Annotated in this window: 40 protein-coding genes, 1 tRNA gene and 1 pseudogene; 17 read left to right on the top strand and 25 right to left on the bottom strand. The window is 64.7% G+C overall.

Features of this window, described 5'->3' with window-relative positions:
• Positions 1–77: 77 nt before the first annotated feature.
• Positions 78–323: pseudogene (locus AB0E69_RS17140) on the bottom strand (SOS response-associated peptidase family protein); the annotation flags it as partial.
• An 87-nt stretch (positions 324–410) separates the two neighbouring features.
• A complete protein-coding gene (locus AB0E69_RS17135; RefSeq protein WP_360145889.1) occupies positions 411–884 on the bottom strand; it encodes a hypothetical protein in 474 nt (157 codons plus the stop codon).
• A 527-nt stretch (positions 885–1,411) separates the two neighbouring features.
• On the opposite strand from AB0E69_RS17135, the gene AB0E69_RS17130 reads away from it, so the two are divergent.
• The 3 genes from AB0E69_RS17130 to AB0E69_RS17120 all read left to right on the top strand — a co-directional run bounded on the left by AB0E69_RS17130 (position 1,412) and on the right by AB0E69_RS17120 (position 2,476).
• Positions 1,412–1,597: a hypothetical protein gene (locus AB0E69_RS17130; RefSeq protein WP_360145886.1), complete on the top strand. Its 186-nt coding sequence runs from the start codon at positions 1,412–1,414 to the stop codon at positions 1,595–1,597.
• Between the two features lie 257 nt (positions 1,598–1,854).
• On the top strand, positions 1,855–2,028 hold the full coding sequence (locus tag AB0E69_RS17125; protein WP_360145883.1) for a hypothetical protein: 174 nt from the start codon (positions 1,855–1,857) through the stop codon (positions 2,026–2,028).
• A gap of 250 nt (positions 2,029–2,278) precedes the next feature.
• Positions 2,279–2,476 (top strand): hypothetical protein, encoded by a 198-nt coding sequence (locus AB0E69_RS17120; protein WP_360145880.1) that lies wholly within the window; start codon positions 2,279–2,281, stop codon positions 2,474–2,476.
• A gap of 534 nt (positions 2,477–3,010) precedes the next feature.
• On the opposite strand, the gene AB0E69_RS17115 is transcribed toward AB0E69_RS17120, so the two are convergent.
• Positions 3,011–3,991 carry a hypothetical protein gene (locus AB0E69_RS17115; RefSeq protein ID WP_360145877.1) on the bottom strand — a complete coding sequence of 327 codons (981 nt, stop codon included), beginning with the start codon at positions 3,989–3,991 and terminating at the stop codon, positions 3,011–3,013.
• Between the two features lie 108 nt (positions 3,992–4,099).
• Between AB0E69_RS17115 and AB0E69_RS17110 the strand changes: the two genes are divergently transcribed.
• The 3 genes from AB0E69_RS17110 to AB0E69_RS17100 all read left to right on the top strand — a co-directional run bounded on the left by AB0E69_RS17110 (position 4,100) and on the right by AB0E69_RS17100 (position 6,414).
• The gene (locus AB0E69_RS17110) at positions 4,100–4,270 is read left to right on the top strand and encodes a hypothetical protein (protein ID WP_360145874.1); all 171 of its coding nucleotides are present in this window, start codon (positions 4,100–4,102) and stop codon (positions 4,268–4,270) included.
• 203 nt (positions 4,271–4,473) lie between these two features.
• Positions 4,474–5,880, top strand: coding sequence for a hypothetical protein (locus AB0E69_RS17105; RefSeq protein ID WP_360145872.1), 1,407 nt, complete (start codon positions 4,474–4,476; stop codon positions 5,878–5,880).
• A 51-nt stretch (positions 5,881–5,931) separates the two neighbouring features.
• On the top strand, positions 5,932–6,414 hold the full coding sequence (locus tag AB0E69_RS17100) for an SAM-dependent methyltransferase (RefSeq protein ID WP_360145869.1): 483 nt from the start codon (positions 5,932–5,934) through the stop codon (positions 6,412–6,414).
• A gap of 14 nt (positions 6,415–6,428) precedes the next feature.
• Here the strand turns inward: AB0E69_RS17100 and AB0E69_RS17095 are convergent, their stop codons facing one another.
• Positions 6,429–7,778 carry a hypothetical protein gene (locus AB0E69_RS17095; protein WP_360145866.1) on the bottom strand — a complete coding sequence of 450 codons (1,350 nt, stop codon included), beginning with the start codon at positions 7,776–7,778 and terminating at the stop codon, positions 6,429–6,431.
• A 176-nt stretch (positions 7,779–7,954) separates the two neighbouring features.
• Between AB0E69_RS17095 and AB0E69_RS17090 the strand changes: the two genes are divergently transcribed.
• Complete coding sequence (locus tag AB0E69_RS17090) at positions 7,955–8,701, top strand: helix-turn-helix transcriptional regulator (protein WP_360145863.1); 747 nt, start codon at positions 7,955–7,957, stop codon at positions 8,699–8,701.
• A gap of 54 nt (positions 8,702–8,755) precedes the next feature.
• Here AB0E69_RS17090 and AB0E69_RS17085 read toward each other — a convergent pair whose 3' ends face one another.
• Complete coding sequence (locus AB0E69_RS17085) at positions 8,756–9,481, bottom strand: XRE family transcriptional regulator (RefSeq protein WP_360145860.1); 726 nt, start codon at positions 9,479–9,481, stop codon at positions 8,756–8,758.
• 161 nt (positions 9,482–9,642) lie between these two features.
• Here AB0E69_RS17085 and AB0E69_RS17080 point away from each other — a divergent pair, with 161 nt between their 5' ends.
• The 4 genes from AB0E69_RS17080 to AB0E69_RS17065 all read left to right on the top strand — a co-directional run bounded on the left by AB0E69_RS17080 (position 9,643) and on the right by AB0E69_RS17065 (position 12,125).
• Positions 9,643–10,593, top strand: a complete 951-nt coding sequence (locus tag AB0E69_RS17080) for a phosphotransferase (RefSeq protein ID WP_360145857.1) — start codon at positions 9,643–9,645, stop codon at positions 10,591–10,593.
• Positions 10,594–10,771: 178 nt separating this feature from the next.
• Complete coding sequence (locus AB0E69_RS17075) at positions 10,772–10,939, top strand: hypothetical protein (RefSeq protein WP_360145854.1); 168 nt, start codon at positions 10,772–10,774, stop codon at positions 10,937–10,939.
• Positions 10,936–11,202: a hypothetical protein gene (locus AB0E69_RS17070; RefSeq protein ID WP_360145852.1), complete on the top strand. Its 267-nt coding sequence runs from the start codon at positions 10,936–10,938 to the stop codon at positions 11,200–11,202. Before AB0E69_RS17075 ends, AB0E69_RS17070 begins: the two co-directional genes overlap by 4 nt.
• A 614-nt stretch (positions 11,203–11,816) precedes the next feature.
• Entirely contained in the window at positions 11,817–12,125 is a 309-nt protein-coding gene (locus tag AB0E69_RS17065; protein WP_360145849.1) for a hypothetical protein, read from the top strand.
• Here AB0E69_RS17065 and AB0E69_RS17060 read toward each other — a convergent pair.
• From AB0E69_RS17060 to AB0E69_RS17045, 4 genes are all read right to left on the bottom strand, one after another.
• Positions 12,122–12,343 (bottom strand): helix-turn-helix domain-containing protein, encoded by a 222-nt coding sequence (locus AB0E69_RS17060; RefSeq protein WP_360145846.1) that lies wholly within the window; start codon positions 12,341–12,343, stop codon positions 12,122–12,124. The two genes, AB0E69_RS17065 and AB0E69_RS17060, sit on opposite strands and share 4 nt — an antisense overlap.
• A gap of 386 nt (positions 12,344–12,729) precedes the next feature.
• The gene (locus AB0E69_RS17055) at positions 12,730–13,725 is read right to left on the bottom strand and encodes a hypothetical protein (RefSeq protein WP_360145843.1); all 996 of its coding nucleotides are present in this window, start codon (positions 13,723–13,725) and stop codon (positions 12,730–12,732) included.
• A 28-nt stretch (positions 13,726–13,753) separates the two neighbouring features.
• Positions 13,754–15,103, bottom strand: a complete 1,350-nt coding sequence (locus AB0E69_RS17050; RefSeq protein ID WP_360145840.1) for a hypothetical protein — start codon at positions 15,101–15,103, stop codon at positions 13,754–13,756.
• Positions 15,087–15,416: a hypothetical protein gene (locus AB0E69_RS17045; protein WP_360145837.1), complete on the bottom strand. Its 330-nt coding sequence runs from the start codon at positions 15,414–15,416 to the stop codon at positions 15,087–15,089. The genes AB0E69_RS17050 and AB0E69_RS17045 overlap by 17 nt, the downstream gene beginning before the upstream one ends.
• 674 nt (positions 15,417–16,090) lie before the next feature.
• Between AB0E69_RS17045 and mobF the strand changes: the two genes are divergently transcribed.
• Together mobF and AB0E69_RS17035 are read left to right on the top strand one after the other, a co-directional pair.
• Complete coding sequence (mobF, locus tag AB0E69_RS17040) at positions 16,091–19,705, top strand: MobF family relaxase (RefSeq protein WP_360145834.1); 3,615 nt, start codon at positions 16,091–16,093, stop codon at positions 19,703–19,705.
• A gap of 410 nt (positions 19,706–20,115) precedes the next feature.
• Entirely contained in the window at positions 20,116–20,955 is an 840-nt protein-coding gene (locus tag AB0E69_RS17035; RefSeq protein ID WP_360145831.1) for a hypothetical protein, read from the top strand.
• Between the two features lie 161 nt (positions 20,956–21,116).
• On the opposite strand, the gene AB0E69_RS17030 is transcribed toward AB0E69_RS17035, so the two are convergent.
• From AB0E69_RS17030 to AB0E69_RS16980, 11 genes are all read right to left on the bottom strand, one after another.
• On the bottom strand, positions 21,117–21,485 hold the full coding sequence (locus AB0E69_RS17030) for a hypothetical protein (RefSeq protein WP_360145829.1): 369 nt from the start codon (positions 21,483–21,485) through the stop codon (positions 21,117–21,119).
• Positions 21,482–23,254: a TraM recognition domain-containing protein gene (locus AB0E69_RS17025; RefSeq protein ID WP_360145826.1), complete on the bottom strand. Its 1,773-nt coding sequence runs from the start codon at positions 23,252–23,254 to the stop codon at positions 21,482–21,484. The genes AB0E69_RS17030 and AB0E69_RS17025 overlap by 4 nt, the downstream gene beginning before the upstream one ends.
• Position 23,255: 1 nt before the next feature.
• The gene (locus tag AB0E69_RS17020; protein WP_360145823.1) at positions 23,256–24,347 is read right to left on the bottom strand and encodes an ATP-binding protein; all 1,092 of its coding nucleotides are present in this window, start codon (positions 24,345–24,347) and stop codon (positions 23,256–23,258) included.
• A 308-nt stretch (positions 24,348–24,655) separates the two neighbouring features.
• Entirely contained in the window at positions 24,656–26,083 is a 1,428-nt protein-coding gene (locus AB0E69_RS17015) for an SCO6880 family protein (RefSeq protein WP_360145820.1), read from the bottom strand.
• Between the two features lie 2 nt (positions 26,084–26,085).
• Entirely contained in the window at positions 26,086–27,324 is a 1,239-nt protein-coding gene (locus AB0E69_RS17010; RefSeq protein ID WP_360145817.1) for a hypothetical protein, read from the bottom strand.
• A gap of 10 nt (positions 27,325–27,334) precedes the next feature.
• The gene (locus AB0E69_RS17005; RefSeq protein ID WP_360145814.1) at positions 27,335–27,625 is read right to left on the bottom strand and encodes a DUF6112 family protein; all 291 of its coding nucleotides are present in this window, start codon (positions 27,623–27,625) and stop codon (positions 27,335–27,337) included.
• 39 nt (positions 27,626–27,664) lie between these two features.
• A complete protein-coding gene (locus AB0E69_RS17000; protein ID WP_360145811.1) occupies positions 27,665–28,606 on the bottom strand; it encodes a CHAP domain-containing protein in 942 nt (313 codons plus the stop codon).
• Positions 28,603–29,223 carry a hypothetical protein gene (locus AB0E69_RS16995; RefSeq protein WP_360145808.1) on the bottom strand — a complete coding sequence of 207 codons (621 nt, stop codon included), beginning with the start codon at positions 29,221–29,223 and terminating at the stop codon, positions 28,603–28,605. Before AB0E69_RS16995 ends, AB0E69_RS17000 begins: the two co-directional genes overlap by 4 nt.
• Positions 29,224–30,316: 1,093 nt before the next feature.
• The gene (locus tag AB0E69_RS16990; protein WP_360145805.1) at positions 30,317–31,228 is read right to left on the bottom strand and encodes a hypothetical protein; all 912 of its coding nucleotides are present in this window, start codon (positions 31,226–31,228) and stop codon (positions 30,317–30,319) included.
• Between the two features lie 108 nt (positions 31,229–31,336).
• Complete coding sequence (locus AB0E69_RS16985) at positions 31,337–32,428, bottom strand: toprim domain-containing protein (protein WP_360145802.1); 1,092 nt, start codon at positions 32,426–32,428, stop codon at positions 31,337–31,339.
• 691 nt (positions 32,429–33,119) lie between these two features.
• Positions 33,120–34,010, bottom strand: coding sequence for an ImmA/IrrE family metallo-endopeptidase (locus tag AB0E69_RS16980; protein ID WP_360145799.1), 891 nt, complete (start codon positions 34,008–34,010; stop codon positions 33,120–33,122).
• A gap of 232 nt (positions 34,011–34,242) precedes the next feature.
• Here AB0E69_RS16980 and AB0E69_RS16975 point away from each other — a divergent pair, with 232 nt between their 5' ends.
• Complete coding sequence (locus tag AB0E69_RS16975) at positions 34,243–35,703, top strand: helix-turn-helix domain-containing protein (RefSeq protein WP_360145796.1); 1,461 nt, start codon at positions 34,243–34,245, stop codon at positions 35,701–35,703.
• 293 nt (positions 35,704–35,996) lie between these two features.
• Positions 35,997–36,503, top strand: coding sequence for an SLATT domain-containing protein (locus tag AB0E69_RS16970; protein ID WP_360145793.1), 507 nt, complete (start codon positions 35,997–35,999; stop codon positions 36,501–36,503).
• On the opposite strand, the gene AB0E69_RS16965 is transcribed toward AB0E69_RS16970, so the two are convergent.
• The 4 genes from AB0E69_RS16965 to AB0E69_RS16950 form a co-directional block, all read right to left on the bottom strand.
• Positions 36,475–37,023 carry an ImmA/IrrE family metallo-endopeptidase gene (locus tag AB0E69_RS16965; RefSeq protein WP_360145790.1) on the bottom strand — a complete coding sequence of 183 codons (549 nt, stop codon included), beginning with the start codon at positions 37,021–37,023 and terminating at the stop codon, positions 36,475–36,477. The two genes, AB0E69_RS16970 and AB0E69_RS16965, sit on opposite strands and share 29 nt — an antisense overlap.
• Before the next feature lies 1 nt (position 37,024).
• Positions 37,025–37,480 carry a helix-turn-helix transcriptional regulator gene (locus AB0E69_RS16960; RefSeq protein WP_360145787.1) on the bottom strand — a complete coding sequence of 152 codons (456 nt, stop codon included), beginning with the start codon at positions 37,478–37,480 and terminating at the stop codon, positions 37,025–37,027.
• Positions 37,481–37,975: 495 nt separating this feature from the next.
• Entirely contained in the window at positions 37,976–39,127 is a 1,152-nt protein-coding gene (locus tag AB0E69_RS16955; protein WP_360145784.1) for a nucleotidyltransferase, read from the bottom strand.
• 549 nt (positions 39,128–39,676) lie between these two features.
• Positions 39,677–39,749: transfer RNA gene (locus AB0E69_RS16950), tRNA-Thr, on the bottom strand.
• 5 nt (positions 39,750–39,754) lie between these two features.
• On the opposite strand from AB0E69_RS16950, the gene AB0E69_RS16945 reads away from it, so the two are divergent.
• Entirely contained in the window at positions 39,755–40,972 is a 1,218-nt protein-coding gene (locus AB0E69_RS16945) for an MFS transporter (RefSeq protein WP_360145781.1), read from the top strand.
• Here the strand turns inward: AB0E69_RS16945 and AB0E69_RS16940 are convergent.
• Positions 40,896–42,149, bottom strand: coding sequence for an MFS transporter (locus AB0E69_RS16940; protein ID WP_360145778.1), 1,254 nt, complete (start codon positions 42,147–42,149; stop codon positions 40,896–40,898). The genes AB0E69_RS16945 and AB0E69_RS16940 overlap by 77 nt on opposite strands.
• A gap of 47 nt (positions 42,150–42,196) precedes the next feature.
• On the opposite strand from AB0E69_RS16940, the gene AB0E69_RS16935 reads away from it, so the two are divergent.
• Positions 42,197–43,001: pyridoxal-dependent decarboxylase (locus AB0E69_RS16935; protein ID WP_360145775.1), on the top strand; the 805-nt coding region annotated here is incomplete at its 3' end.

Genomic DNA, 43,001 nt, shown 5'->3' with positions numbered 1-43,001 from the left:
GGAACGACCGCTCACACCCGTTCGCCTGGACCAAAACCGCCGACCAGATCCTCAAGAAAGCCAACCGTCAGAAGACCTCAGACGCGCGGCACTAGTAGTACGAACGGCTGCTTCAGCTTTCTCCCGGACTTGCCGACCTCGTCGGTCTCGAGCCATTCGTAGAACGCGTCGACCGGGATCAGCGCCCGCTGGGACTTGAACGCCCGGCGGTACGCCGGGTTCTCGTGGACGGTCTCCGCCCGGGCGTTGATCATCCGAGCGCCGACCTTGAGGTCCTTCGCCCAGAACGGCAGGAGGCCCCACCGGAACGCGCGGAGCTCGCGGACCGGATCCGCGTCGGCGCCACCACCCGCGCGACCAGGTCGAGCACCACAACGCGGTCCTCGGGCGTGGGGTGCGGACTGTAGATCTCATCCCGCACCCCCATCCTCCTCGTCGTCGATGAAGGCACGGAGGTAGCGATGCTGCCCCCGGCCGATCGAGTCTGAAACCTGCGATCCACGGACCCAGTTGTTGTACGCGTCGGCGTACACCAAGAGGCAGTTGGTGACGAACCACGAGTAAAGATCGGACTCGTCCGGGTCCCACGCGGCGAGAGCGCCGTCATCGCGGAAGCGCAAAAATGCTTCCCCGATGGCCACCCGGGCGATCTCGGCCCTGTCGTCGCGGGTCCAGTCCTTCGGGGGCGTCAGACCTTCGAACTGCCGAAGGCCGACTCGCCGTGCTGCGGCGAACACGGTGCCCTTCCGCGACATGGACATCAGCCGTTTGAACGTGAACGTGAACGCACTGCGGGCGAACTCGTTCCACAGTTGCTCGCCTTCCTCGGGATCGGCCGGACGGAGCAGCGCGGCGGCCAACTCGATCTGAGCTGACTGCCGCACCGTGGGTCCGGCGTTCTCCGCGGAAGGGTTTGTGGGGTCCCCAGCCGGACCCTCATCGGGGTCGCCGGTCGGGGCACGGGGGTTCTTTGACATTCGCTTCTTATGGGGGGAGTTGGCATTGGCCGTACTGCACGGCGAGTCATGCAGTACGTCGTGGCGGAAGCAGAGGGCGGCCAGAACTCCTCGAGGGGTAGTAAGCAGCGGTGCGTCGGTTCGTGCCGACAGCTCGGCGGCCTGACGTCGTCCCCGCGGTGGCGGGATCTTGAGCGTCTAGTTGGTAGTAAGCAGCTCCCCGCCGATTTGTGCCCCAGATCGTGGAGAAGCTGAAGAAGATTGTCCTAGACCTAAACCGGATAACACCAGCAACGCAGTGGTCTTATCTTGGCTCGGAGCTAAATGGAAACCGCTCACCGGCTGGCCGGCGCCTCAAGCGCACGCCTTCGCGGCGCTGGAATCGCCCTGTAGCCGTACGGCGACATGCACTGAGGTCGCGGAGCGCATGCTGGTGCCGTGGCCAAGGGACCTCGATGAGTCCGCGCTCGGCTGATGCCGACGGCGTGGTACGCCTCCCGGCCGACCTGGTCGGCCCGGTCGAGGTCGAGCTCGCACGCGCGGTCGAGGCAATCCCGCCGGAGTCTGCTCTGCCGGGCGGCTGCCGGTACACGAGCCGAAGTGGGACGGCTATATTCACTGAACTTGGCAACCCATACTGACTACTGAGAGCCAGCTCCCGACCAGAACGCAGCGGCGCACCAGTGGATCGTTAGCTTGTAGCAGACTAGGAACGTATCGGAGCTGCTTGCCGTTCGTGATGGGTTCAGCGCCTTCGCAAGCAACTTCCCACCGTCCTTCGCACCTTTCGCCGGGCAGGTGATGCAGATCACCTATCCGGTCACAGGCACTCCCGATTCCTCGCTGCTGTTCGTGAAGTCGGGTCATACGACAGCAGACTTCGGGGACCCCCACCGCAGTGGTCGCTCTGCGCGAGGGATCGGGATCCCTCACCGCTTCCCAGTTCGCCGCGATCTTCGGCACGACGACTCCCTTGTTCTCGGGTGGGGCGCCGCTGGTCGAGCGTCTGTGCTACAGCGGACCGAATCCGCCGGCTCAGGTCTCGGTCACCGTGACGACACTGGACAGCTGACAACCAGGGTCGTCCACGACTGCACGAACAACAGACGGAACGGCATGGAACCTCGCCTGGCCTGAAGCCTCCCATCCGTGGACCGTGATGCCGGCCGGGCCCATCCGGCCGGCCGGCATCACATGTTTCTTGCCTTAGGCACCATTTTGTGTCCGGAGATCCGGCCATAACACTCGGTTGGTCGCCATTCGTTCGTCAACTCGCCGTCGGGCTATCAGCGGCAGTCGGCACTCAGGCCGACGATTCTCGTATGAACGATTCCCCTCGTTCGCCGACCGCTATCAGCCGGCACCCGCACTCGGTACCGCGGCTGGCCGATAGGCAATTCACCAGCACGCCGTCAGCGTCCTGCCTGCGCGTTGGAGCATTTCGCACCGAGCGCGCCGAGAACGATCTTCGGTTGGCGCTCGCCGAGTTCGACTCCGAGGCGGAAGCCTCGCACCGGTAGTAGTCACCGGCGATGTTCACCCGCTGTCCGGACAGGCAATGACGCAGCAGCACGAGGAACTTCCGATACCTGGTGCTGCCTAGGATGCCGCTCCGAGCACGGAGAACGCCTCGAAGCTGGTCAATTCGGCAACCCAGAACGAGTCGTAGCCCAGGCGTCCAGCACACCTGGGCAACACGATCGCCTCTGTGGTGGAACCGATGAACGGTGCCGCGGTGACTCCTAGTGGGCTACCGCTGCCGGGAACCGACCGGTCCGCGGGTGATAGCCGCGGCGCGGAACTCATAGCCGAACCGTGCGCACGCCGCGCCATGTTGTCTGGCGGGTATCGGATATGACGATCGGCTTTCGTTTCGTTGCACTTCGTCCAGATCGGAAGCAACGGTCCAGCTCTTCTCGACGATCGTCGCCGAGCCACTCGGGCTGGTCCAACTCTCGGCTGGTGGGGTCGATGCCTGCTGCGCTGGCGATCTCGCTCAGGGCCGTGTCAAGGCGGTCGCGTTCGCCGCTACTGAGAGTCATGCGTGATAGAAGTTAGCCAGCGATCAACGCACCGACGCGCTCGAGCACTCCACTCACCCCGTTGTGCGTGGCGAACGGACGAGCCAGTGACGCCATCGCCTGCAGCCGATCGGCAGCACGTACTGAGTCCGTGGCCAACGCCATGTCGACGGCCCGGTGTCCGGCCGTGGCCGCACGGTCTGGCTGCGCGTCGAGCAAGTAGCCAGTGGCGATGCTGATCGCGTCGAACGTGCGGCTCCGCTCCTCCCCTGCACCTCTGGTCGTGTACGAGCGTTCGGCATGATCGATTGCCCGCTCCGCAAAGCGGGCCCGATGTTCCACGTGTGAGGCGAGGCAGCCATAGATGACGCCAGAGATTCCATCCAAGTCCGCGGGCGCGAGGAAGAACCGAGCCCACGACGGGACCGTGCCTTCGTCGACCCGCCCGAGCTCGTCTCTGGCACGCGCGAGCGAGTCGGACACTCTGTCCGCAGCGCCGAGCATGGCGTACGCCCATGCCTCGTTGGCGTGTAAGACAGCAACTGCCGCGAGGTTCCCGCTGTCCTGGGCGACGATCTGCCCAAGCTGCCACAGCCGCAGCGCCTCCTGCGCTCGGCCCAGGTGGATCGAGACTCGGCCGAGACGGTAGAAACCGCCGGCAATCAGGGCAAGCTCGTTCACCTCCCGGGCAAGGACGAGCCCAGCGGTCAGGTAGTGACGGGCCGCCGCGTGGTCGCCAAGATCGTGGCTGGCCCACCCGGCGACCTGATACATGTCGGACAACGCGATCTTGAAGTACGCCTCGGTCTGCTCCGTCTCAAACCGGCTGCTCAGCATGCCGCTCGCCCAAGCGAGGTAGTTGGCTGCGGAATCCCGGCAGGATCCGCCGCCCCGCGTGGCATCGATGTGGCGGTGTTCATCGCAGACCGCGCGCACCAGGTCGACGTGGGCTGCAGTAACGCGCTCCGGGGGGCCAGGCGCCTCCGGATGCTTGGCAGCCGCGTACTCGCTCAACTCAGACGGAACCGGTCCAACCGCCAAAGCGGCCAGAGATCCGACGAACCCTGGGACTGCCCCCGGGTCTCGCAGCCTTGTTTCGCCCTTGGCTCCGCTACTTGACACATGAGATCCGACGCCCAGCAGACCGCGGTCGATGCCGAAGCCATCCGCGATGCGTACCAGTACGTCGTACGACGTCACCAACTGCTTGCCCTGGGAGATACTTCGCACTCGGGTCTCCGCGAGACCGGACGCAGCTGCGAGCGCGCTCCTGCTGTAGCCGCGATCCCTTAGGAACAAGAACAACGTCTTGATGTCATGCTCGGCCAGGCAATCCCGAAGTGACCGTCCCCCGTGCACACCCGAGGTCCACCATTGCGGATCTGGCCGTACCACGTGCACCTCAACCTCCTCTGCCGCTCAGTTTTGGATACGATGAGCGAACCATGGCTCCCTCGGGTGGGACATCAGTTCGGACGTCGAGAGTGGTGAAAGCGGTGAACGAGCGGAGGTTGAGCGCTAAACCGCGCCGCAACGCCAAGCTCGCGGCTGTCATCGCAGAGGCGGGTTGGTCGCACGCCCAACTCGCACAGGCGGTGGGTCGGGTCGCCGTCGAAGCCGGCAACGAACATCTCGTCTCGGTGGGCAGATCCCACGTCTCGCACTGGGTCGCGGGGTCAACGCCATCGGGTGACGCGCCGGCAATCCTGGCGGAGGCCCTTTCCCGTCGCCTTGGCAGGGTCGTCACTGTCGACGAGATCGGCCTGTCCGGCCCGGAGTCGCATGCAGCACCGGATTGGTCCGCAGATACGCTGACGACGCTCGCCGATCTGGGAAGAGGCAACGTGGACATCGAGCGCAGGTCCGTGCTGCGAGCCGCTGGCTACTCTGTCGCCGCGCTGGCGGTGCCGCCACAAACCTGGTGGGAGGCAATGGCGCGCCGGGGAGCCCAGCGCTCTGCCCGGACTGGCCCGGTGATGGGCGCCGGCGACCTCGAAGCGATCCGTGAGATGGCGGACGTGTTCACTCGGATCGATCAGCGGCGTGGCGGCGGGCATGCACGTACCGCCGTGGCGCAGTACCTGGCCTCAGATGTCTCCAGCGCCCTGAGAGCCAGCCACTCCAGCGCTGCCATTCGCCGCGACTTGTTCTCCGTTGCCGGCGAGCTTGCCTACCTGTGCGGGTGGATGGCGTTCGACGATGCCGAGCACGCGACCGCACAGAAGTACTTCACCGTCGCCGTCCAGCTCGCGGCCGAGGCTGACGACCCACCGTTGGCTGGCCACGTGTTGCGTGCGATGGCTCATCAGGCTGTCGATCTCGGCCACCCACGCCAAGCCATCCAACTTGCGAAGGCGTCGTTGGACGGACGACGATCGGGCCTGGCCAGCGCCCGCGAGCGGGCGTTACTCGAGGTCGTCCACGCCAGGGCACTGGCGGCCAATGGCGACGGCACTGCAGCCGCGAAGGCTTTGCTGCGTGCCGAAGACAACCTCGCCAGCGCAACCATGGGCGATGACGAACCCAGCCGGGTGTTCTTCTTCGGCGAGGCGAGCCTCGCTCATGAAACGGCGTGTACCCTGCGCGACCTCGGTGATCTGACCGCGGCGACGTCCCAGTTCAGGCACAGCGTCCGAACTCGCAAGGCCGCGACCTTCACCCGCACGCACGCCGTGACGCTGGGATATCTCGGCGCAATTCAGGCTCGTCAGGGGGCTGTCGAAGAAGCCTGCTCGACCTGGTCGACGGCGCTCGATGTCATGGATGGCGTGCACTCCGGACGGACACGTCAGACCGTCGTCGACATGCGCGCAGCCCTGTCGCCGTTCCGAGCTCGCGGCATCCTCACCGCAACGGAACTCGACCAGCGGGCTTCCCGCTACCTCGCCTCCGCGGCGAGGTAGCCGAAATCGTCGCCCAACGCCGTCAGCCTCGTCGATCGAAGGACCTCCCCCATGACGCACCACGCCCTCACGCTCGAACCCGTCGCCCAGGTCATCGGCGGCCGAAGCGAACCAACCGATGACAACTGGGGCGGCACGCGCGCCATCCTGCGCATCAACGGCGAGCGGTTCGACGAACGATCCACCGTCGGACTGGAGGACTTCTCGCACCTTGAAGTGGTGTTCTTCTTCCACCTCAGCGACCAGAGCGACTTGAACCTCGGCGCTCGCCGCCCCAGGGACAACCCGGCTTGGCCCGAGGTCGGCGCGTTTGGTCACCGGAACATGCGCCGGGTCAACTGGCTCGGGATCTCCCGCTGCCGGCTTTTGAAGGTCGACGGGCTCGACCTTCACGTCGAGGATCTCGATGCCGTAGACCGCACGCCCGTTCTGGACATCAAGCCGTGGTTCGACGAGTTCGGGCCGAGAGGTGCGACCCACCAGCCGGCTTGGACCACCGACATGCTCGTGAACTACTTCGCTACGACCAAGTAGGCATCGTCGCCTGCTCAAGAACCCTTCATGTGGGCAACATATCGGATCGCCGCGTTCAACCCGCGCGTCGACAGCAGCCGACTGCGCGGATGCGCGACGTCGTCAACTCCCTCAACCGCTAGCTCCGCACATCGCTGTTGGAACCACGGCCAGGGCACGTCCAGATGGTTGGCGATCGTCTCCAGCCTGCGTTTCGAGGACTGCTCGGTGACGGACGACGGCCCATGCTCTGGATCAGCGACGTCGCAGAGCGCCCCCCGACACGATCGCGATGCGCTCGCATCGGCGCAGCAGAGACCGCAACCACCGATTCGGTTCAAGACCATGGACTCGTCGGCCGAAACCGTGCGCTCGGCCTCTGAACGCTCAGACTCGGCGTTCAGGGTCGCCGCGATCCCGAACCCCTCCATCAGCGCAACCGCCAACAGGAGCAAGACCCGCTCGTACAACGGTGAGTTCGAAACATTCGAGACGTAGAAGTCACACCGCAGGCCCGGGAACCACCGCGAGCTAAGCCGGAGGTATTCGAACCTGTGTCGCCAGAGCAGCCACGAGGTCACATCCTCGCCGCTCCGCCCCTGCGTCCAAAAGCACGGCTGGCCCAACATCCGCTCGAGATTGCGAGTGCTGTACTGGGTACAGAACCACGACCTAAGCCAGTGGACGGCAACCGGCGTGAGCGTAGGCATCTCGGTCCACGGCGCATCCCACACATAATGCCCGTCGCGTGGCTCCAGCCCTGACTGAACAGTAGAGATCTGACTATCGTCTGCCAGCAACGCCACGTCTGTATTTGTAACTGCCCAGATAATGCCGACCGTCAGATCATCTACAGCGACCGCCGACGAGACTGGTTGCAGGCCCGTACGGCCTCCGACACGGCCAGCGAACCGGCGCCCGTCCAAGATGTACGACTGTTGCTTACCGTCCACGACCACGACAAGGGAACGCCGATCTGGCCGGTTCAGTACGCCATCAGGCCCGGCGTCGACCATCAACCATCCCTCCCCAGACGACGCTGCCTCGCGAAGGTGAGCCTCGACGTCCACTCCGGAGAACGATTGACCCCCGGGGACATACAGGGTGTTGGCCCCGGCTGGCGGCAGCCGGCCAGCCATCAGGTCGAGGAGGGAGACGGTACTCGATACCCGCGCCTCACTAACACGCCGACTATTGAAGAAGCCGAGATCAGCGGGATCTGCCTTCTCGAGCACACGGCACAGGGCCCGCCGAACGTGCGCCGGCGGCCAGGTATACATGCCACACTCCCAGTCGGAGATCGACTTGGCGGTGATGACACTCTCCTTGCCGCTGGCGTTGTAGATCTCCGCCCTGACGAGGTCAGCCAGTTCGCGCTGTGTCATGGGACCTCTTGCTTTTCGCAGCAGCCTGTTCGGCTCCCGATCTGCCATGAACCTGATTCCTCCTTCTCTCGAGGGAAGGATGGCGTGACTGTCCAGGACATCGACACGGCATCAACAGACGTCCGAAGATGTTTCCCTCCCGGCGAAAGGCCTGGAAATGTCCTAGGTTTGCTCTTGTGGCTAACGAACGACTGCGCGCCGCGCTCGCCGAGCACAACCTCACCTACCTCGCGCTCGCCGACGAACTGGGTGTCAACGTCAAGACGGTCGAGCGATGGGTTGCCCACGACTACATCCCGTTTCCCCGCAATCGCCACCGGTTGGCCACACGGCTCGGGCGGGACGAGTCCTACCTGTTCCCCACCGCTGTAACAGGCGAGCGTGCCGCCGCGGTATCCGAGAGCGAGATCGTTCGGGTCTACCCGCAACTCTCCGACGTCTCGGCGGACGCATGGCGAACGTTCTTCGAGTCCGGCGGCAACGACATCGGCATACTCGTGTATGCAGGGCTGTTCGTTGCCGAAAGCACGCAGCTGCAACGGATCATCCGCAAGAAGGCCAACGCCGGCTCGAGGGTGCGGATCTTGCTGGGAGATCCTGACGACTCGCATGTCGCCGAGCGTGGGCGCGAGCAGGGCATCGGGGAGGCGTTAGCTGCAAAGGTCCGCAACTCCATGGTCCTCTTCAGTAACTTGGCCGGCGTCCCCGGTATCGAGTTTCGGACCCATCGGACGATTCTCTACAACTCGATCTTCCGCGCTGACGACGCCCTACTGGTCAACACTCATATCTACGGACTGCCGGCCACACAGGCTCCGGTGTGGCATCTGCGTAAGATCCCTGCCGGCCAACTCGCGAGCCACTACCTCGAGAGCTTCGAACGCGTCTGGGAGAGTGCCCAGCCGATCGCACAGCCAGGATGACCTGTCCGATCCCACGCGACGCCGCCTCTCAGGTCCGGGACATCGGCTGAGCGTTCAGAGTCTGAATGCGCGCGGTGACTCGGCCTGCGACCAGATGGTCTCGAAACTGGCGAGATACGACCGGAACATATCGCCGCCTGCCGAACGACGGTAGTGGAAGACCGGCGACGCTGCCCCGACGATGCCAGGGGCGTGCTGATTGACCAAGAGCTGGTCATCGGCAACGTACATTGAGTTGTAGAGCACGATGTTGTGCAGACGTACCTCGAATCCGTCGCATGGCGACAGCGGCTGGAGTCGTGCCAGAGCGCTTCGCGACTCCGCGACCGCCCCGTCAGCGTCGGCATCAAGGTCGCCAACGGCGTTGGCCGCCAGGTCCGGGTCTCGCAGGCCGACCCTGACTCGAGTCCCCGCTACGCACCTTTCGCGGAGGCGAGGCAGGAACTCCGAATGCCGCAGCAGAAACAGCGCGTCGTTGGCGATAATGCCGATCTCTGACACGGCGGATCCGAAGAGCGACAGCCAGAACTCGTCTGTGAGCGCTGTCCGACGAGGGTAGACGGCAACCAGATCCGGTTGACGCGCTTGACTCAGCTCAGGCCATGTCAGCTCCTCCTCGATTCCGAGCAGCTTGGTCAGCGTGGCGCGGTGCCGGGCGTGCGGCAGCTGACCACGCAGCCAGTTCCGGACCGTCTTCGGATCGACGGCCACCTCGGCAGCCACATCCGCCTCAGTGAGGTTCGCACCGTACATCGCTCGCCGAAGCGCCTCGTTCACCATGCTCAACCTTGCCAGCTACCAGATGTCTATGGATGTCCGTTGGACGGTAGCACGGAAATGTACATAAATGTCCCCTTCCGAGCGGTCTCACAGGCTGTATGGGAATTGCCGATCTTCCACGGAACATGCCCTCGAAGCTGCAGAAGGCTAACTTCTACCGTGTGACGACTCTCAGCCGCGACGAAGGCGATCGCCTCGGCGCAGCCCTGCATGAGATAGCTGCCACCGCCGGCATCGACCCAGCCGGCGCCAGACTCTTGCGCTACACCATGAACGCAGTGTTCTACGTGCCCGCTGCGGATGTCGTACTGCGCATCGCTCCGGCCGATCATGTCGGCGAAGTCCGTCAAGCCGCTGCAGTCGCCACCCGATTCGCCGAGCTGGATCTACCGACCGTTCGGCTTGCACCGGGGCTGGAGGAACCGATCGCGACCCCGGCATGGGCTGCAACAGCGTGGACCTACCTCGCCCAACCTGCTGGTCATCGGCATCAGCTGGTGGACCTCGCCTCGCCACTCCTGTCCGTACATTCCATCCATCAGCTTGGGCTCCCCATCCCCGAATGGGACGTGATTGATCGCAGCGAGATTCGCGTGCGGAAGGTAGCCGATGCAACTGGCGAATCCATGGACTACATGCGCGCTTGGGCGAAGCGTGAGCTGAATCTGCCCATCCTTGATGTTGTCGACCGGTTACTGCAGCGCGCGGCCGAACTGCGCTCCGCCGTCGCGGACGCCCAATGGGCCCTGCCGGTCGGCGTAATCCATGGCGACGCACACGCTGGGAATCTGCTCGCCGCATCGGACCACGTGGTTCTGATCGACCTCGATTCAGTTCGCTTCGGGCCTCCAGAGTGGGACTTGGTTCCGGCGGCGCACGGGGTCGAACGGTTCGCTGACCCGCGCCGCGAGTACGACGACTTCGCGTCCGCGTACGGCTTTGACCTGTTCTCCTCCCCCAACTGGCCGGTCTTGCGTGACGTGCGCGATCTCCAGCTGACGACCAGCGTGATCGCGAGACTCCTAGGCCGGCCGGATGTTGCTGATGAGCTCGGCCATCGCTTGCGCAGCTACTTCGCCAAAGATCACGCGACCTGGCATCGCTTCAGGTAGTCCGCCTGTACAACGCGGCGCGATCGCGTGGGGGTCCATGACGAACCCCCACGGTGGACTGATCAAACCACGGTCAACGCGCCGACACTCGGTCATCTAGCGCAGTACCGCGCTACCCGTGACCCAGGCAGTCGCTCGTCTCACGGGCCAACCCACCCGGCTCATACGGGAGGCACACGTGAAAGGCTACTTTGGCATGCTGGCTCACCTCGACGCGCTACCAGCGATGCTGGACACCATCTCTGGCTGGAACAGCACCCTCGCGATCGGGGTCATGGCCGTTGTTGCCGCGAGCACCTACGTAAACATCGTCCGAGCGATCGACGACGAAATTCGGGGCGCATGATGAACCCTGATCGCCTCGAGCCGGTCCACTGCGTCAGGGTGTGGTTCGGGCAACACGTAGTTGCCAGCTACACCGCCTCGGCCAGCCTCGCCGACCGGTACGCCGCCTCCATGCAACGCCGGTTCGCCGGCCTCCGGGTGACCACGGATCCGGTAGCGGCGACCGACCCAACACCCCCGAAGGCCCGATCGGTGCCCCCCGAGTCGAACGCGATCTGCCCGGACGTCGGCGTCGAGGTAACCCGGCAGCCGCCCACGCCCTGAACTGCGCCACAAATGTCCGAAGATATCGAACGACGCGGTTTTCCTGTCCGCCCGGAGCTGTGAGTCTCGAGTCACGGACGATGGCCCGCCGTTGGGACGAACGAACCAAGGAGGCAGCGAACTGATGCGCCGCGGGAAGCTGTTTCGGTATCGCGATCCATCCGGAGTCCGCGGCACCGGCGTCGTTGCCTTACTGGTCGGGTTCCGACCAGACGGGGACGCTAACCAACGGGTGGTCGTCAGGCGGCTCGGCCATAACCCGCATAGCGCTTTCTGGCCGGGCATCGGCGATCTCCTTGAGATCCACGGCCACCTTGGCGCATCAGAGATCCGATGGCTGGATCCCGATACGTTCGATCCTGAAGCGGATCCGGCGCTTTCCGACACCGGACACACCCTCTGTAGACAGGCGAGGCCGGCCTGCGAGCCCCACCTCCGCGTCGGTCACGCCCTTCCAATCCGCGCCGCATGCCCGGCGTAGGCCCGGCCCTGCCACCGTCTCCCCTGTCGGTGGCAGGGCCCCCAACAACTCGGAGGACGTCAGTGGAGTGGACCAACCCCAAGCACGGAGACAGGCTCCAGCTCTCCGGCTGCGAGCCAAGCACATTTCGAGTGTGACCCCCGAACATCCGCCAGGCGCGAACCATCTCCTGACCGCCGCGCGAATGCGCACGGTGTCGCGTAATGCGCCCGGACGCCCGATGAGCCGCAGCGAACTTGCTCAGCGCGTAGCCGAACTACTGTACGCGGTCAACGCCAAGGTGTATCCGATCACGGGTCATTACATCGCGAAGCTGGAACGGGGCGCGGTGCGGTGGCCGTGCCAGGAGTACCGAGCGGCGCTCTGCCTGATCCTCGCGGCAAAAGACGACGCCGACCTTGGATTCCACCCGCCGCAGACCAGTCGACGGGCGGCCGACTAGTGCCGCTGATCAAACGTTGACTCGTCATCTCTGTGCTCCATCACGTCGAGCCACCGGATCACGACGCTCTGGCGGTAGCGTACGTGTCGGCCGACGCGAATTCCTCGCGGCCCGTAGTTGTGGGTTCGCCAACGATAGAGAGTGCGCTTGGGTACCTTGAGGTACGCGGCAACCTGATCGATATCCCACAGCGGATCAATCATCTCCGGTGCCGGCATCGTCGCCTCCTCCCGCTGAGAGGAGACCCGCCTGATCGGGGCGCGACATGTGCCTGGCGGCCCGCTTTCCTGGTGTCTCGGCACTCCGCTCCCGCTCGGCCTTAAGGACGCTGCGGACGTGACGGCCAGTCCAACCGAGGATCTCGGCTGCTGCATCAGCGCTACCGCACACCCTGGCAAGTTCAGCAGCCTCCGCGGCCGACACTTCCTCAGCGTCCCGAACCCTGTCGTCGTGTCGCTCAGCCGCGAGTAACCTCGCCTTGATCGCGCGTTCCAGCGCAGCCTGGGCTCGAGTCGCGCGTGCTGTTGCGGCCTCGATGCGCGCCTGACGTTGTCGTGCCCTTCGAAGGGCCGCAACTCTTGTATTCGACATGCGCGGATCTCCATCACCGTTCAGGACCCTCGAAGGGTCGGCCGTCAGTTTCGGGGGTGTTCTTCAGAGTGTCGAGTGAAATTGCGCGGAGATCCGGACGTCGGTGACCAAGCCCGCCGCGTCGAAGCTGCCCATCGACCGACCCAATCAAGCGCCGCGCAACCGACACCACTCGAGCGCCGGCCCGCTCGATGACCTTCTCTGGCTCGCGCTTGTTCACCTCGGCGGCCCACGCGGCGATGTACCGGAAAGATGACCCGCCGGTCGACCACCCATAGTGAGCCAATAGGAGGTAAGCCACAGACTCCGCTTCGATCTCTCGGATCCCGCGGCACATGACGGTTCCGGGCGTTGCGACCTCCTTTGGGGCGTGCATGCGCAGGTGAGCAACTTCGTGCGCCAGCCGAGCGACAGCCGTGACCTCCTCCAGGCCGCGCCTGATCACGACGATTTGCTCTTGGTGGTCAGTGAACCCTTCGAGGCTCGCGGCGCCGCGTCTGGTTTCTACGAGTGAGTAGCCCGATGAGCGGACTTCATGCGCCAATGCCCGCCAGAGCTCACCGGTCGACGTGCCGCTGGACGACGGGACCAGCTGAGGCAGCGATGGGCCATCGGTCTGCGAGATGTCCCAGACGGATGCGACCCTGAACCCGACAAGTCGTCCGCCACCGCGAGCTTGTTTCGCCCGTTCGAGCTCCAGCTCCGGTTGATTCGCCTCAATGGTCAGTTGTCGGCCGCGCTCCAGAATGACGGGCGCCAGGATGCGGATCTCCCTGTCCTGCTGACCTTTCTGGACGGATCGCCCGAGCTTCTCCCAGATGTCGGACCGTGCGACTTGGCTTGCGTACGGCATCTGCAATGTGATCAGCACGACGTTCCGGAAGCTGTAGTTGCGTAGAGCAACTGACGCTTCCAGCCATCTGACCCATTCGACGCCCGAGCTGTGTTCCCGGATCTCCGAGTGCAGTGCGTCGCGCAGATCCGCCGGGGTGACTCTTGGCCGCTCCATCAATCCTCCAAATTGAGTCCGGGAAAGCTCAACGTTCGGGACCGTCCAGATCGGCGCTGACGTCCGAAAACAGTGCGTCGTACGTCGACGGAGTCCACCGCCAGCGCGACGCGTGCACGATCGGGGGCGCGCTGAAGTGCTCAGGTCCGTATGGGCGCCGAAGGGAGGATGTTCCAGCGATGCTTCGGGCTGCCCGCGCTGCAACAGACAGGTGATGCGTCAGGTCCGTCATGTCCGCCGTCAACTGGTCGAAGCACGACGCCAGATTCGTCCTCACCCACGACAGCTGCGGATACTTGAGCCGCCAGGCACCAGGCTGGTTGTGAAATTCACGATCGCGCTTGCCGAGTTCGGGCTTCGGGACGAAGAGCCGGCCATGCAGGATCAGCCACGCCACCGTATTCTGCTGCACCTCGGCCACCCGGACAGCCGCATGGATCAGCTCGTCGATCACATCGCTAGCAGTCTCGACCGCCCGGCAATCAGGGAGTAGCTCACGCCGGCCTTTCAACCGTTGCCCATCGGACAGCCATCCGCGCAGCGCTTGCAGCAGTTCGACGAATGCCGCCTCCGGCGCAGCATCGCTGCGGCCGCCCACGTCGGAGACACGAGTCCGCAACAGGTAGGGCACGTGCTGCGTGATCGCACCCGCCGCACGCAGAGCCTGCTCCACTTCGCCGGCGGCCTCGCTGTTCGAAGCCGACTGAGTCATCAGGTGCGTGAGATGAAGGCAGTAGCCGATGACAGTGCGCAGCTGTGCTGTAGTCGACCGAAGGTCGCGGGACACCACACCACCAGGGTGAGTTGCATCGTGCGTCGATTGCCAGTGCGCGGCTAGCAGGATGACGCGGGACTGTTCGTCGACAGGTGCATGCGGCAACGTTGTCGCGAGCCCAAGCAGTGCGCCTATGGCCGGCGATCCGGGAACACGGTGGAAATCGAGCTCTTCGAGCACATCGACCAGATGTCCGAGCAGCCGCCGGTTGGTCTCAATGTCACTGCCCTGCTGACTCGCGAGCCTCGTCACTGCCGCGCGCGCCGCCAGCGCGGTGATCGATGCGATCTCAGATCGGGCCGCAACCAACCACTCGTCCTCGAACGCCTCGCTGGTGCTTCTATTCTGCGATGCGAGAAGATCGGCTCCAGCACCGAGCGACCGAGCGAGTACGCCGAACGGGCCTTCCGCTCTGGTGCCGCTGGCTCTTGCGTAGTCGGCTGTCGATAACTCGAGACGTAACCAGCGGAAGTGATGACGAGCCGCTCTCAATGTCGCCTGCCAGCCGGCGATCAGATCCGTGTCGTCATCGACTGCGAGGTTGTAGGCAACGACCGCGTCCCGTCTCGCGACTCGAAGCAGGTCCTCATACGTCGTGCGCATCCTGGACCATCCGGATGTCTTGTGCCGCCGACCTCAAAGCATCCGCCAGGGCGAGGCGCCAGCTCAGCTGATCGATCGGTGCGTCGAGCTGGTCGACTTCGCGAGCCGCTTGGTCGAGTAGCTCGGCGGGGTCGGCCTGCAGTTGCCCGCCGTACGGCTCGTACGGCGCGCCCAACAACTGGAGACAGCGAAACCGACTGAAGGCTGTCATTGCCCAGCGCTCGCCCGGTCGCCTCGCCTCCAGCATCTCGACAATCGCCTCGGCCTGGAGGACCAGCTCGATCACGCGTCTCGGAACTTCGAAATAGTTCATGGAATCCCTTCCGTCACAGTGAAAGATGCGCCGGACCTGCCGGTTCTCGATGCGCTGGGGCCAGATCTGTGGATAACCGTCCCGGATCCGATGCCCGTGCGAGGCCTTCTGTGGGTTCAACGTTCGGGGCAGCCCTTCAGCTTTGTGCCGGCTCAGGACCACACGACAGCCGGCCGGCGGACGTGGTTGTCGGACCTCAGACCGTTCACACCTCTTGCATCCAAGGCGTTTCCGTCGCCGAAACGACTAGATGCGATCTCGTCGGTACCCCAGCGTTGAGCCTTCATGGGGCACCGAGCGAGCGGATCTGGGCAAGGGCACGACCGGGCGTGCGAGCACTGCGGCGCGTTCTTCATTGCACGGCGATCCGACAGGCGGTTCTGCTCGGACCGCTGTCGTTTGCGCCACTGGCGCATGCTGAAGTCGGGCCTCGGCCCGATGGCAGACGACGAGTCTGCGGCCAGGTCGCCAAGTCAAACAGCCCGCGAGATCCTCCTTGGCCTATTGACCGCTGAGATGCCAACCGTCGTTGCCGAACGGGTGCGAACTGCCATCGCCGAGCTCTCCGAACTCGACCGAGAGATCGTCCGCGTCCGACGTCGGAACGCACGTCGAGCAACAGAGACCACAGCCGGAAGTCCGCGCGACTCGGCCGCGGAAGTTGGTAGCAGCGGGTGCTGAGCATTCACCGATTGACAGCTGGCGACGGCTACACCTACCTGCTGAAACACGTTGCCGTTGGTGACGTGGACCGCCGCATGGCTACACCGCTGACGGCCTACTACGCAGCATCCGGCTACCCTGCAGGGCGATGGCTCGGTCGTGGGTTGGTTGGACTCGGCAACGGTGAGTTGACGGCCGGAGCTGAGGTCAAAGAGCAACAGATGGCGGCGCTCTTCGGACGAGCAGAAGACCCTATGACGGGTACTGCGCTCGGCGAGCCGTACCGCATCTACAAGACCACCAACGACTACGTCGCCGAGCAGATGCGCGCACTTGATCCGGCCATGACGGCAGCACAGCGCGACCTTGCGATCGAGCAAATCCGCAAGGCGGCAGCACGTCAGAAGACGAGGCAAGCAGTTGCCGGCTATGACGTCACTTTCTCCCCTGTTAAGTCCGTATCGGCCCTGTGGGCAACCGCCGATGTCGGCGTACAAGAACAGGTTGTCGCAGCCCACCACGAGGCCGTCGACGACGTCTTGAGACTGATCGAACAACGGGCGGTGTTCACCCGCTCCGGTCAGAACGGCGTCGCGCAACTCGACACTCGCGGTGTGATCGCGACCGCATTCGATCACTGGGACACCAGAAGTGGCGACCCACAACTCCACACTCATCTCGTCGTGGCGAACCGCGTCCAAGGCGCCGACGACGGCCAATGGCGCACCATCGACGGCAGGGTCCTGTACGTAGCGGCCGTCGCCATGTCCGAAGTACACAACGCGCTTCTGGCCGACAACCTCAGCCGCCGCTTGGGCGTGACCTGGCAACTCCACGAACGCGGAGAGCGCCGAAACCCGGCGTTCGAGATCGATGGAATCCCAGAGGAGCTGATCCGCGAGTTCTCATCACGCACCGACCAAATCGAAGCGAATCTCGCAGACCTGCTGGCCGGACGCGACGACCACATCCACGCACCCAGCCGGCGCGAGATGTACGTCCTACGGCAACAAGCAACCCTGATGAATCGACCGGCAAAGCACCTGGCGAAGCCGCTCTCAGATCTGATGCGCAGCTGGCGCGATCGCGCCGAGCGAGTGACGCACGGCGAAGCAAACGCGATCATCGAGAAGACCCTCACCCGGGCCACAGATCGTCCACTCACCGCCGCCGACCTGAGTAGCGAGACGATCCACGCGTACGGCGCCACGACCGTGCTGGCACTACAGACGAAGCGATCTACCTGGACACGATGGAACCTGCTCGCCGAGGCCGCCCGGCAGAGTCGCCTTCTCCGCCTGGCGACGGCTGAAGACCGTCTTCAGATGCTCGAGGCGGTCGTGCAAGACGCCGAGCGCCAGTCGATCAGCATCACACCGCCCGCCACCTTCACTTCACCGCTGGATCGCGCCGACGGGCAGAGTGTCTTCACGATCCACGATGGTGAGGTCTTCACGTCTCCGGTCATCTTGGGAGCCGAGCGTCTGCTCCTCGACCTCGCCGTGAAGTTCGGCGGTCCGACCGTGCCTCGGAGTCGATTAGCCGCTCCGAATCTGAGTGATGACAAAGTCCGAGCACTCCACCGAGTAGCTTTGAGCGGCCAAACGGTCGAGGCTCTCGTCGGACCAGCCGGCACCGGCAAAACCAGCCTTCTCGCCGCCCTCCGAGGAAGCTGGGAAGCAGAACATGGCGAGGGCTCCGTCATCGCTCTCGCACCGTCGTCGGCGGCAGCAACGGTGCTGTCCGACACTCTCGCGCTTCCCGCAGACAACGTCGCCAAATGGATCCACGAGGCGGTCGGCGTTGCGGCCGATCAGCGCACCCACTGGCTCGGCGAACTCGAACGCGCGGCACAAGCAGCCGAGGCATCCGGCCGCCGCCGCCGTCACCAGCGAATCACTGCCAAGCTTGCCCGGGGGTATGCCGAACGTGACCGGTGGCGCTTCCGCCCGAACCAACTCGTCATCGTCGACGAGGCGTCGATGGCCGGCACCATGGAGCTCGCCACTCTCGCCCGCGAAGCCGACAAGGCCGGTGCAAAGCTCCTTCTCGTCGGCGACGACGCGCAGCTCGGCGCCGCAAATGTCGGTGGTGCCTTCCGTCTCATTGCGCGCGACACCAAGGCAGCCGAACTCAGCGACGTCTGGCGCTTCAGCAAGGCTTGGGAACGCGACGCTAGCCTGCAGCTCCGCGAAGGACAGCCCGAAGTTATCGATCTGTACGACAACCACGAACGGCTCTCGCACGGATCAGTAGAGAACATGGAGAACGCCGCCTACGCCGCGTGGATGACTGACATCGCCGCTGGGAGGAGCAGCCTGCTCATCGCCGCCGACAACGCGACGGTGGCCCGCCTGAACGCCCGTGCCCGACTCGACCGAATCGACTCAGGCGAGGTCGAGCCAGACGGCATCGTCCTCCACGACGGCAACCATGTCGGTCCTGGCGACGACATAGTCACCCGCCTCAACAACCGCCGGCTGCGCATCGGCCAACGCGGCTTCGTTCAGAACGGCAACCGCTGGACCGTGATCCACCGCTGGGACGACGGCTCGCTCACCGTCCAGAACGATGACCTCCAAACCGTCACGCTCCCCGGCGCCTACGTCCGCGAATCCGTCGAACTCGCCTACGCCACCACCGCTCATCGAGCCCAGGGCTCCACCGTAGACACCGCCCACCTCGTCGTGACCGACAAGCTCACCCGGGCCCTCATGTACGTCGGCATGACCCGCGGCCGCGACAGCAACCGCGCGTACGTCGCCACCCACACGACAACCGCCGAGATGCACGAAGCCCAGTTCCCACAAACCATGCAAGACGTCCTCGAGGCCGTCCTCGAACAAGACGGCATCGAACGCTCCGCCCACGAAGTCATGCGCACAGAACTCGACAACGCCACCCGCCTCGACCGCCTAGTCCCCATCCACGAGCACCTCTGCCAACTTGACGCCCGCGAGCGCTATCGCCCCGCCATCACCAACAGCGGCCTCGACCCCATCGACCAAGCCGCCCTCCAATCCTCCCCCGCCTTCGGCCCCCTCATCACCGCCCTACGCCGAGCTGAACACCTCGGCCTGGACGTCTCGAGGACCCTCAGCCGTATCGTCACCCAGTCGTCACTGACCAACGCCAACGACATCGCGTCAGTCCTTCACACCCGCGTCGAGCGACTGATCACGCGAGCCGAACGACGTACGCGCATGACGCCACCGACGCTTGTCGCCGGATTGCTCACACCTTCTGTCCGCGTCTCCAATCCGACCTTCAGAGCCGCCCTCCAAGACATCGAGTCACAGCTCGTGCAGCGCGCCGACTGGCTCGTGGATCAGGCCGCTGCAGCGAACGAGCCGTGGTACCGCGTTCTCATCGACTCTGTGCCAGAGGCAACCGAGCAGCGGTGTCAGCTCGTCCGCGACATCGCCGCATACCGCGAGCTACACCAGGTCCGCAGCCTCGATCCGATCGGATCGCCGCCGTCGGAAGACCACGCTCGGCTGCGCCATCACCATCGCCTTGAGCGGACAATGCGGGATCTGGTTGATGAAGCTGCCTCACGACCGATACCGGATCCAGATCCAGACCCCCGCGTGAGTCCTGGCGTCAGGCCAACGATCAACCGCTAACGCTTCGAGGCACCGACGTGCTCCGCCGGCTTGCTCGACCATCACAAGAATTGCCGAGCACTTGCTGGTGCGGAGGCTCACCGGCAACCTTGCGACTGGCCGCCCGACGGTCCCGTCCGGACGCCGAGAGCCGATCTCATGGACTCATGGTTCGTCGCCCGATGGGCGCTTGATGGACGGCGGACAGGGGCAGCAACGCCCGGGTCAGCGAGTTGACGAATGATCCCCTTCCCAGGCCCATCTTTGACCAGCTGTGACAGCCGAAGGCGCCGACCGCACCTCCAGATGCCGATGTTGCTGGCCCGGAAGGCCGTCCAGCACGTCGACCCCGAGCCTCGTCTTTGGAAGGGACAGGTCGTTGCCGCTCTCGGTACCGGGTGACAAGGTAGGCGAACCGAGAGGGAGGCGTTATGACCGGTACGACTGGCTACCGAGCGGACCTCACGACGTACGCGACCTACGGGGTATGGGACGAACCGTGGGATCAAGCGGCCGCCCCAAAGGCAGACCGCAACCGACAGAAGGCGGCCGAGCGATGGGCCGCTCGTGAAACTGAGCTTGGTCCTCGAGGGGCCGACGTGCTGGAACAGCTCACGTGGGAGCAGTTCGAGGCGAACGCTCCGTGTCCTGGCTGCGGGCTATCGGTTAAAGGTGACCCGGATACAAAATGGGTCGGGAAGCCGCTGATGGTCCTGACCGCAGAGGAACGGGCGGCTCGCGACGCTGAGGATGCTCGCTTCCACGCGGCACATCCGAACCATCAGGCGGCCCGTTGGGCGGCGGGCAGCGTCGACCATTGTTGTCGATGTTGCCCGATGCCGCCGATGAGCCCGAGGCGCCTGGAGGAGTTGCGGCATAACCCGGTGTTGCGGGCACTCTGGTCCAGGGAGCCCTGCTATGACGTGATGCGCTGGGACGTGCGGTGGTGGTGTGGCTGCGTCACCGAGGAACGCCTCAACATGGACCAGAAGGCCTACGGGCGGCTGACGGAACTTGCCGCGCGAAGGTGCCCCATTTGCGCAGCCGATCCTGTGGTGGTCGTCGCGTCGAGGGCAGCAGGGCTGGTCGGCCAGCCGGCACCGCCGCCGTCGAAGGCCTCGCCGACGCGGCCGCAGCCGCGAGACCGCCGAACCAAGGCCGAGCTGGTAGCCGAGATATCGGAGCTGCGCGACCGCATCACCACACTGGAAGCCGGGGTGCCCGGGGAACCAAATCAACACTCACCTCTGCCGAATGACCAGTCGGAATAGCAGCGGCGCGTTAGGCCGGTAGCGGCAGTGCGGGCGAGGCCACCGACATTCTCCGTTCGGGCGCGATACGCGAGACCATGGATGGGCTCGGCTCGCATCGTCAGCAAGTCGACTACCTTGTTCCGACGGTCGAACGACGACGCCGAGCGATGATCGGTCGATCAGCCTTCAGGTCGGTGCTCCGTTCTCGAGCAGCCGAGGCGGGAGGTCCATTCGCGGAGGCGGCGGTGGGCCAGGTCTAGTTCGCGGTGGAACGCGATGGGGCTGGAGGGGGCGGCGTCCTCCAGGTAGGAGGCTTCCCAGAGGGTGCGGAGGGCAGAGAGTTCCTCGACCAGGGCACCATGCTGGGCCCAGCAGGGCGGGATGAGCTTGTGGTCGACGTTGTAGCGCTCGATCAGCCAGACAACCCAGGATTTCAGACGGTCGAGTTCTTCTGTGGCGGTGGCTGCGTCGAGGTCTCGCCAGCAGATGATGAACGGGTCGTCGTTGGTGAGGTCGAAGGACTTCAGCAGGTCGTCGCGCGGGGTCATACAGTCGGCCTTACGCGTCGGGCCGCGTCGGCAATGCTCGCGTGGATCTGATCGGCATCCGAACGGGCAGGCCACGGGATCATGTTCAGAAGGATGGGTCGGGCCGTGCGGGCGAGGAGGATGCCGGTGCCGAGCGGGAGCGTGCGGATCACGTCAGGTGGGAGGATCGGGATTCTCCGTGTGCTGGTGGAGATGGTGCGTTTGCCGTCAGGGCCGCGGCTCCAGTTGCGGATCTCTTCGTCGCGGTCGCCGCACACGGCGGCGAGGTCTTGAAGATCTCGAGGTTGGGCGGATCCGCCGAGGATCAGCCGGAGAGTTGCGGCGTCCCACATCGCGGCGGCGGCCTGCTCGCCCCATTTGTCTCTGGCCTGCGCCAGCGACTGGATGACGACGAGTGTCGAGATTCCTGATCCTCCACCGTCGGCCATCAGTGAGGGCAGCGATGGTACGGCGCAGAGGTTGGCGATTTCGTCGAGGATCAGAGCGAGCGGAGGCTCGAGGCGGCCTCCGGGATTGCCGGCGGCGAGTTGCCGGGCGGTCTCAGTGATGTCTTCGAGGAGGGCCGCGATGAACGCCGACGTGGCACTCGCGCCGACGCCCGTGCCGAGGAGGTAGATCGTTCCGCGGTCGGCGATGAAGGTCTTGGGGTCAAGTCCTTCACCTTCGGCGGGGTCGAACGACTTTCGTACTGCGGGATCGGCGAGGGCTGAGAGGGCAGAGCGCACTCCTGCCCAAACGGCGTCTCGTGTTCGGCCGTCCATGCGGACGATCCCGTCCAGTGTGTCGCCCCAGCCCTCGGCGGCGTCAGACGTTCGGTTCAGGATGGTCACGGCTTCGATCGCTGAGGCTGGTTCGAGGCTCCACCGGTAGAGCTGTCCTACACCAGCACCGTCGATGGCGGCCGCGTGCAGGAGGCCGCGAAGCGCCATTTCGGTTTGCCCATGCCAGAATGCACCGTCGGAGACACCGCCCTTGGTGAATCCCGCGCCGGCTGCGAGTCCGCTGGCGCGAACGATGGCTGTGGTCGGACTCTCGCAGCCGCGAACCGGCGACCACCGAATGCCTTCCAACTGGCCAAGTCCTTGCGGATCAAAGATCGCGACTGGTCCCCGGGCGCGACGCAGCTCAACAGTTGCGACGAGGTTGTCCGGTCGGGTCGAGGTGGTGACGACTGCACCGGGCGCGTCGATTATGGCGCCAATGATCTGGTGGAGGCCCTTTCCAGAGCGAGGAGGCCCGAGTGCGATCTCGGAGTCCTCTACCGACGCCCAACACTCACGACCACGAGAGCGCCCAAGGTACCGGCCGACGTCTGACGGCTTCGCTCCTCGTACTGCAGGACGAGCAGACTGACCGCGGCGCAGCACCTGGCGGCGTCCGACAGAGGCCTCGACATCCGCAGCGGTAGCAAGTCCGGGACGTTTGGCGAGAGATCTGGCGCGCCGCCTCGCGCCAGCATGGCGTTTCGTCCACAGATAGTGGACAACAACTCCACCTGCGATCGGAGTCATCAGCAGCACTGCCAGCACGAACCAGAACACAGCCGGCCGAAACGCATGGCTCGGCATACCGAACGCCCGTGAGGGATCGCCTGGCTCGAGCACCACCTTCAGTGCATCGGTCCACGTGCTGTGGATCCATTCGTGTGTTGTGAGCAGGCTAGTGAGACCACCTGCGAGATAGAGGATACCGGCGCTAGAGAGCAGCAATACCCCACCGACCATGATGACGTCCGACAGATCTCGAGGCGATCGACCACCAACGTTCATTTCACATCCTTCCATCAGTGTCGAACAATCGAGCCTCGCGGGCATGGCGAACGAGCTGGACCACGAACGATCGACTGGGAAGCCGCCACAGCGCACGGCCCTTGGGGAGCTTCGCGATGGTGGACACCTCTACGTCAGTCAGACCGAGGAGAGTCGCCGTGCGGGCCAGCTGATCGGGCTCTTGGCGGAGCATGATCCGTGTGGAGCAGTCGGCCAGGAGCCCTTCGGCTAGGGCACGGGCTTCGGATCCGAGGTCGCCAACCGCGGCCAGATCCGACAAGCGGTGAACGATCAAGATGTTGGAAACACCCCAGGCACGAGAGAGCTTCCACTGTTCTTGCATGCGACGCAGCAAGGCGGGATCCCGCATCACCCGCCATCCCTCGTCGTAGACGATGAACCGCTTCCCCCCAGCCGGATCGGTGACTGCTGCTTCCAGCCAGGACGACGCGCATGCCAGCGTCAGGCGCAGCGCCTGATCATTGCCTCCAGCACCGATCCACGACGAGTCAAGAGTGACCATCGGTAGCGACGGATCGAACCGGGTTGTTGATGGGCCGTCGAACATGCCGGCGAGGTCGCCGTGGACGAGCCGTCTGACGGCGTGCGCCAACTCTCGACCGTCGACTTCCGAGGTGCCCTTACCCAGCTCCGGCGAGAACAAGGCTTCCACGACGTCGGGAATGGTTGGCACTGGGATCCGCGATGCCCGGTCGATGGCGAGGTCGAGGGCTGTGTGCTCGACCGCGGTCAGCGCCCGGCCGAGGGTGGACTCGGCGAGTGTTCCGAGCAGGGCGCGACGCCTCGATCTGACGATCCGGCCCCAGTCGTCGTCCGCAACGCCCTGCGGGCGGCTCCCGGCATCGAGCGGGTTCAGCCTGGTGGACAGGCCAGGCCCGAGCTTGATGACCGATCCGCCTACAGACTCTGCGACCGACGTCCACTCGCCCTTGGGGTCGCACGGGACGTAGGCCTTGTGACCAAGCGCGATGGATCGAGTGATCAAGGCCTTCGCGGTGGAGGACTTCCCACTTCCGATGACCCCTGCCAGGAGCAGGTTCGGGTTGGTGATGACCCGTGACTGATAAAGCACCCAGGGGTCGTAGACGAACGACCCTCCGCTGAAGACATCGCTGCCGATGTAGGTGCCATCGGCCCCCAATCCCCCTTCAGCAAGAAACGGATAGGCGATCCGGAGAATTCTGGTGGTCGCGCGATGGACGTCCACGAGCAGCGGCAGCCGCCGACGCAGCCCGATGGGCTCAGCCAGCTTCTGCTCTGTCAGATCCTCAGAGTGCCTTGCAGGCGGAGTACGTCGCTGAGCGGGTCGGCTCGCTCGCCGATTCGCGCGTCTGGTTCGTCGGTCGGTCTCATTGGGCTCGAACCACCCGGTACTCGCCTTCAACCGAGACCAACCCCAAACGGCAGCGCCGCAGCGAGGAACCCCTCGATCTGCTGGCCGACCAGACGCCGTACGTCGAGCAGCGCTTGGGAGGCGGCAATCTCGATCTCGGTGCACGCTTCGTCGAGAGTCTCCTCGGTATCGGCTGACACCGCGATCAAGCCGATCCAGCGCACGTCGCCGTGTCCGGCGGCTAGGTCCTTCTCTTGTTGAGCGACGTCTGCGTCGAGTTGGCGATCTTCCTCGGTTTCCATCTGTCCGACGCGCTTGCGGGTCGCGCGGTCGGTCACGCGTTCGACCTGATGGCGACGAGCGTCACGAAGAGCCTTCCCGATCGGCACCGGCTGCAGCACCAGTGAGAACGTTCGGCGGATCCCCGGCTTCAGCAGCAATGGGCTCAGGAACGACGGCATCGCACGTAGGCGCGGCCACTCGGTGACGACGTACACGCGATGGAACGACGAGTCGGTGCGGAGGTGGTCCCAGGAGGCATCGACAGCCAGCGGAGCGGCGTCCGCCGGATCGATGTCACCGATGAGTGTCCGCGTCGCCGCGGGGTCGAAAGCGACCCGCAGACTTGACGCCAAGTCGGCGGCGTTGAGCCAGGCACCAGCAACCCCGGCAGCCGCGAACGACGTCTGGAAGGCGCGCGATTCCGAGTCCAGGACTGTCATCCCGCCGGCCAGTCCCCCGCCGAACTTGCGAACCTCCTTGGACACCGCGTCAAGGTTCAGCGCAAAGCTGAACAGCGTTTCGTGCCTGGCTGCCGCAGGAGCCGCATGCTGCAGCAGATCACGGTAGATCGATCCGGCAGCTGTGGACACGTCCAGATTGCGCTTCCGCGCCCACTCCCCAAGCCCATCGCCCGGATCTGGGATCGTGCGTTCGAGAATCTGTGCACGTGCGATCCGATTGCTCTGGCACAGCCCGGCGATCATCCGGCCGTACGCCGCCACGCGTCTCTCCTGCTCGTCGGAGTTCTGGAGCAGATGAGCAGGCCCCTCGATCTTCGCGACGGCGATCAGACGTCGGCGGAGTGGGTCGTGAACCGCACCGATGGACGACCGCGTGTCCAGGATCCGCAAGGAACTTGCTTCTCCGGGCAACTGCAGATAACCGTGCCGTCGAGGAACAAGCAGATTGGCCCGGTATGACTGATTCTTCCGCAAACCGCGGATGACATGGGCTACACGTAAGACGACCCACCGATACGCGGGCAATCCCTCGAATCGACCGAACGCGATGACGCCGGAAACGCACGTGGTGCCCCCGCCGGCGAGGCGTAGCATCAGCGGCCAGTCGGCGAGCAGCGACACGACGGAGATGACGACACCGGCGATCACCAGTATCACTTGGATCGGTCGCAAGCCGAGCAGCAACGAGTTCCGCTGTGGTCGCGGGAAGCGCGCGGAGAGCGCGTTCGACATCGTCAGTCTCCTCGCTCTGAAGCCTGGCTCGGGCCGTTTCCTGGACCGCTCGACTCGCCGTCGACCGACACCTCGCTCGTGGCGACCGCGATGTTGGTTTGTCCCGAGTCCGAGCCTGCAGCCGGCGGTGCCGCTGGTTCGGGTTGGGCCGACGGATCCGAATCGCCCTGAGCTTCGCCTCCAGCGGCCGGAGTCGTGGCGCTGTCGGACTGCTCACTCGCGTCATCGGCAGTCGTGGTCGTCGACTGGTCGTCAGCATCCTGATCGCCACCGACAACAGGTGATGAGTCGTCCTTGTCAGATCCGCTGAAGTCGCCGGCTGCCCATTGTTGGACCCGGTCGAGCTGGTCCTTGCCCGCCTCGACTCCAGCCGTACCCTGCTGCAGAATGCGCGTCGCCGCTTGACCCTGGTCACCGGCCCAATGAATGAACGAGTAGGTGGCAAGCGGAGCGAACGCCGCCATCGCGACCAGAAGGATTCCGCCGATGAAGGTGCCGATGTTCGGCGCCTTGTCCTGTACCGGTGCCCCTATCGCGGAGAAACCGAGGGTGAAGACGACGGACATCGGGATCTTCGAGAACAACAGCGCGCCGACGATCTCGATCCACCGTCGAAGCCAGTGCCGGGTCGCAGACCAAGTCCAGCTGACCATCGCAATCGGGACGAAGACGACGAACGCAATAAATGCCACGTCGCGGACGAGCATGACGAAGTACAACGAGAACATGGCAAGTAGGCCGAGCTGAACAGCTAGGAGAAGGATTCCGCCCAGGGTCGGCGCGGTCAGGAAGGCCGTGATGTCGGTCATTCGCTTCATGCCGTCCATGGCTGCCTTCCCGCCAAGGATGCCCGTAGAGATCTCGTCGACGACCCGCCCGCAGGTCGCAATGGCTGCGACTGCGAACGGAACCCCCGCAGTTCCGACCAACGCGCCGATGACTGCATGGCCGAGCCGCGCCGGCTCGCGGCGGACCACGGCCGAGACACATTGCAGGATGAAGACCGCAACGAGGATCGGGAGCGAGAGTCCGACCATCAGGTTCAGGTTGTCCTTCCACCAGGTCTGGTCGAACGTCGGCGATGTGCTGGTGCTGAACGTTTGGAACACGTTCACCGACAGGTCGGCCAGACCGTTCGCAGACCACCTGACGAACGAATCCCATGCTGAGTTGGCAGCCTTGTTGCCCAGGTCCACGGCGGCGCAGCCGACCGGGTTCAGGAGGCAATCACTCCAAGCCATGCTGGATCCCCTAGCCGATCTGGATGCCGCTGAAGAAGCGGATGATCGGGTTTGCCGAGGCAATCAGAATCGCCGCGCCGGCGGCTATGAGGCAGCCCAACTTGCCTCGCCCCGCATAGTGCGAGTTGCTGCCGAAGCTGCCGACCGCCCAAGCAACTGCGGAGATCACGAACGCCGCTACGCAGATGACGAGACCGAACGTCTGCAATGCGCCGACGATCTGACGCAATGCTGGGAGGCCCGGGAGTCCGTTGGAGTTCGGACTCACTCCGGGGTCTTGGAGGTAGAAGAAGCTGAGCATGCCTTGCCTCCTGGCGCTGGACAGCGCCAACGGGTTGAGTTATGTGGTGGGGTAGATCGGTGGCGCCCAGCCCAGATAGGTGGCGCCCCAACTCTCTTCGATGGAGCCGACCTCGACGAGGTACACGCCGCCTTGGCCTGGAATGCGATCGCCGATGTCGTTGGAGACGATCTGGTCGTTGCCGACGTACACGGCGACGTGCCCGTACGGCCCGTCTGTCGACCAGAACAGCAGCGCGCCGACCGGCGGCCGCCGGTCATCAGGGTGGGCGTTCCCAGTGCTGACCATCTGGGTCCATTGCTCGGCCGCGGAGTAGTAGCCGGATCGCGGGCGACCCCAGATGTTCGAGGCCAGGCGGGCACACAGCTGGTAGTAGCCGTGACTGCCGACCAAAGCGAGCGCTCGACGCACTGCTCCGTCTGCACCCGGAAGCTGGTCTGTATCCCCAGCTCCCCAGCTGCGGCAGGCATCTACCGAGGGCGTCGCGCCAACGAGGCGCACGGCCGCGTCATAGTTGCTGCGGTAGTTCTCGCCGTCGGAGAAAGCCGATCGTTGCACGGCTTGTGCAGCTTTCCACGGCTCCATCGACGTCCAGCCAGGCACGTTGGCGAGCGCGGTGTAGAACAGTCCTGCGGCAGCCGCCGGGTCCATGCGAACGTTGGTCGGTCCCCAGCTGTCGCGTTGCTGGAACAGACCGCGTGAGTCCGGGCCAGCCGCGTCTCCGAGATCCGTGTTCCGCAGCGACGACTCGGTCATGGCTGTCATGACCGCGATAACCTTGCCTGGCTCGCCTATGGCATAGCGATCACCGACGCCGACGATGACGGCTAGGTTGGAGGATTGCTCCGCATCAAGGCCTGTGCCGTTCAAGCTTTGCGTCGCTGCGCAGGTGTCCGCACCCCTGCCGGCAGCAGCTAGTGGAGGTACCAGGCAGGCGGCGGTAGCCAGCAGCGCACTGGCCGCCGCGACCTTGACGATCACTGGGGCAATTCGTTGGAAGCCGACCAGAACGAGCATTGCGGCCGGCAGATGACGCTGACCGTGAGATGTCGTTCTGTCGTGGTCGATGCGCCGTCGACCACGCTGAGTTGGGCTCCACTGACGACGAAACCATGCCAGCCTTCTGGCGCCCTGGGATCCCGCGCAAGGGCCTCCAGCACAGGTGTCGTTCTGGCCGTCACGTCCCGCACCGTGGCGCGCGCTCGGTGGGCCTTCAGCTCCTCCCATTGGCTGTCGTACGGCAGCATGCTGCGTGCGACAACAGCCGAGTCGGGTGCCTCCATCGAGTCGGCGAACGACGAGACCGCCGCTTGCCACTGGGCGTAGGTGTGAACAGCTGAGTCGTAGGTCCAGATAGTCCTGCCAAAGGCGATGGCGTACTGCGCGGGATCCGTAGTAGCAGGCCGCACCCAGACCGACAACGGCGCCAGGCCCGGTGCGGACGTACCAGTCACCCGTCCCGGGCTTGACATTCCCGGCTCGCCGCCAGCCACTTCGGACGAGTCTCGCCAACTGATCACAAGTGCCAAGATCACCATGACGAGCAGGATGAGGATGACGATTGGTACGGCGAGCTTCGAGTTCGTGACTCGACGCATATCAGTGTTCCCTCCGTGACTTCGCCGGCTGGAGCCGGGCGATGAGTGCGCGCGCGATGGGCGCCGGGATGATTCGGAGCGCCGCCTGCAAGCGCAGGTACAAGCGGAACTGGGCGAAGTAGTACCGAACGAGCCAGTTCCGGCGGCGTGGATGCCTGTCCAGGTTGTTCATAGAAGCTCAACGTTCGAGCCCTCGTGACCATCGAGTAGCTTCGGGTCAGGCAGTCTGAGCGAGTCCCAGTCCGAGGCCGTTATGCCACGACCCGCTCGGCGGTGGACCGAACCTGGTCGATCTGTAGGCCGACCGAGGAAACCTCCCGGCCGCTTGCTCGATCCATTGCCTGACTGCTGGATCCGCGAAGACCACATCCGGCGGCTGCCCGGCGGCAAGCCGCGACAGCGCGGACCTCCGGATCGATCCGTTGTGGAGGAGCCAGGCCAAGCCTTCAGCTTGATCTCTGGGTACACCAACAGCTCGGACGCGTGCTGCGATCGCGTGCTTGGAGAAGCCAGGGCCATCGGCCGCGACAACCAGGCGACGCCGCACCTCACCAATCGGGAGACCTGCAAGCTCCAGTCGGATTCCTATGCGGTCCAAGAGCAAGCCCAGTTCTGGGAGAAGCCCAGGCTGCACGGATTCGGGCAGGTAGTCCCGCAACGGATGGCGCTGACGCCGCCTTGCCTCCTGACGTACGACGTCTGCCAGTCGCCAGCGGACCATGTTCGCCAGATATCCCCAGGTCACCCGAGTCACCGCGCCCTCCTCAGCCAACCGACGGCAGCGTTCCCATGCCACAACCCGTGCCATCTGAGCTGCCTCATCGTTCCCCAGAGCTGCACGCAGCCGGCCGGGCAACTCCGCAACGATGCGACGCTCGATGGCAGCGGCCAGCCGCTTCGAGGGTTCCTCTGCCCAGCCCGAGTCCGCTGCGTCGGCGAGGAGGGCCTGAAGTTCTTCAGTCATTTGGCTCACTCCGAATCCCGATGCCTCGGGCAACGGCCCGAGAGTTGATGCTTGCTTCGTGCCACCAATCTCGGCGAACAGCGAACCGATCTGAACCCGGAGTACGAAGTCCCGGAGTCCTGGAGTTCGTCACAAGGACGGCCCGGCTGGTGGCTGAGTCGGACCGTCGAGCTCTGCCAACTGCTGCCGTCCGGGCTTGTAGTCCTCCAAGGGCCGCGTCGCCACCATCGCGTCGTACAGACGCCGCGGTCCGTCCTCGGTCTTCAGCAGGCTCGACGCCGTCTGTCCATCCGGAATCTCAACGGCACGAACCCGCTTGTAGAAGTAGGACAGGTCGGCATGGGACGCGATCGCGGCACGACGCCAGTCCTTATCGCCATCCAAGGCCACGATCACGGTGTCGGTGACCGTGTAGCGATACAACGTCTTCGCCTGTGCCGACGACATCTGCGAGCCACACATCGGAATGCCGGCCCAACGCTCACCTGCCAGCCGACCGAGGCTCTCAACCGCCACTGCGTCCAAGGGGTCGTTGACGACCACCACGAATGCACCGTCAGTCAAGATGTCGAGCTGCTCCTCGATGCCGACCAGCGCATTCGACGGACGATGGATCAGCGTCGTCGGCGATGCCGTGTACGCCGGCCTTGGTCCGTTGCCGACGCCGACGAAGCCGACCGGATCGAGCCGTTCGTCCCGCGCAAGGAGCATCAACTGATCGCGAAAAACATCCACCGCGGTTCCCTGATCGGTCCATTCGGACAAGCCGGCCCGGATCAGCGTGCGGAAGTCGAATCCCTTCTCCCGCAAGTGATCGGTGAGCCGCGTGAACGAGTCCGGCGCGTAGCCGAGCCGCCATGATGAGTCCGGCTCCAGTACCTCACCGACGCCGCGATTCCGCACCTGCTCGACCGGCCAACCAACATTTGCCCTGAGCAACTCTCGCCGATAGAACCTGGCCGCGACCATGTTCGCCACCATCATGCGCTGGCGCTCACCACTGATCAGCGTGTTCTCGGAATCCGATGACACAGCATTCATCCCAACCTCCGTTGACCAACACTCGTTGGCTACGAAGGTCGCCTCCGCCGGTTCGACAATGAACCCGGATTTCGACGTCGGGGACTACCCGAGTGTGCAGTCCAACTGTCAGGGTGTCGGCGCGGTATCCGGCGGATCGGCGTCCGCGAGCGGGCTCGGCCTCGGGTAGAATAAGGGTTTGCGCCTCAAGCAAGAATCGAGGGACTCGAGAACCTCTCGAGAGACGATCTCCTGATCGAGCTGCAAGATGTTCGCGAGCTGACCCAGCTGTGCCGCCACACGGTCCTGCGGCAACCTTGCCACCAGAGGCGCCACTCGGCGCAACGCATTCACTCGACCACTGATGTGATCCAGCACCCGCGACCACCGAGCTACCTCGAGCTCAATCGCGAGCTCCGCAAGGGGCCTCGGCGATGTGAGAGCCTGGAACAATCGGTCCGCACCTGCAGGTGTTTCAAGCAGCGAGGACGGGTCATGCCCTGACGGAAACTCAGCCACCTGTACAAGCTTGAAGAACGCCGACAAGTCATCCAGCCACCGCGGCGCAGCGATGCGCCCAGCACCGTCAGCGTCTACCGCGACGATCACAGTGTCGCTGTCCGAGTAGTCGCGGACGATTGAGACCTGATGAAACGATAGAGCCGTCCCGCACACAGCAAGGCCTGCCCAGCCGCGAGACGTCCATCGGCTCAACTCGTCCACAGCCATCGCGTCCATCGGGCCCTCAACGAAGACGGGCACTGCGCCGCCCTCCAAGAGATCACGCTGCTCCGCAAGGCCGAGGAGAGTGTCCGACTTCTGGTAGATACGCGTCGTCGGCGAGTTTAGGTACTTCGTTCGCCCACCGCGCGAGCGCCCGACGAATCCGGCCAGCTCCGGCCCCGCATCCCAGGCAGGGAACATGATCCGGTCACGAAACCGATCGATCAGATATCCCTTCTCCGTCGTACGCGCCAGCCCTGCAGCCAGCAGAGTTTCGTCATCGAAGCCTTGAGACCTGAGGTGATCAACCAGGTGAGCCCAACCATCGGGCGCATAACCGACTTTCCAAGGCGAGGTCGCCCTCAGCACATGACCAAGGCCACGCTGTGTCAGGTGGACGGCTGCCCAGCCGGTCAGGGACTCCAGCAGCTGCTTACGGAAGTAGTGCCCCGCCACGACCTGTGCCTCTAGCAACCGGCGGTCTTCACGGCTCGTCACGCTACACACCGCCTAAGTCGATACCCACGTCCACCTTCAAGGTCAGCGGCTTCAGGGAGCCGTGGAACCTCAAGGCAACTCGGGCCCGCCGGGCGCGTCATAGGACTCGTGCTCCAGCGGCGGACCGTGACCACCGGCTGGATCACGCCGCCGACGTCGGCCCATCCCGCCCGCATCCATAGGGTTCTTCTCACCTGGCGCTTCACCCCAGAGGCCGGCCGATCGAGCCAGCTGCTCTCCCGCCCGCTCAATCCCTTCGTCCAGCAGTTCAATAGCGTGCCGGATCGACCATCTGATTGGCCCGAGCTCATCTGGCGCCTCGCAGTCGGACGAGCTGTCGAGCGGCCTCGGCCCGGATGCCCAGTGCATCTCATTTCTCCTTCCCTCGCGTTGCTGACAGCAACGTCTTCGAGCCACAGTCATCGCTCGGCGGCGAAGCGAAAACCCAGAACAAGATGTCCAGGAGTCCTGGAGTTTCACGAGTGTCTGCTCGATTGCCGGAAGTTGAAGGAAGGCGCGGCCAGGCCGCGGAATCGTGGAAGCGACCGACCGGGGACGGCCGACGGGTTCGCGTGGGGTGCAGCGCAACGGCGTCGTGTGACTAGGCCGTGAAGCGCGACAGATTCCCTCCGTCGTCAGCAACCCGTACCGCACCCTCGCCCACGTGATCGGGCGCCCGACATGAGCAGCCTTACGGTCCCAATTCAGGCTCGGCGGCAGTCTCTGGATAAACTGAGTCGATTGTCAATTCGCCGGATGGAACGACCGGCCCGGCATCATGAGTGTTCGCCGACAGGTGCCGGTCTGCGACGTCGTACAGTCGATTTCCAGTGGACACGACCCGACCGCCCAGTGTCTCGATCACCCGAATTGGTGCGCTCTTGCCGACAACGGCTGACGTCCTCGCAATGAGGTCTGCGGAAGGCCGATCGGGCAGACAGCCGAGCCTTGCGAGCAGCAGATACGCAACTGCGTCAGCTTCCACTCTGATGACGCCCTGGCAGCGCGAGCCATGAGAGTGCTTGTGCATCCGCAAATGGGCCAGTTCGTGAGCTAGGCTCATCGTCGCCATCGGCACGTCGAGATCGTCATCGACAACGATCCGCCCGGCCCGATGAACGGTCGCCGCGCCACGATCTTGCTCCGGGACCCGCCCACGCTCGACCCGATACCCTCCCGTAGCTGCAACTTCTTCCAATGCAGCGAACGCGTCGCGCGGGCGAGTGCCCGCAGAAGCTCGCAAGGACCGGCCATCTGTTTGGCTGACGTCCCAAAGCGTCGTGACGCCGTGCCCCTGGACCGGATCCGCCGAGTGCTCGAGCTCTGTTGCTGCGGCAATGATCCTGATGCCAGACGCACTACGCCTGACGCGACGTCCACGGCGTTGCCATCCCTGACGTCCGTCGACCCACAAGGCCTCCGGCATCTGCAGCTTGATCAGTACGACGTTCCGGAACGACTGACCCCGAAGGTCCGCCGCTGCCTCAAGCCATCGGATCCAGGCACCATCGGACCAGCTTCGCCGGATGTCAGTCTCGGCTGCGCTCCGAAGATCATCTACCGTCACCCGAACTCGGTTCACCCGTCCGAGCGTCTCGCCTACTGGCAGAGAGATAAACCCAGAGTTCGAATTCCAGGACTCGTCGACGTGGCGACTGTTTGGCCCGCCCTTGCCCCAGGCAACTGACAGCAAACGACGGTGAACCTTCGCTACTGATCGAATCGTCAATCGTGCACATCTCTTGACGGGTCGTCCGACTGCTCAGACGTTGAGCTTCTGGTGTGCCAGTAGCGGCGAGCGGTCGGGAGGCTTCATGGCAAGGGAACCGTTGCCTGTGGGGACGTGGGGGTCCATCACGACCCGGGTTGCCAGCCGGGATGAGAAAGGGCAGGCCCGGAAGTTCGAGGCGCGGGCATACTTTCGGGACCTGGACGGGCAGACACGACCGGTCGCCAAGTGGGGGGACACCGCGGACCAGGCCAAGAACCGGCTTCGGGAGGCCTTGAAGTCCCGCCAGCGGATCGGCGGCGTCGGCCAGCTGAAGTCCAGCGATCGGGTTTCGACGGCCGCTGAGTTGTTCCTGGCCGAGGTGGAGGATCTCGTTGTTCAGGACGTGCTGGCACCCGGAACGCACGAGACGTACACGTATCAGTACGACAAGAATCTCGCACCGCGTATCGGCGGACTGCGCCTGTTCGAAGCCAACACGCCTCGCGTCAGCGACGTCATCAAGGGCATCCGAGACGAGGTCGGCTCCGCCACCGCGAAGACCTGCAAGAGCATCTTGACCGGCACATTCGCGCTCGCCGTCAGACACGGCGCACTGACATCGAACCCGGTTCGAGAGATCAAGATCCGAGCAACCTCAAGGAAGCGGCTCCCGCGAGCCCTCGAATCCGATGAGCGGGAGCAGTGGTTCGACCTGCTCCGGCAGGACGAGCACGCCGCGAAGGCCGACCTCATCGATCTGAGCAAGTTCATGATCGCGACCGGTGAGCGCATCGGCGAATGCCTCGCTGTTACGTGGCGAGACCTGAACCGCGACACCGGTGAGATCGACTGCAGCCACCAGATCCAGCGGATCAAGGGCAAAGGACTCATACGGCGACGCGTCAAGTCGTCAGCTGGCGATCGCATCATCGGACTTCCGACCTGGGCGCTAGAGATGCTGCTGGCTCGCCGGACACCAGGAGCATCCCAGGACGCACCCATCTTTCCGGACAGCAAGGGTGGATTCCGTGACCCGCACAACGTCCAAAAGGCCCTGCGGAACGCACGCCGACCGGTTGGCGGCCAGCGGCGCCAGCAGCTAGGAAGCGTGCTTCGCACCCACCGCCGCAACGCCGGCATGACGCAGGACCAGGTCATCGCGAAGCTAGGCTGGCGCAAGACCCGGATCAGCCTCATCGAGACTGGCCGAGTACGCCTGACGGCGGAGGAGGCGGTCACCCTGGCCGAGACCTACCGTCTCACCAAGACCGACCGGGCCGCACTGCTAGAGCTGACAGAACTGGCCGGCATGCGATCGCTGGCCGATGAGCTCGAGTGGGTCACCGCCCACGTCTTCAGGAAGACCACCGCAACAATCCTCGAGAGCGCGGGCCAGACACCCCGCCAAGTCGCCGACCAACTAGGACACGCCCAAACCTCCACAACAGTCGACGACTACTTTGGCCGCCGCCGCCGAAACCCAGAAGCAGCCCAACACCTCGAAGCCGCCATGAGACACATCCACGAGCAAGACCGCGATTCGTCAGCAGAGCCAGACATCTAGTGCCGCTCAAGAGCGATCGTCAACACGGCCAAGCCTGGCCTAAGCGCCGCCGCCAAGCACCTACTGGGGTTTGCTTGGCGAAGGAGGGCCCGGCCGCGACGGGCTGCTCAGCAGTAGCCACGAGAGGTCCGAACATCTCATGAACGGAAATGGGTTCGCTGGGGAACCACATGCCCGAGCTGCCCGCATAGTCCGGGCCGCCCTCGGCTGCGCTAGATTAATCGCATGCAGCGATGCGTCCTGGACGGAGGGCCATGACATATCGGGGTGACCTTGTCGGGGAGCTGAAGAGGTTGGAAACCGACATCCTGTACACCGAGAAGGCGCACTTTGCCTCGGCGGAGCACTACCAGGTCCTGCATTACGCTCTGGGAGGCTTCACAGCGGTAGCGTCGGCCTTGGCGACCACGACCGCCCTCAAAGAGCAAAGCGGGCTAGCCGCGTTGCTTGCGCTGGCTGCGACGATGACGGCTGCGTTGATGACTTTCCTGAAGCCTCAGGGCATCGCTGAGCGGCATCGAGCCATCGCCCGCCAACTTGGGGACCTCAAATTTCGTATCCGGCAAGGTCACCAGTTGGACGGAAATCCTGACTCGGACTGTACCGACCAGCACCTCCGCGAGCTCGTCCGACTGTTCACGGCTGAGAAGCAACAGCTTCACGCGGACGCGCCATCAACGGGTCCAGTTGCGTTCTGGAGAGCTCAGCGCAAGATCGATGCCGGTCACTTCAGCTACGACGGCACGATTGCGCAGGACCCCAAGGCGCCAACTACTGACGGCCCTGGGTCTGCCGCATAGCCCCCGTCACTCGCATCCGATAGTTGGCCATCTGGATGCTGACCTTGTACTTCTCGGCAACGTCCGCAGCGCTCGAGCCTCTTCGCAGCTCCGCGACAAGCAGCTTCCGAGGCAGCAAGAGGCACCCGGCTAGCCAGTTCGCTTCCTGCTCTTCGTCTGGATCGCACCCGAAGAACGTCAGCCCGCCAACAGTCTGTACCTCCTGAACCGAATGCTTGAGCAGGAGATGGGCCAACTCGTGGGCGACGTCGCTTGTGATTCGGCCTGGAGTCGAAAGCGGACTCCAGACCACGACCCGTCGGGTCCCGATCTCAAATGTGCACGCGGAGAAGGCACCTGGTTGGATCCGCTCGATCTCCTCCAGCCGGGAGATGTCTACCAGTTCAGCCGCGGACCGAAGCTCGGCTCCCAGCGTCTTTGCCAGCTGATCCAGGGGAAGCCGCTCGGTCTCGCGAACCCCAAGGCTCGAGCGAACTTCTGCACTGGTCCGTTCAGCCTCCGCTTTGAACCCGCGGCGCACCTTACCTTTGCTCCTTCAGCAGAGCGGTGTGCATGTCTTCCAGGACGCCAGCAAGCTTGGATCCAGCTTCGGGGAGGAAGGTCTGCCCCGACCGTAGGTGTACGCCGAACGCGGGCTGCGGCATCGCCAACCTGTCGTACATTTCCTCAAGCAGGGAAAGGATCTGAGTCGCATGCTCGGGCTTCAGCCGTGCATCAGAGTACAGGTGCTTGGCGATCACCTCTGGTGTTGAGTCCGATTGTGCGGCGGGGTCGAGCAGCGTCTGCCCGGGACCACCGAGCCAGGCGACGATTCGGTCGTAGTTCTTCAAGTCAGGAACATGCCCGCGTTCCACTCTGGACAGGGTGTTGAAGCTGACACCGATCTCGTCCGCAAGGTCGCGTAGCGAGAGCCGCCGACGACGGCGTTCCGAGCGCAATGCATCGCCCAACGGGGTCTGGGCCGGTGTGTCGGACATCAGTTCAGCGGCCCCCTCGAGGAAGCGGTCCCATGATCGGGCATTTCAACATGGATTCGAACATACCTGGCGCGATGTTAACGGTACGGGTGGAGGATCTTCGACTGGGACACGTCATCAAGACAGTCCGGGCCATCGCCGTACCAGAGACCGGTGGCTAGCCACAGTTCGTAGTACATCAGCCATTCCATTGCCCACGGCACGTACGTGTCCGCAAACAGGTGCTGCGGGTTCCAGTCACCGAACTGGCTCAGACACAGTTCACCGGTATCGAAGACGTGTGGTAGCAGACCGTCTGCGTTCGGCTTGAGGGCCGGGCGTATGACTCTGACAGAGGGGGCCTGGCCGAAGCGACCCTCCAACCTCAGGTCGTAGCTCTGAGTCTCCGGCGCCGGCTGGACTTGACCGCACCATATGATCCGGCCGCACTTGACCGTAGCCTCGCTTCCCGGCACCAGCCGCCGAAGGACTAGCGCCTGGGCCGCCAGGCTGGTCCTAGTCGGCCGAGCCGCCGGCGAACACATGCTTCTTCACCTGGCGACTACCCGCCGCGGCCGAGGCTCCGGCGATCAAGAGCCCTCCATTGACAGAGCGCAACGAACCAGTCTGGCGTGCACCGTACATCGCAGCCCCGAGACCGCCACCGGCTGCCTTCGCGAAGCGATCACCGAAGACCTCACCGAGAAACGGCACCGACGCGTCCAAACCGCTGTTCTTGCCCAACTGGTCGAAAGTCTGCTGCGCACTCTCGAGCCACTCGAAGAATGCAGCGGCCCGACCCGGGTTCGCGGTCCAACTGTCTGTGAAGTCCTCACCGGATTGCACAGGATTCGGCAATGTCCACCGACCGTCAACCCTCCTCAGGAAGTTCCCCATCTGGGAGATCAGGTACCGCGAAACCTCGTAGACGTCGCTGCCACCCTGATACGCGTGCGCAGCCAACGTGGTGATGACGATCGAGGCCGTCCTGTCATCGCGGCCCGTGAAGAAGACGTCGCGGTGGCGCTTGAGCGCCTGAACGGCCCGCTGCAGGCTGGTCTTCACACGCCATTCCGGAACCTCGTCGAGCTGCATCTCCTTCGCGAGTATCACGCGCTCGGCGTCGAGCTGTTCCAGCATCCGCTCCCTGAACCACGTCGCGTAGCCGTTCGGGTCGGACGGGAGCCAGCTGACCACATCTTTGTCTGTGATAAGGATTCCGCCCTCTGGCCGATTACCGTTCGGAATGGCCGGAAGGACGTCAAGATGCATCTCTGCCCAGGTCAGAGTGAAGCACCGGGAGCACTCCGAAAGGGCTGGCGTGCCACTGCCTGGGGACTGTTGATAGTTGCTTACGGCAACCCCTGCGTCTGCCTTGAGCGCCTCCTGTGTCGTCGAGGACCTGGCGATATCGCGCATCGCGACCAGATCGATATCGATGCCCTCGTCGCGATGAACATTTCGCACGACGGTACCAAGCAAGAACGAGCCTTGCGGTGACACGATGTTCTGCCCGCGAGTACTGCTCCAGTGGTCGTCGAACGAGCCGCCGAGACCTGTGTACCGCGCGATCGCGAGGTTTCGTTCGGCTTCCGTGATGTCCAGGTCGCGCAGGCCGTGCGTCAGTAGCGAACTGAGTCCGAGCTGACCACTTGAAGTCACTGTCATGAGGCAACTGTACCAAATGTTGTACAACAGTGCAGCAGCGGATACATCCGCGACCGATCAGGTCACCGACCAGGATCCGCCAACCCGCGCCCCGGACTGTGAGTGACGACGTGTCATCGAACCGGAGGGCTCGGAGGTGCCTGGAGGGTAGGACCAAGCTGAAGCCGTCGCTATGCCTGCCGAAGAACACGCCGCGCGCGATCCCGGCGGTGATGGTGGATTGGGCACCTGGTCGCGCAAGCAGTTGGAAGGCGCCGGCCTTGACGCGGGGTGGATACGATCCGGCCGTCACCTTGGAACGCCCACTCCTCGGTGGCGTGGCGGGCGACGAACCACCGGATCCTCACCCGCACCGGTGCCGTCATACCGGATCCAAGGAAATGGCCCAGGCTGCCGTGCGTCCGACGCGGCTGAGGCATGTCCGTGAGCAGGAATCGCGAACCGTCGGCAGGGTCTGAGCAGTTGTGGCGGTCCGGGACAAAGTAGTGAGTAAACCGTGAGTTGGAGCCCGGAAGTTCATCACTTCCGGGCTATATACCCAGATCAGAGAGCCGGTGAGGGGACTTGAACCCCTAACCCCCGCTTTACAAGAGCGGTGCGCTGCCAGTTGCGCCACACCGGCTGGGTGTGGGGAACATACTAGGGGACGTGTGGGGGTCTCTGGGGTTTCGGTGGTTGTTCGGGGCTCGGGCGGTGTCGTTCTTGGGGGACTCGCTGGGGCTGGTGGCGTTGTTGTTGTGGGTGCAGGGGGCCACCGGGGCGGCGGTTGCGGTGGCTCTGCTGTTGTTGGCGGGGGACTTTGTGCCGGGGTTGTTCGGGGCGCTCGCGGGGGCGGTCGGGGATCGGTTTGAGTTGCGGCGGGTCATGGTGGTTTGTGACCTGGTGCAGGGGGTGCTCACCGTGGGGATGGCGGTGTGGTTGCCGGCGCTGCCTCTGCTGCTCGTGATGGTGGCCGTCAGGAGCGTCGTGGCGACCGTGTTTCAGGCCAGTTCGCGGAGTGCGATGCCGGGGCTGGTGAAGGACGAGTATCTCGAGGCGGCGAACTCGGCGCTCGGGGCCGGGACGAACGGGCTCGAGGCGGTCGGGCCGTTGATCGCTGCGGTCCTGTTTCTGGTGACCGACGTGCGCGGGATTCTGTTCATCGATGCGGTCACGTTCTTCGCGTCGGCGGTCATGTTGAGCAGGTTGCCGCGGCTGCCGCGGGCGGAGCCGTCGGGGCACAGTTTCGTGAAGGATGCGCGGGATGGGCTGGGGTATATCTGGCGGTCCAGGGCGATTCGCGTGATCGGGCTGGGGTTCTTCGCGGTGGTTGCGTTCAACGGGGTGGATGACGTCGCGATGGTGTTTCTCGCCAAGAACAATCTGCACGGGAGCGACTCGGCGTCGGCTGCGCTCTATGCGGGGGTTGGGATCGGGCTGGTGGCGGGGTTTGCGGTGCTGGCTCGGTACGCCCGGCGGTTTCGGATGGTCGCGCTCATGCTCGCCGGATTCGCCGTCAGCAGCGCGGGGAATCTGGTGACCGGGCTGGCGTGGGCGATCTGGGCGGCGTTGGCGTTTCAGGTGATTCGCGGGTTGGGGATCTCCGGGGTCGATGTCGGGATCAATACACATCTGCAGCGGTTGGTGCCGCCGGAGCTGCGGGGACGGGTGTTCGGGAATCTGTACGGCGCGATCGGGATCGCGGCCGGGATCTCGTACGTCGGCGGCGGGTTGCTGCTGCAGCACACAGACGCCCGTACAACGTTCGTCGTCGCCGGCGTCGGCGGCCTTACGGCTGCGGGGTTGACTGCGCTCGGAGTTCGGCGATCGGCCGGCGAAGAGCGCGCGCACCCGGTACCGCGATGAGCGCGATCGCGGCCATCACCAGGAACGCCGCGAGCGGGTGATCGACGAGCAGGCCGACGACGACTGCCACGATCAGGCCGCCCAGGTTGCCGGCCATCCAGATGAGGCCCGCGCCGGTGCCTTCTGCTTCTCCGGTACGGCGTTCCACCAGCTCGAGCACGATCGGGAGCGCGGGGAGGAGGAGCAGGCCGATCAGGGTGATCGCTACGAAGCCGGTGAGTACGCCGGGGGCGAGGGCGAGGAGTACGCAGGCGGCGGCGGTTGCGGTGAGGCTGACGACGAGCAGGGTGGATTCGGCGTGGCGGCGTACGACGAGGATGGGGATGGTTGCGCTGCCCAGTACGCCGGCGATGACGTTGACGAGGAGGATCGTGCTCGCGGTACCGCCGGTGACGCCGGCTGGTTCGAGGAGGGCTTGGGCGAAGGTGCTCATGGCAACGAAGACGCCGAAGGGGAAGATCGCGAGGATGCAGAGGCGGCGGATGAGCGGGTCGCCCCAGGTGGTTGCCAAGGCGCTGCGGTTGGGGTGGGGCGAATGGGCGGGAGCGGGCGAACCGGGATGTAGGCCCGGGACTGCCTCGGTGGGGAGTTCGAAGGGGCCGGGGTGGCGGATGGCGATGGCCAGGACAAGCGCGGACCCTGCGCAGAAGGCGGCGGTGATGGTCAGCATGGTCGGGATGGACGCTGCCGTGGTGAAGATTGCTGAGAGCAAGAAGGCGATGACCATTCCGGCGAAGATGCTCGCGGTGCCGATGGCGATGCCGGTGGGGCGGTTCTTTTCCGGTAGGTAGCGGCCGGTGATGCCGGTGACGGCGTTCAGGACCAGGGGTTGGGCGACCGAGGCGATCAGTTGGCCGGCGAGGAGCCAGCCGAAGTCGTCGCCGATCAGGCGCACACACGCGCCAGCGGCCGTCAGTACGGCGCCGGCGAGCAGCGCTGAGCGGAACCAGCGGTCGAGGACGAGGCCGCACGGGATCGCGAGTACGACGTACAGCAGGGGGAAGACCTGCGCGAGCCAGCCGATCGCGCTCTCGGAGACGCCGTACCGCGAGGACGCGACGGTGGTGATGCCGGCGAAGTTGAGCCAGACCAGCTGGGTGGCGGCGCCGACCAGTGAATAACCGACGATCGCGAGCCAGCGACTCCGCGTCATGGTCCCCGTTTGCCCCGATTGCATGGCCGAACTGTAGTGCCGCCGTCGGCAAGATCACATAGAAAGGAGTCATGGTGGAGTGGGAGGGGCCGCTCGGTGAGGCGTACGAGCGGGCGATGACGTACTTGGCCGGGTTGCCCGAGCGCCGGGTCGGGCCGCGGGCGTCCTCGGCCGAGCTGCACGCGGCGCTGGGTGGGCCGTTGCCGACCGAGCCGATGGATCCGCGGGAGGTGGTCGCGGAGTTGGCGAAGGGGGTTGAGGACGGGCTGCTGCCGAGTGGGAGTGGGCGGTTCTTCGGGTTCGTCTTCGGCGGGGCGACGCCGGCTTCGCTTGCTGCGGATTGGCTGACCACGGTTTGGGATCAGAACGCGGGGTTGTACGCCGCCTCGCCCGCCGCGGCCGTGGTCGAGGAGGTGGCGGCGGGGTGGTTGGTCGAGCTCTTCGGGCTGCCGGTTGGCACCTCAGTCGGTTTTGTGACCGGGGCGCAGATGGCGAACTTCACGGGGTTGGCGGCGGCGCGGCATGAGGTACTGCGGCGTGTCGGGTGGGATGTGGAGCGGGACGGGCTGATCGGGGCGCCGCGAATCCGGGTGCTGGTCGGGGCCGAGCGGCACGACACGGTGGATCGGGCGCTGCGGTTCTTGGGGATCGGTACTGCGGCGATAGTGCCGGTCGAGGTGGATGACCAGGGCCGGATGCTGCCGGACGCACTCGCGGAAGCGCTACGGGAGGAGGGCGAAGGTGGACGGGTTGGAGACGACCGCTCCGATAACCCTGAACTGAAAAGCAGTAGTCACGCCGGAGGCCGAGTAGTTGGTGGTCGGGCAGGTGGTGCGGACGGCAGCGCGGGGGGCGGCGGTGGCGCGGGTGGTGGCG

It is taken from the genome of Kribbella sp. NPDC026611 (assembly GCF_040638345.1).
Taxonomy (GTDB): Bacteria; Actinomycetota; Actinomycetes; order Propionibacteriales; family Kribbellaceae; genus Kribbella.
This window is presented reverse-complemented; position numbering and strand designations above follow the sequence as displayed.

Excerpts from the sequence above, each read along its gene's own strand:
- AB0E69_RS17070 (WP_360145852.1), top strand. The coding sequence starts at position 10,936 with ATGATGAACCCTGATCGCCTCGAGCCGGTCCACTGCGTCAGGGTGTGG.
- AB0E69_RS16995 (WP_360145808.1), bottom strand. The coding sequence starts at position 29,223 with ATGCGTCGAGTCACGAACTCGAAGCTCGCCGTACCAATCGTCATCCTC.
- AB0E69_RS17110 (WP_360145874.1), top strand. The coding sequence starts at position 4,100 with ATGAGATCCGACGCCCAGCAGACCGCGGTCGATGCCGAAGCCATCCGC.
- AB0E69_RS17015 (WP_360145820.1), bottom strand. The coding sequence starts at position 26,083 with ATGTCGAACGCGCTCTCCGCGCGCTTCCCGCGACCACAGCGGAACTCG.
- AB0E69_RS17100 (WP_360145869.1), top strand. The coding sequence starts at position 5,932 with ATGACGCACCACGCCCTCACGCTCGAACCCGTCGCCCAGGTCATCGGC.
- AB0E69_RS16955 (WP_360145784.1), bottom strand. The coding sequence starts at position 39,127 with ATGACAGTGACTTCAAGTGGTCAGCTCGGACTCAGTTCGCTACTGACG.
- AB0E69_RS17005 (WP_360145814.1), bottom strand. The coding sequence starts at position 27,625 with ATGCTCAGCTTCTTCTACCTCCAAGACCCCGGAGTGAGTCCGAACTCC.
- AB0E69_RS17060 (WP_360145846.1), bottom strand. The coding sequence starts at position 12,343 with ATGCCGGCACCGGAGATGATTGATCCGCTGTGGGATATCGATCAGGTT.
- AB0E69_RS17130 (WP_360145886.1), top strand. The coding sequence starts at position 1,412 with ATGAGTCCGCGCTCGGCTGATGCCGACGGCGTGGTACGCCTCCCGGCC.
- AB0E69_RS17055 (WP_360145843.1), bottom strand. The coding sequence starts at position 13,725 with ATGGAGCGGCCAAGAGTCACCCCGGCGGATCTGCGCGACGCACTGCAC.
- AB0E69_RS17085 (WP_360145860.1), bottom strand. The coding sequence starts at position 9,481 with ATGGTGAACGAGGCGCTTCGGCGAGCGATGTACGGTGCGAACCTCACT.
- AB0E69_RS17045 (WP_360145837.1), bottom strand. The coding sequence starts at position 15,416 with ATGAACTATTTCGAAGTTCCGAGACGCGTGATCGAGCTGGTCCTCCAG.
- AB0E69_RS17050 (WP_360145840.1), bottom strand. The coding sequence starts at position 15,103 with ATGCGCACGACGTATGAGGACCTGCTTCGAGTCGCGAGACGGGACGCG.
- AB0E69_RS16960 (WP_360145787.1), bottom strand. The coding sequence starts at position 37,480 with ATGTCCGACACACCGGCCCAGACCCCGTTGGGCGATGCATTGCGCTCG.
- AB0E69_RS17025 (WP_360145826.1), bottom strand. The coding sequence starts at position 23,254 with ATGAACGTTGGTGGTCGATCGCCTCGAGATCTGTCGGACGTCATCATG.
- AB0E69_RS16975 (WP_360145796.1), top strand. The coding sequence starts at position 34,243 with ATGGCAAGGGAACCGTTGCCTGTGGGGACGTGGGGGTCCATCACGACC.
- AB0E69_RS17095 (WP_360145866.1), bottom strand. The coding sequence starts at position 7,778 with ATGACACAGCGCGAACTGGCTGACCTCGTCAGGGCGGAGATCTACAAC.
- AB0E69_RS17120 (WP_360145880.1), top strand. The coding sequence starts at position 2,279 with ATGAACGATTCCCCTCGTTCGCCGACCGCTATCAGCCGGCACCCGCAC.
- AB0E69_RS16990 (WP_360145805.1), bottom strand. The coding sequence starts at position 31,228 with ATGAATGCTGTGTCATCGGATTCCGAGAACACGCTGATCAGTGGTGAG.
- AB0E69_RS17010 (WP_360145817.1), bottom strand. The coding sequence starts at position 27,324 with ATGGCTTGGAGTGATTGCCTCCTGAACCCGGTCGGCTGCGCCGCCGTG.
- AB0E69_RS16940 (WP_360145778.1), bottom strand. The coding sequence starts at position 42,149 with ATGCAATCGGGGCAAACGGGGACCATGACGCGGAGTCGCTGGCTCGCG.
- AB0E69_RS17030 (WP_360145829.1), bottom strand. The coding sequence starts at position 21,485 with ATGACCCCGCGCGACGACCTGCTGAAGTCCTTCGACCTCACCAACGAC.
- AB0E69_RS17035 (WP_360145831.1), top strand. The coding sequence starts at position 20,116 with ATGACCGGTACGACTGGCTACCGAGCGGACCTCACGACGTACGCGACC.